At 36.2% G+C, this 57,671-nt stretch carries 53 protein-coding genes; 23 read left to right on the top strand and 30 right to left on the bottom strand.

The genetic code is table 11. The features are described from left to right. The first annotated feature begins 298 nt into the window (after window positions 1–298). Complete coding sequence (locus ACTJIP_RS21075) at window positions 299–3,166, top strand: M16 family metallopeptidase (protein WP_440705055.1); 2,868 nt, start codon at window positions 299–301, stop codon at window positions 3,164–3,166. Between the two features lie 93 nt (window positions 3,167–3,259). On the opposite strand, the gene ACTJIP_RS21080 is transcribed toward ACTJIP_RS21075, so the two are convergent. The 3 genes from ACTJIP_RS21080 to ACTJIP_RS21090 form a co-directional block, all read right to left on the bottom strand. Then, a complete protein-coding gene (locus tag ACTJIP_RS21080; RefSeq protein WP_077414207.1) occupies window positions 3,260–4,336 on the bottom strand; it encodes a GNAT family N-acetyltransferase in 1,077 nt (358 codons plus the stop codon). Next, window positions 4,333–5,334: a polysaccharide deacetylase family protein gene (locus ACTJIP_RS21085; protein ID WP_180565273.1), complete on the bottom strand. Its 1,002-nt coding sequence runs from the start codon at window positions 5,332–5,334 to the stop codon at window positions 4,333–4,335. The genes ACTJIP_RS21080 and ACTJIP_RS21085 overlap by 4 nt, the downstream gene beginning before the upstream one ends. A 72-nt stretch (window positions 5,335–5,406) precedes the next feature. Beyond that, window positions 5,407–7,545 carry a S46 family peptidase gene (locus tag ACTJIP_RS21090; protein ID WP_077414201.1) on the bottom strand — a complete coding sequence of 713 codons (2,139 nt, stop codon included), beginning with the start codon at window positions 7,543–7,545 and terminating at the stop codon, window positions 5,407–5,409. A 302-nt stretch (window positions 7,546–7,847) separates the two neighbouring features. Here ACTJIP_RS21090 and ACTJIP_RS21095 point away from each other — a divergent pair, with 302 nt between their 5' ends. Then, window positions 7,848–8,336 (top strand): copper resistance protein NlpE, encoded by a 489-nt coding sequence (locus ACTJIP_RS21095; protein WP_228408652.1) that lies wholly within the window; start codon window positions 7,848–7,850, stop codon window positions 8,334–8,336. A 41-nt stretch (window positions 8,337–8,377) separates the two neighbouring features. Here ACTJIP_RS21095 and ACTJIP_RS21100 read toward each other — a convergent pair whose 3' ends face one another. Next, a complete protein-coding gene (locus ACTJIP_RS21100) occupies window positions 8,378–9,025 on the bottom strand; it encodes an MgtC/SapB family protein (RefSeq protein ID WP_077414199.1) in 648 nt (215 codons plus the stop codon). A gap of 148 nt (window positions 9,026–9,173) precedes the next feature. Between ACTJIP_RS21100 and ACTJIP_RS21105 the strand changes: the two genes are divergently transcribed. Genes ACTJIP_RS21105 through ACTJIP_RS21120 form a run of 4 tightly spaced genes read left to right on the top strand, consistent with a single transcriptional unit; the run spans window position 9,174 to window position 11,492 of the window. Then, window positions 9,174–9,731, top strand: a complete 558-nt coding sequence (locus ACTJIP_RS21105; RefSeq protein WP_077414196.1) for a YdeI/OmpD-associated family protein — start codon at window positions 9,174–9,176, stop codon at window positions 9,729–9,731. A 10-nt stretch (window positions 9,732–9,741) separates the two neighbouring features. Further along, a complete protein-coding gene (locus ACTJIP_RS21110) occupies window positions 9,742–10,140 on the top strand; it encodes an immunity 22 family protein (RefSeq protein WP_180565272.1) in 399 nt (132 codons plus the stop codon). A gap of 6 nt (window positions 10,141–10,146) precedes the next feature. Further along, window positions 10,147–10,707, top strand: a complete 561-nt coding sequence (locus ACTJIP_RS21115) for a hypothetical protein (RefSeq protein WP_440705056.1) — start codon at window positions 10,147–10,149, stop codon at window positions 10,705–10,707. Between the two features lie 59 nt (window positions 10,708–10,766). After that, window positions 10,767–11,492 (top strand): hypothetical protein, encoded by a 726-nt coding sequence (locus ACTJIP_RS21120; protein WP_440705057.1) that lies wholly within the window; start codon window positions 10,767–10,769, stop codon window positions 11,490–11,492. Window positions 11,493–11,577: 85 nt separating this feature from the next. Here ACTJIP_RS21120 and polA read toward each other — a convergent pair whose 3' ends face one another. The 14 genes from polA to tssO all read right to left on the bottom strand — a co-directional run bounded on the left by polA (window position 11,578) and on the right by tssO (window position 31,318). Continuing rightward, a complete protein-coding gene (gene polA / locus ACTJIP_RS21125; protein WP_440705058.1) occupies window positions 11,578–14,412 on the bottom strand; it encodes a DNA polymerase I in 2,835 nt (944 codons plus the stop codon). Window positions 14,413–14,692: 280 nt separating this feature from the next. Beyond that, on the bottom strand, window positions 14,693–15,100 hold the full coding sequence (gene tssD, locus ACTJIP_RS21130; protein ID WP_047382792.1) for a type VI secretion system tube protein TssD: 408 nt from the start codon (window positions 15,098–15,100) through the stop codon (window positions 14,693–14,695). A gap of 463 nt (window positions 15,101–15,563) precedes the next feature. Continuing rightward, window positions 15,564–15,980, bottom strand: coding sequence for a type VI secretion system tube protein TssD (gene tssD / locus ACTJIP_RS21135; protein WP_440705059.1), 417 nt, complete (start codon window positions 15,978–15,980; stop codon window positions 15,564–15,566). A gap of 348 nt (window positions 15,981–16,328) precedes the next feature. Then, window positions 16,329–17,195, bottom strand: coding sequence for a lytic transglycosylase domain-containing protein (locus ACTJIP_RS21140; RefSeq protein WP_077414187.1), 867 nt, complete (start codon window positions 17,193–17,195; stop codon window positions 16,329–16,331). A gap of 58 nt (window positions 17,196–17,253) precedes the next feature. Further along, window positions 17,254–19,749, bottom strand: coding sequence for an ATP-dependent Clp protease ATP-binding subunit (locus ACTJIP_RS21145; protein WP_077414185.1), 2,496 nt, complete (start codon window positions 19,747–19,749; stop codon window positions 17,254–17,256). A 262-nt stretch (window positions 19,750–20,011) separates the two neighbouring features. Continuing rightward, entirely contained in the window at window positions 20,012–20,683 is a 672-nt protein-coding gene (locus ACTJIP_RS21150; RefSeq protein WP_440705060.1) for a hypothetical protein, read from the bottom strand. A 116-nt stretch (window positions 20,684–20,799) separates the two neighbouring features. Then, a complete protein-coding gene (locus ACTJIP_RS21155; RefSeq protein ID WP_077414181.1) occupies window positions 20,800–21,978 on the bottom strand; it encodes an RHS repeat domain-containing protein in 1,179 nt (392 codons plus the stop codon). A 70-nt stretch (window positions 21,979–22,048) separates the two neighbouring features. Continuing rightward, entirely contained in the window at window positions 22,049–23,899 is a 1,851-nt protein-coding gene (locus ACTJIP_RS21160; protein WP_440705061.1) for a hypothetical protein, read from the bottom strand. A gap of 9 nt (window positions 23,900–23,908) precedes the next feature. Beyond that, complete coding sequence (locus ACTJIP_RS21165; protein ID WP_440705062.1) at window positions 23,909–25,837, bottom strand: type VI secretion system Vgr family protein; 1,929 nt, start codon at window positions 25,835–25,837, stop codon at window positions 23,909–23,911. Between the two features lie 172 nt (window positions 25,838–26,009). Next, window positions 26,010–26,417, bottom strand: coding sequence for a type VI secretion system tube protein TssD (gene tssD, locus ACTJIP_RS21170; RefSeq protein WP_034697144.1), 408 nt, complete (start codon window positions 26,415–26,417; stop codon window positions 26,010–26,012). A 416-nt stretch (window positions 26,418–26,833) separates the two neighbouring features. After that, window positions 26,834–29,239 (bottom strand): type VI secretion system protein TssR domain-containing protein, encoded by a 2,406-nt coding sequence (tssR, locus tag ACTJIP_RS21175; RefSeq protein ID WP_077414175.1) that lies wholly within the window; start codon window positions 29,237–29,239, stop codon window positions 26,834–26,836. Window positions 29,240–29,285: 46 nt separating this feature from the next. Continuing rightward, window positions 29,286–30,197 (bottom strand): PKD domain-containing protein, encoded by a 912-nt coding sequence (locus ACTJIP_RS21180; RefSeq protein ID WP_077414173.1) that lies wholly within the window; start codon window positions 30,195–30,197, stop codon window positions 29,286–29,288. 48 nt (window positions 30,198–30,245) lie between these two features. Then, window positions 30,246–30,770, bottom strand: coding sequence for a type VI secretion system transmembrane protein TssO (locus tag ACTJIP_RS21185; protein ID WP_077414171.1), 525 nt, complete (start codon window positions 30,768–30,770; stop codon window positions 30,246–30,248). An 11-nt stretch (window positions 30,771–30,781) separates the two neighbouring features. Beyond that, window positions 30,782–31,318: a type VI secretion system TssO gene (gene tssO, locus ACTJIP_RS21190; RefSeq protein ID WP_077414169.1), complete on the bottom strand. Its 537-nt coding sequence runs from the start codon at window positions 31,316–31,318 to the stop codon at window positions 30,782–30,784. Between the two features lie 179 nt (window positions 31,319–31,497). Between tssO and ACTJIP_RS21195 the strand changes: the two genes are divergently transcribed. The 6 genes from ACTJIP_RS21195 (at window position 31,498) to ACTJIP_RS21220 (ending at window position 37,621) form a co-directional block, all read left to right on the top strand. Further along, a complete protein-coding gene (locus tag ACTJIP_RS21195; protein WP_077414167.1) occupies window positions 31,498–32,169 on the top strand; it encodes a response regulator transcription factor in 672 nt (223 codons plus the stop codon). A gap of 319 nt (window positions 32,170–32,488) precedes the next feature. Further along, window positions 32,489–32,779 (top strand): HU family DNA-binding protein, encoded by a 291-nt coding sequence (locus ACTJIP_RS21200; protein ID WP_002984212.1) that lies wholly within the window; start codon window positions 32,489–32,491, stop codon window positions 32,777–32,779. Window positions 32,780–33,145: 366 nt separating this feature from the next. Then, window positions 33,146–34,705: an Rne/Rng family ribonuclease gene (locus ACTJIP_RS21205; protein WP_077414165.1), complete on the top strand. Its 1,560-nt coding sequence runs from the start codon at window positions 33,146–33,148 to the stop codon at window positions 34,703–34,705. A gap of 75 nt (window positions 34,706–34,780) precedes the next feature. Then, window positions 34,781–36,211, top strand: a complete 1,431-nt coding sequence (locus ACTJIP_RS21210; RefSeq protein ID WP_440705063.1) for a T9SS type A sorting domain-containing protein — start codon at window positions 34,781–34,783, stop codon at window positions 36,209–36,211. A 75-nt stretch (window positions 36,212–36,286) separates the two neighbouring features. Next, window positions 36,287–36,757: an OsmC family protein gene (locus tag ACTJIP_RS21215; RefSeq protein ID WP_428169125.1), complete on the top strand. Its 471-nt coding sequence runs from the start codon at window positions 36,287–36,289 to the stop codon at window positions 36,755–36,757. 213 nt (window positions 36,758–36,970) lie between these two features. Then, complete coding sequence (locus tag ACTJIP_RS21220; protein ID WP_228408650.1) at window positions 36,971–37,621, top strand: response regulator transcription factor; 651 nt, start codon at window positions 36,971–36,973, stop codon at window positions 37,619–37,621. A 356-nt stretch (window positions 37,622–37,977) separates the two neighbouring features. Here the strand turns inward: ACTJIP_RS21220 and ACTJIP_RS21225 are convergent, their stop codons facing one another. From ACTJIP_RS21225 to ACTJIP_RS21250, 6 genes are all read right to left on the bottom strand, one after another. Continuing rightward, window positions 37,978–39,489 (bottom strand): carboxypeptidase-like regulatory domain-containing protein, encoded by a 1,512-nt coding sequence (locus ACTJIP_RS21225; RefSeq protein WP_180565261.1) that lies wholly within the window; start codon window positions 39,487–39,489, stop codon window positions 37,978–37,980. 11 nt (window positions 39,490–39,500) lie between these two features. Next, window positions 39,501–40,865 (bottom strand): CsgG/HfaB family protein, encoded by a 1,365-nt coding sequence (locus tag ACTJIP_RS21230; RefSeq protein ID WP_077414157.1) that lies wholly within the window; start codon window positions 40,863–40,865, stop codon window positions 39,501–39,503. 23 nt (window positions 40,866–40,888) lie between these two features. Further along, window positions 40,889–41,299, bottom strand: a complete 411-nt coding sequence (locus ACTJIP_RS21235; protein ID WP_077414270.1) for a curli production assembly/transport component CsgF — start codon at window positions 41,297–41,299, stop codon at window positions 40,889–40,891. A gap of 11 nt (window positions 41,300–41,310) precedes the next feature. Beyond that, on the bottom strand, window positions 41,311–42,045 hold the full coding sequence (locus tag ACTJIP_RS21240; RefSeq protein WP_440705064.1) for a CsgE family curli-type amyloid fiber assembly protein: 735 nt from the start codon (window positions 42,043–42,045) through the stop codon (window positions 41,311–41,313). A 7-nt stretch (window positions 42,046–42,052) separates the two neighbouring features. After that, entirely contained in the window at window positions 42,053–42,451 is a 399-nt protein-coding gene (locus tag ACTJIP_RS21245; protein ID WP_180565259.1) for a hypothetical protein, read from the bottom strand. A 115-nt stretch (window positions 42,452–42,566) separates the two neighbouring features. Next, window positions 42,567–43,385: an RIP homotypic interaction motif-containing protein gene (locus ACTJIP_RS21250; RefSeq protein WP_077414151.1), complete on the bottom strand. Its 819-nt coding sequence runs from the start codon at window positions 43,383–43,385 to the stop codon at window positions 42,567–42,569. Window positions 43,386–43,811: 426 nt separating this feature from the next. Between ACTJIP_RS21250 and ACTJIP_RS21255 the strand changes: the two genes are divergently transcribed. The 4 genes from ACTJIP_RS21255 to ACTJIP_RS21270 are packed head-to-tail and all read left to right on the top strand — an operon-like array spanning window position 43,812 to window position 47,073. After that, window positions 43,812–44,441 (top strand): NUDIX hydrolase, encoded by a 630-nt coding sequence (locus ACTJIP_RS21255; protein ID WP_077414149.1) that lies wholly within the window; start codon window positions 43,812–43,814, stop codon window positions 44,439–44,441. A 27-nt stretch (window positions 44,442–44,468) separates the two neighbouring features. After that, window positions 44,469–45,275 (top strand): lysophospholipid acyltransferase family protein, encoded by an 807-nt coding sequence (locus ACTJIP_RS21260; RefSeq protein WP_047373745.1) that lies wholly within the window; start codon window positions 44,469–44,471, stop codon window positions 45,273–45,275. A 16-nt stretch (window positions 45,276–45,291) separates the two neighbouring features. Beyond that, window positions 45,292–45,729, top strand: coding sequence for a hypothetical protein (locus tag ACTJIP_RS21265; RefSeq protein WP_077414268.1), 438 nt, complete (start codon window positions 45,292–45,294; stop codon window positions 45,727–45,729). Window positions 45,730–45,735: 6 nt separating this feature from the next. Next, the gene (locus ACTJIP_RS21270; protein ID WP_180565258.1) at window positions 45,736–47,073 is read left to right on the top strand and encodes a UDP-N-acetylmuramate--L-alanine ligase; all 1,338 of its coding nucleotides are present in this window, start codon (window positions 45,736–45,738) and stop codon (window positions 47,071–47,073) included. Between the two features lie 50 nt (window positions 47,074–47,123). Here the strand turns inward: ACTJIP_RS21270 and ACTJIP_RS21275 are convergent, their stop codons facing one another. From ACTJIP_RS21275 to ACTJIP_RS21290, 4 genes are all read right to left on the bottom strand, one after another. Then, entirely contained in the window at window positions 47,124–47,735 is a 612-nt protein-coding gene (locus ACTJIP_RS21275) for a hypothetical protein (protein WP_428169129.1), read from the bottom strand. A 74-nt stretch (window positions 47,736–47,809) separates the two neighbouring features. Next, window positions 47,810–48,868 carry an NAD(P)H-dependent flavin oxidoreductase gene (locus ACTJIP_RS21280; protein ID WP_440705065.1) on the bottom strand — a complete coding sequence of 353 codons (1,059 nt, stop codon included), beginning with the start codon at window positions 48,866–48,868 and terminating at the stop codon, window positions 47,810–47,812. Window positions 48,869–49,018: 150 nt separating this feature from the next. Beyond that, window positions 49,019–49,723 (bottom strand): DNA alkylation repair protein, encoded by a 705-nt coding sequence (locus ACTJIP_RS21285; protein WP_077414141.1) that lies wholly within the window; start codon window positions 49,721–49,723, stop codon window positions 49,019–49,021. A gap of 101 nt (window positions 49,724–49,824) precedes the next feature. Continuing rightward, on the bottom strand, window positions 49,825–50,700 hold the full coding sequence (locus ACTJIP_RS21290; protein ID WP_077414139.1) for an aldo/keto reductase: 876 nt from the start codon (window positions 50,698–50,700) through the stop codon (window positions 49,825–49,827). A 222-nt stretch (window positions 50,701–50,922) separates the two neighbouring features. On the opposite strand from ACTJIP_RS21290, the gene ACTJIP_RS21295 reads away from it, so the two are divergent. Continuing rightward, window positions 50,923–51,357 (top strand): GNAT family N-acetyltransferase, encoded by a 435-nt coding sequence (locus ACTJIP_RS21295; protein WP_077414137.1) that lies wholly within the window; start codon window positions 50,923–50,925, stop codon window positions 51,355–51,357. Continuing rightward, window positions 51,358–51,825, top strand: coding sequence for a GNAT family N-acetyltransferase (locus ACTJIP_RS21300; protein WP_077414135.1), 468 nt, complete (start codon window positions 51,358–51,360; stop codon window positions 51,823–51,825). Here the strand turns inward: ACTJIP_RS21300 and ACTJIP_RS21305 are convergent. Continuing rightward, entirely contained in the window at window positions 51,802–52,698 is an 897-nt protein-coding gene (locus tag ACTJIP_RS21305) for a LysR family transcriptional regulator (protein WP_077414133.1), read from the bottom strand. The two genes, ACTJIP_RS21300 and ACTJIP_RS21305, sit on opposite strands and share 24 nt — an antisense overlap. Before the next feature lie 40 nt (window positions 52,699–52,738). Next, window positions 52,739–53,485 carry a metallophosphoesterase family protein gene (locus ACTJIP_RS21310; RefSeq protein ID WP_180565253.1) on the bottom strand — a complete coding sequence of 249 codons (747 nt, stop codon included), beginning with the start codon at window positions 53,483–53,485 and terminating at the stop codon, window positions 52,739–52,741. Between the two features lie 329 nt (window positions 53,486–53,814). Here ACTJIP_RS21310 and ACTJIP_RS21315 point away from each other — a divergent pair, with 329 nt between their 5' ends. The 5 genes from ACTJIP_RS21315 to ACTJIP_RS21335 all read left to right on the top strand — a co-directional run bounded on the left by ACTJIP_RS21315 (window position 53,815) and on the right by ACTJIP_RS21335 (window position 57,556). Beyond that, window positions 53,815–54,432, top strand: a complete 618-nt coding sequence (locus tag ACTJIP_RS21315) for an NAD(P)H-dependent oxidoreductase (protein WP_077414129.1) — start codon at window positions 53,815–53,817, stop codon at window positions 54,430–54,432. Next, a complete protein-coding gene (locus ACTJIP_RS21320; RefSeq protein WP_440705066.1) occupies window positions 54,429–55,313 on the top strand; it encodes an NAD-dependent epimerase/dehydratase family protein in 885 nt (294 codons plus the stop codon). The genes ACTJIP_RS21315 and ACTJIP_RS21320 overlap by 4 nt, the downstream gene beginning before the upstream one ends. Before the next feature lies 1 nt (window position 55,314). Further along, window positions 55,315–55,602 (top strand): putative quinol monooxygenase, encoded by a 288-nt coding sequence (locus ACTJIP_RS21325; RefSeq protein WP_047382718.1) that lies wholly within the window; start codon window positions 55,315–55,317, stop codon window positions 55,600–55,602. 2 nt (window positions 55,603–55,604) lie between these two features. Further along, window positions 55,605–56,357: a type 1 glutamine amidotransferase domain-containing protein gene (locus tag ACTJIP_RS21330; RefSeq protein WP_228408646.1), complete on the top strand. Its 753-nt coding sequence runs from the start codon at window positions 55,605–55,607 to the stop codon at window positions 56,355–56,357. Window positions 56,358–56,572: 215 nt separating this feature from the next. Beyond that, window positions 56,573–57,556, top strand: coding sequence for an aldo/keto reductase (locus ACTJIP_RS21335; RefSeq protein WP_440705067.1), 984 nt, complete (start codon window positions 56,573–56,575; stop codon window positions 57,554–57,556). Window positions 57,557–57,671 lie beyond the last annotated feature (115 nt).

A 57,671-nucleotide genomic window follows, 5' to 3' on the forward strand; every position in this document is an offset into this window, starting at 1 on the left:
CAGCCCGGGCGTGAGGAGTATGAATGGATAGCAGGAAATAGCTCCTGAAAAAGATCATCTGTATAATAATGGATATAAAGCGTATACTATTATATATTATATAGTATGAAAGATATTCTATAAAAATAAATTACCAGTAGCAGCCTTTATTTCCTTTCTACAATGGGTATTTCATTCTTATGATTTACCTTTTCAACTACAACAATAGATGTAATAGTGATAAAAAGCAGCTAACATTTTTTTTGATTTCATACATTTGTAGTGCATTCCGGATTCTAAGGAGTGAAATGAGTTTTATATGACAGACAGAAAATATAAGGAAACGGTTCATACTGATAAAAACCACTACGAATATATTACGATAACACATGACGAAAATAACGTCAGAATTTATACTTTGAAAAATGGGTTGAAAGTTTTTCTTGCTCAAAATTTTGATGCTCCTAGGATACAGACTTTTATTCCTGTAAGAACCGGAAGCAATAATGATCCGTCTGATAATACAGGACTGGCCCATTACCTTGAGCATATGATGTTTAAAGGGACTTCACAAATCGGGACTCAAAACTGGGAAAAGGAAAAAGTACTTCTGGACCGGATCTCAGCGCTGTATGAAGAGCATAAAGCAGAACAGGATCCTGAAAAGAAAAAGGAGATCTATAAAAAAATTGATGAAGTTTCTCAGGAAGCCAGTCAATATGCTATTGCCAATGAATATGACAAAGCCATTTCTTCTTTGGGAGCTACCGGAACGAATGCACATACCTGGTTTGATGAAACAGTATATAAGAACAATATCCCGAACAACGAACTTGAAAAGTGGCTGAAAATAGAAAAAGAAAGATTTTCTGAGATTGTACTTCGTCTTTTTCATACGGAACTGGAATCTGTATATGAAGAGTTCAACAGAGCTCAGGATAATGATACAAGACTTGTAAGCTATGAATTGATGGATGCTCTTTTCCCTACGCATCCTAACGGCCAACAGACAACACTTGGAAGACCCGAGCATTTGAAAAACCCTTCTATGAAGGCTATTCACAAGTACTTTGATGAGTATTATGTTCCTAATAACTACGCTATGGTGCTGGTTGGTGATCTTGATTTTGAAGAGACCATTCAATTAGTTGATCAATATTTTGGCACCTTGCCTTATAAAGAGCTTCCGCAAAAGACACCGATTATTGAACAACCCATTACAGAAATTATAACAAGAACAGTGAAAAGCCCTACTACTCCACGCACTCAGTTGGCATGGAGAACAGAAAGCTATGGAACAAGGGACGCTATGCTTGCAGATGTTGTTGCCAATATCCTCAGCAACAGGGGTGAAGCAGGATTACTGGATCTGCATATCAATCAGACTCAAAAAATGCTTTGGGCTCAGGCATTTTCTGTAGGGTTAAGACAATATGGATATTTTTCTATTGTAGCTGTACCTAAGGAAAACCAAACTCTTGAGGAAGCAAAGAACATGGTGCTGGAGGAAATTGAACTGATAAAGAAAGGCGATTTCCCAGACTGGATGCTGCCAGCAATCATTAATGATTTCAAAATTCAGAGAATGAAAGGCCTTGAAACAGCAGAAGGGCTTGCTACCACCCTGTACGATTCTTATATAAAAGGGATAACGTGGGAGCAGGAACTGAATGAGATGGATGAATATACTGCTTTTACGAAGGAAGATATAGTGAATTTTGCCAAGGATTTTTTCAAAGAAAATTATGTTGTTGTCAATAAAGAAAAAGGTGTCAATGACATGTTGATCAGAGTTGAAAATCCAGGTATTACTCCTGTTAAAATCAACAGAGATACTCAGTCTGAGTTTTTAAAAGAGATTTTAATGGATAAGACAGAGGATATTAAGCCGGAATTTATCGACTATCAGAAAGAAATTGCCACTGATCAGCTTAACGGAAAGAAATTAAGTTTTGTAAAGAACAACTATAATGATATTGCACAGCTTCATTTCATTTTTCCTTTTGGAAGTGACAATGACAGAGATTTGGGAATTTCCACTCAGTTGCTGCAATACCTGGGTACGGATACTCTTTCGCCTGAAGATTTAAAAAAGGAATTTTTCAAAATCGGAATCAGCAATGATTTCAAAACCACAAATAATCAGTTGATCATTTCTCTAAGCGGATTGGAAGAAAATATAGAAAAGGGAATTGCTCTTCTGCAGCACTGGATGCATGATGTAAAACCAGACCAGGAAATCTATAATCAGTTTGTGGGAACTGTACTGGAAAACAGAGAGGCCATTAAGAAAGATAAAAACCGTATTATGACAGCGCTGACCAATTATACAAAATTGGGTGCTCACTCACGTTTTACGGATATTATTTCCCAAGAGGAACTTGAAGGCAGCAATTCTGAAGTTTTCACTGACAGAATAAAAAAGCTTTTCAAATATCCATATCAGGTATTCTTCTATGGTAAAAGCTTTGAAAATTTCAAGGGATATATTGGTCAGTATATAGAAACTGAGAGTCTTCAGATTTCGGAAGCTAAACAATATCCAGAGCCTGCCACCGGAGGAAATGTAAATTTCATCAATTATGATATGGTTCAGATGGAAATGAGCAAAATCGGAAAAGGAAATCTGGTGAATCCACTTCATTTTGGAAAGATCAATGTATTTAACGAATATTTTGGACGGGGATTATCATCAATTGTTTTCCAGGAAATCCGGGAAAGTAAGAGTCTTGCTTACTCTGCTTACGTTTCTTATGCAGCGAACTCGGAACTCAACCATCCGGATTATGTAACGACTTATATCGGAACTCAGCCTGACAAGCTTATGATTGCTGTGGATACGATGAATGAACTGATGAATGAACTTCCTGAAGTGCCTATTCAGTTTGAGAACGCCAGAAATGCTGCTCTGAAACAGATTGCCTCAACAAGGATTACCCGAAATAATATATTTTTCAATACATTAAGATTGAAGAAACTGAATATTTATCATGATTTCAGAAAAGATATTTACAACCAGATTCAGGATCTGAAATTTGAAGATATCAGACATTTTTATCAGACAGAAGTTAAATCCATAGATTTTAACACCGCCATTATCGGTAAAAAAGAAAATCTGAATATGGAAGCAGTCAATAAAATGGGAACATTTAAAGAAGTAAGTCTGAAAGATATTTTCGGACATTAAAAAACAAACCGCCCGATAATTCTATCGGGCGGTTTGTTTTTTATAAATGATCAATGATAATTGATCAGTGATCATTTATAATTCATAATTCTATTACGTCATCATGCAATCCCCGTCCCCGTCCTGATAATTGGGATTAAAATTATTGGGAAGTAATTCTAACAGCTGTTGATGAAACAGATATTCTCTTTTAAAATCACGGTCATAAATAGGGGAAAATACTTTCGATTGTTGTATTGTCTTGTTGAGGCTGGTCTGATAACTTGTAAATCCTTTTACTTTATTGGTAATTATGAAATAATTTAAAAACCTGACAACCTCAGCCAGATCAGAAGTTGAAAAAAGGTAGGGAATTTTAAGGTATCCGTCGCGGAGCTGCAACAGGAAACAAGCCTTGAGTTGATTATTCTGATCGAAAATCTTAATCCAAAAGTATGTAAATGTATCCGCAAAACTTGAAAAGAAATATTTCACGTCTCTTTTTCCTTCCAAAATCCATGGATAATCTATAAAAGTATTGATTTCATCTGCATTCCGTACCCCGGAAAATCCAGTCATAAAATCAGCACTTTCTTTGTCAATACGAGGAAGAACCTCATATTTGAAGTCCGGTTTCTGTACCGGTAAGTTCTTTATTGAGATTAATAAATTGGCGGCAGCATCCAGAGACTGAAAAAGCGGCTTCAAGGGTTGTGTTCCCGGTTTTTTTTCAGGAATCATTTTAGCAGCATCAGTTCTGAAGTAATATCTCTTCCCTTCTTTAGGAAAGACATATTCAAAAACACCCATAATATTATAGAGGGCTTCTGCTTCTTTGGTAAATTCTGTAATGGCAATTCTGCCTTCGTATTCTTCAAAAACCTTTTTCAGTAATGCTTTTGCAGGTCTTCTTTTTCTGTAATCAGGGTTTGCATATAAAGTGCTTAGCCAGGCATAGCGGATTTCCTTTCCATCAATCTCAAAGCAATCCGGGAAACACCCAACATATCCAATAAGTTTTTCTTCAAAGAATGCCAGAATAAGAAGGGTATCTTCCTCTGATGCTTTAGGATTGTGAATATGCGACAATGCACGATGTTTTGTAATAGGAAGAAAATCATACTGCAGAAATGCTCCGGATGATATAAAATCTTCCAGTTCTTTTCTGTTGAATGTTTTCAGCGCTATCATTTTCTCAGAATGGTATTTTTGTTAATCAGTCTTTTCAGTTTGAAGTAAGCCGTTTCTTTTTTCAGTATTTGTTCCCCGCTCTCACCCATTTCCATTGGAATTCTTTGAAAATTTTTCTTTACACTATCCAGTTTTACCCCTGCACATCCAAAACTACAATAGATTTCCTCATTTTTAAAGAGCTCATCAAAAAAGTTTTTCTGAACTTCAAAATCAGTAAACGGAAATGCAAAACTTTCGTAGAGGAAATCATTTTCTTTCAAATAAGCAAAAGTTTTATTCGTAGTTTCCATCTGTTCTTTCAAAGATAAATCTCCATATTTAGGGTGATCCCAGCTGTGAGAAGAGATTCCGAAACCTTTCCTTGTAAGTTCTTTTAGCTCTTCTGTACTTAAATAGGGTTTACATTCTTTTGAATAAGCATTAAAATCCACTTCAAGCTTTTCAGCAAGCCTTTCCAAAATATTTTTCCCCTGATAATTAACCTGTAAAATATTCTTTTGTAAAACACCTTTGTCTGCATGGCTGTCAAGAGAAAATATACGATAAACCTCGGGATTTATAGTTTTATTCTTCTCAACTGCATCTGCAAGAAGGCTGGCTTTGCATCTGAACATCATATCTTTATTATCAATAAAAGCAGGGTTTACGAAATTGCAGGCATAAATTCCCTTTCGTTCCAAAACCGGTGCTACTATATCATAAAATTCTCTGAAACCGTCATCAAAAGTAAGCAGGGCAATTTTTTTCTTAGATTTAAAATCCCCGGACATACACTCTTTAAACTCCTGCCAGTTGACAAACCGGAAATTCTTCGCAAGATGATCAAGATCTTCTTCAAACTGTTTTGTATTCTTATAACGGATCACATGTTTTATATGGGGAAGTTCTCTGTCGGAGACACTGTGATAAAGCGGCAAACAGTAATCCAGCGGAAAAGATTTCCCGATATTACCAGATTCGAAAGCTGCCAAAACATTGATGATCCTGTCTTTCATCTTATTTAAAATAAAAAAGAATCTATTCAAAACTCAGTTTAAATAGATTCTTAAAGGTATAACTTTTAAAAATTATTTTATAATCTTCATTTCATCAACAAGCCACTTTGAGTCAGCAAACTTCTCGATGATGAAAAGGATATATTTTGTATCTACCATGATGTTTCTGCTGAAACGTGGATCATAGTTGATATCACTCATTGTTCCTTCCCACTGTCTGTCAAAATTCAATCCTACAAGATTTCCGTTGGCATCAAGAGCAGGGCTTCCAGAGTTTCCTCCTGTTGTATGGTTTGTTGCAGTGAATCCTACAGGAACATCACCTGTTTTATCTTTATAGTTTCCGAAATCTTTTTTGTTGTAAAGATCAATCAGTTTCTTTGGAACATCAAATTCGTAATCTCCGGGAACATATTTTTCCATTACTCCTGCCAGGTGAGTCTGATATCCGTAAGAAACTGCATCTCTAGGTGTAGATCCTTTTACTTTACCGTACGTTACACGAAGCGTTGAATTCGCATCCGGGAAGAACTTTCTGTCTTTATCCGTCTGCATCTGCTGTGCCATGAACTTTTTCTGTAAAGCATCAATTTTTGCCTGCATTGAGGTATATTGCGGATCTGCAGTTTTCATATATGTTTCTTTCATAGAAACATACAGCTGATAAATAGGATCTTTCTTTAACGTTTTGATCAATTTATCCTGATTAGAAAACGCTTTATCAATATCTGCAGTTAATGTTCCTCCATTCACAGCAGTTCTTCCTGTGATGATAGAGTTTTTAGACATATCTTCTATTACAGGGATATTCGGGCTTTCATCTTTGTATTTGCTGAACCCTGTCGGTAAAAACTGTGGCGCTGTTTTATTAACGTATAAAGCCAATAATTTTGCGGTTACTTTAGCATCAAGCTCTGCACTGTAATCTTTGTAGAAAGAGGTTAATTTTGTTTTTAACTTTGTAAGTTCCTTTTCATCCATTCTACCCGCTTCTACAGAAGCTACGAAGTCATAATAATCACCAGCAAGCTTCAAAGTCTCAGCATTTCTTACCACTTCTGTAAAATAAGCATTGTTTAATGCATAAGGAGCCTGATCATTGTATAGTTTATTCAACTGATCCAATGTATTTTTGATCTCCGGATTTTTAGCCACCAAAGAACCTTCATACATTACTTTCTTTTCTACAGCATTAGATTTTTTCAATCCTTCTACTTCACCGATCCATTTTTTCCAGTAGTTCGCTACAGAAGCATATTTTGAAGCATATTTGATACGTGTTTCATTGTCAGCACGCATTTTTTCGTCTAATGTTTTTAAAGCAACATCACGTACCGCAATTCTTGCAGGATCAATATCCTTCATGATTTTTTCTACTCCTACCGCAGGAAGATATTCTGTAGTTTTTCCAGGGAAACCGAATACAAAGGTAAAATCGTTTTCGTTTTTATCTTTTATAGAAACAGGTAAATAGTGTTTCGGAACGTAAGGAACATTATCTTTTGAATATTCCGCAGGTCTGTTGTTCTTATCTGCATAGATTCTGAACATAGAGAAATCTCCGGTATGTCTAGGCCAAACCCAGTTGTCTGTATCACTTCCGAATTTTCCGATGCTTTGAGGGGGAGCCCCCACAAGACGGATATCTTTATAAGTTTCGATGGTGTAAGCATAGTATTTGTTTCCATAATACATAGGCTTTACCATGATCGATTGGTAAGATTCAATTTTCTGAGAGTTTTTGTAAACCTCAATATTGTTGTTGATTCTTTTAGTAAGTTCCGGCTCCGTTAGGTTGTCTGTACCTTCTAAAATCTGATCAGTAACTTCTTTTATATCTACAATAAAATCTACTTTTACTCCCGGATTAGGAAGTTCTCCCTGTGTATTTTTTGCCCAGAATCCGTTTGAAAGAAGGTCATTCTGAACGGTAGAATGCGCCTGAATCTGACCGAAACCACAGTGATGATTGGTTAAAAGCAGTCCTTTAGGCGAAATAATTTCCGCAGTACATCCACCGTTAAACTGTACTACCGCATCCTTTATGCTTGGTTTCTGAGGGTTGAAAATATCTTTTGCAGAAATCTTCATTCCCAAATCCTTCATTTCCTTTTCATTCAGCTCAGTAGGAATCCACATTCCGCCATATTGTTGTGCAAATGCCATTGCAGCTGGCAAAAGAAATACAGATAAAAGTATCTTTTTTGTCATAATCAAAATTTTGCCCGAATTTACAAAGAAAAATAAGAATAGGCCTTATAAAACGCGCGGAAAAGTTGTTAAGAAGTAGTTTTTGTAAAATGTAAAAAATAAAATGTATTGATAACAGGGAAAGCAGAAAACTTATTTAGAAATCTATCAATTTAAACCCGGAACCATATACTGACAATTATCGGCCAACAACATTAAACATTAAACATTAAACATTAAACATTAAACTCTCCTCCCTCTGGCTTAGTTTTTGTTGATTGGAAGTAACTTTATTATTAAGAAACATACTTAAATCAATTATTATGATGAAAAGCAAAATGCTCATGTTGGGAATGGGAGCCGCTCTGTTCCTTGCCTCATGTTCTAAAAAAGAAGCAACTGAAACAACCGGTACAACCACAGATTCTGCAACAGCTGTTCAACAAGTTACTACAGACAGCATCACTAAAGCTACCCCTACAGCAGCTGGTGACACTTCTGAAAATGCATTGGATTGGGCTGGTACTTATGAAGCAACAATTCCTTGCGCTGACTGTCCGGGTATCAAGACTTCCTTAACATTGAATAATGATAAAACATTCAGTATTTCTGAAGAATATCTTGATAGAAATTCAAAAAATCAGGATAAAGGATCTTTCACATGGGATGCAACAGGAACTATGATTACTTTAAAAGGAAAAACAGCAAACTATAAATATAAAGTTGGTGAAAATATGCTGTTCCAACTGGATATGGAAGGAAAAGAAATTGACGGCCCCAACAAGGATTTGTATATATTCAAGAAAAAATAAAAATAAAGGCTCAGGCCTTTATTTTTTTACTTTCATATCTTCTAAAACTGATAGGCTCTGATTTTTGGATCGTCTACCAGACGTGTGATTAATTCTTCATGACGGGTATTCTTTCCGGTAAGCCGCCAGATAACGGTTAAACTTTCCGGTGAATACTGCTGCTTAATCATCAGATATTTCAGGTGATGTTCTTTAAATATGTTTTCACAATATTTGATATCCGCAGAACCTGTCACAGCAATTTTATACTCCCTTACTTTATTATAATTATCAATGAAATTCTGAAGGTAAGTTAAAGCACTCAAAATAATCAATACCAAAGCGGTTCCCAGCAGGGAAATATAGACATATCCGGAACCTACCGCCATTCCAATTGAAGCCGTTGCCCAAATGGTGGTTGCAGTAGTAATACCTTCAATTTTATTGTCTCCTTTGAAAATCACTCCTGCTCCCAAAAATCCTATACCGGTAATGATATTGGCTGCAAGACGGTCCGGATTGGCCACACCTATTTTGATGGAAAGAATCGTAAACAGACAGGCTCCGAAACAGACCAGAATAAAGGTTCTGAGTCCGGCAGATTTATTACGGTATTCGCGTTCGGCACCAATGAACAGTCCTAAAATGACAGAAATAAGGATAAGCAGCAATTCATTTTTGACAGCGTAATGGTCCTGAAGAAAATCCATTTTTTATAATTTATAACCTAGAATAAAATTACAATAAAAAAATTATCTCCGGGGTTATCATTGAACTTTGTTTAGGGCAAGAAGATTTTATTTGACTGAAAACTTTCGTAATATTACAGATTAAATGTAAAAGGCAGGTAAAGGAGTTATGAAACCTACATTTTTTTCGACAAAGGAAGAATTCAGAAAGTGGCTTGAGAAGCACCACGAAGGGGAAAAAGAACTGTTGACAGGATTCTACAAAACCGGAAGTGGAAAACCTTCTATGAGCTGGTCTGAATCTGTAGATCAGGCTTTGTGCTTTGGCTGGATAGACGGCGTGAGAAAATCAATAGATCACGAAAGCTATTCTATCCGTTTTACGCCAAGAAAGTCTTCCAGTATCTGGAGCAATATTAATATAAAGAAAGTTGAAGCGCTCACCAAAGCAGGGCTGATGACTCCTGCAGGACAAAAAGCATTTGAACTCAGAAAAGAGAACAAATCCGGAATTTATTCCCATGAAAAAGCAGAAGTTGCTCTTGATCCTGTTTATCAAAAACAGTTTACGGATCATCAGGCTGCCTGGGAATTTTTTGAAAGCCAGGCTCCTTCTTATAAAAAGGTAATTATACACTGGATTATGAGTGCCAAGCAGGAAAAGACAAGGCTTTCACGGCTTGAAAAAGCTATTGATACAAGTAAACAATTAAAAAGATTAGAATAAAAAGATTATTATGGATAAAGAAATTTCACACTTCTGGTTAGGGTATTTCAAGAATGAAGAAGATTTTTATAGTTTCGTAGAAGAGGATGAAAATTATTATATAGAGGAAGAAACCGACGATCAGTATGTTTCAAAATTCGCAGAATCACAGAACATCAAATGGTTTGATGATGACTTCATAGAATATGGCTTTGAGGATGAAAGTCTTGGACTTTACGACAAGTTTGCAGAATATTCTTACGCTGACCAATGGATTCCAATCCTGGAAAGAAAACTGAATGAACTAAGTCTGGATACGCCTGTGAATGCCATCATTTTTGCAACAAGATTTGTGATTCCTAATCCGGTTTCTGTAGAGAATGACGATTATTCGCTGCATTATGTGGGGGAAATAGAATATGATATTTAGCCTTCAATGAAAAGAGCTTCAATAAAGGATTATGGGAATCTGCTGAAGGTTTTTGTAATCCTTTTAGATTATGGTGTGATCAGAAAAGAGAAGGTCATTAGCTGGGCTGATTCCATATTGGCGTCTGAGAATGAATCTGAATATGTATTCATTGAGCTTTCCACTTGTGCAAATACACACGATATCATACAGATCTTAAACAAGAATACCCTTGATTCAGATTCAGAAATCACATCCAGAGCTGTATTGGGGATTTTATATAGTCTGCTACATGAGGATAAAGTAGTTTTAAAAAAGATTTTTGAAACCGCCACGCATATTTCTTACGAAGAACAGCTTACCACAGAAGAACAGTTTCTTCTTTACCGGTTTGATGAATATACTGAGCTTTTTGAAAACGGAATATTTGAGAAATTAAATCTTTTCAAAGCTAATTTTGAGGAATTACTAGGTATATACAAAGATTTCAAACTTGATAATCCTCATCAATGGGTAATGATTAATGAGAAGATAAAACAGGATCTGCAAATAAAACTTGAAGCTTTCAAAAGTGGTTATCATTACTAAAAAAAACAGCTTATTGAAATCAAGGGTATATATAAAACAATAACCTTAAAAACAAAATATTGAAAAAAATTATTTGTATTCTGATACTCTCTTCTTTGATCTGTTATTCATGTGATAAAGATAAAGTAGTTTCCCAAAGCTCTTCCTCTTCAACAGTAGTAAAAAAAGATTCGGCACAAGATAATACTCAAACTCAGCAGAAATTATTAAAAACAGGGAAACAAACTTCAGATTTTGTTTCGGATGAATATGATATTCAATATGAAACAGAAGGGGACCTCAACCAAGATGGCCTTGCAGATAAAGCTTTGATCCTGAGAAAAAAAGATGATACTTTAGCACAAAGAACCATGCTGGTCCTTTTAAAAAATTCTGACAAAACTTACCGGCTGTTCAAAGCTTCTACAACAGTTCTTCCTGATGAATACAATGAAGCTGGCTATAAAATGCATGATCCCGAAGACATCAGTATTGAGAAAGGGACACTGAACATCAATCTCTATGACATCGGGCCGTATGGAAATCAATTCAACAAATTCAGATACAATAATGATCAGCTGATCCTTAGTTATATCGAAACCTATAATATGGGAGCGGGTTCTCATTCTGCACTTTATTATGAGCCGATGAAGGGTAAAATTGCACTGGAAACAGTCAATACAATGGAAGAAGAAATGCCCTCCGCTACAAAAAATTTACAGGTGAAAAAAGAAAGATTTCTATTTGAAAAAGTATCTCCGGAAGATGTTGTCAGAAATGCCTATAATGCTGTGGGAGATGAGTAACCCAATTATGAATTTAATTAAATAAACAAAAACTTCCACCCAAAAGACGGAAGTTTTTTATTTAAAGTATGATTTACAGTATTGATTAATGCGCTTCCAGCCAATTGTCTCCTACCCCAATCTCTACTAACAATGGAACCTGCGTTTTTAAGGCGTTTTCCATTTCAGTTTTGATGAGTTTTGAAGCGGCTTCAATTTCATCTGCCGGTGATTCAAATATCAATTCGTCATGTACCTGAAGCAGCATTTTTGTTTTTAACTGCTGTTCCATGATTTCTCTGTCTATTTTGATCATCGCAAGCTTTACAACGTCTGCGGCACTTCCCTGAACCGGGGCATTCACAGCATTCCTTTCTGCATGACCTCTTACTACAAAATTGTTGGAATTGATATCTTTCAAGTGACGCTTTCTTCCTAATATGGTTTCTACAAAACCTAGCTGACGTGCCTTATTCACCTGTCCCGCCATGTATTCTTTCAGTTTTGGATAGGTTTCAAAATACGCTTCGATCATCTGTTTGGCTTCTGTACGGGATAATCCAGTCTGCTCTGCCAATGCAAAAGCTCCCTGTCCGTAGATGATACCAAAGTTTACAGTCTTTGCCTGGCTTCTCTGGGTTTTGGAGACTTCTTCCAGAGGAATTTTAAAGAGTTTTGCTGCTGTGGAAGCATGAATATCTTCTCCGTCCTGGAATGCTTTGATCATATTATCTTCTCCCGAGATTTCAGCGATTAAACGAAGTTCAATCTGTGAATAATCGGCAGAAATAATCTTCTTCCCTTCTCCGGAAACAAAGGCTCCACGAATCTGCTGTCCTCTCAAAGTTCGGATCGGGATATTCTGCAGGTTTGGATTTACACTCGCCAGACGGCCTGTAGCAGCTGTTGTCTGTGAGAAATTGGTATGTACTCTGTTATCTTCTTTATCAATCTGCGAAGGCAGAGCATCTACATAGGTTGATTTTAATTTCTGATAGGTTCTGTATTCCAGAATATGCTTAATGATCTCATGTTTTGAACTTAATTTCTGAAGAACATCTTCTGAAGTTGCATATTGTCCTGTCTTTGTTTTTTTGGCTTTCGGATCCAGCTGCATTTTTTCAAACAGAATTTCTCCAAGCTGTTTGGGTGAGTTCATGTTGAATTCTTCCCCTGAAAGTTCAAAAATTGTAGTTTCTAACTGCTTCAGGTCATTTTCAAGATCTATACTTTCCTGTGCCAGCCATTTTTCATCTAGAGAAATACCTGCCAGTTCCATTTTTGCCAAGACTTCCATCAGAGGCATTTCAATATTATAGAAAAGCTCTTCCAGATTTTCTTTTTTCAATTGTGGTGCAAAAAGCTCATACAATTGGAAAGTGATGTCTGCATCTTCTGCTGCATAATCTGTCTGCGTTCTCAGATCTGCATCTCTGAAGCTGCCCTGTTTCTTACCTTTTTTCCCGATGATGGTTTCTATAGATACCGGTTTATAGTTCAGGTATACTTCTGAAAGATAATCCATACCATGTCTTCCGTCCGGATTCAACAGGTAATGGGCAATCATCGTATCAAACATTGCCCCTTTAACAGTAATGTCGTATTGTTTTAAAACTTTATAATCGTATTTCAGATTGTGAGCAATTTTCAGCAGGTCTTCCTTTTCAAAAAACGGCCTGAAAATCTCTAACGTCTGTAACACTTCGGTTCTGTCTTCAGAAAGCGGAATATAATAGGCAAGCCCTTTTTTATAAGAGAAACTCATTCCCACCAATTCTGCTTCCAGTTCGTTTAATGAAGTAGTTTCCGTATCAAAGCAAACAACCTTTTGCTTCAACAGATTATCAACTAATTTTTTCTGGGCTTTCGGATTGTCGATAAACTGATAAAGATGATCGTTCTGCTCAATAGTAGATTTTGTAGAAGTAGCCTGTTCCAGCTCTTCAAAATTGGCAAAAAGATCAAGCTGCATCACCTGTCCTTTCATTTCTGTACCAGCTGGAGTCTGCTTCACTTCCACTTCACTCACAACCACTGTTTCTGTTGGAGCAGGTGCAAAAGCTCTGTAAAGGTTTTCGTAAAGTCTTCTGAATTCTATTTCATCAAAAACTTCTTTTACTTTTTCAAAATCCGGCGTTTCCAGATCGTATTGTTCCTGATGGAATTCTACAGGAGCATCACAGATAATGGTTGCTAATTTTTTAGATAAAATGCCACGTTCTGCAGAAGCTTCTACTTTCTCTTTCAGTTTTCCTTTCAGTTGATCAGTATTAGCTAATAAAGTTTCTATATTTCCGAATTCTTTAAGGAACTTCATCGCAGTTTTCTCTCCTACACCTTCCAGTCCGGGGATATTATCTACCGCATCTCCCATCATGGCAAGAAAATCGATAACCTGCTTAGGATCTTCAATCTCATATTTTGCCTTTACCTCATCAACGCCCAGAATTTCAATATCACCACCTTTTAAACCTGGCTTATAAATCTTAATTTTATCTGTAACCAGCTGTGCAAAATCCTTATCCGGCGTTACCATGAAAGTGGTGTACCCTTCTTTTTCTGCTTTGCACGCAATGGTACCTATTACATCATCCGCTTCATATCCTTCTACTCCCAGGCGTGGAATATGCATGGCTTCAAGAATTCTGTGGATGTATGGAACAGCAATTTTAATCGCCTCAGGAGTTTCGCTTCTGTTGGCTTTGTAATCTGAATAGTCATCAGTTCTTACACTAGCCTGTCCTACATCAAAAACTACTGCCAGGTGGGTAGGTTTTTCTCTTCTGATCAATTCGATCAAAGAATTGGTAAAACCAAAGATAGCAGAAGTATCCAGTCCTTTGCTGGTGAGTCTCGGATTCCTGATTAATGCGTAATATCCTCTGAAAATCATCGCATAGGCATCGATGAGAAACAGCCTTTTATCTTGTGTTGCGTCCATATTTTGAATAATGAACAAATATAAGAAAATAGGCGTAAAAGTTGGTAGTCCGGGGAAGGGATTCGGGGCTCAAATGATGAATAGTGAATCGTCAATTTGCTTCGCTCGTGAATTTTTTTTAAGCGGTATTTACTTTTGAAGCAATATTCAGCATTTAGCAGGTAGAATTTGTCTGAACATTTTGCTTATTTTTTATATATGGTTATTAATTAGGTCATGGATAAAAAAGAGAAACAGCATACCAATGGTATACTGTTCCTTTTTTTTACATTGTATTGGATTATTTACCTGGCCATAATCCAGCATATTGAGAAGTACCGTAGTCAATAGTTTCGGCACTTACTACAAAACTGATCAGCATACTGTTGCTGTCTACTGCATCGAAGTCTACTTCGTGCTGGATTACGTATCCATTCTCCCAATTCAAAGTAATTAATGTTCCTTCTTCGTGAGATTTGTTGAATGTAATTTCTCCTTTTGTAGGCTTGTATTTACCGTTTAACAAGCTTTCAAGGATGTCAGATTTTTCAGTAGCTTCTACTGTAACCTTGATTAATGCGTTAGAAGGATCTGATGCTACACGTCCTGATACGTCTGTAGATCTTGATACACTGTAATTCATTTTTAACAGTTTCTGTCCTTCTCCTCCGTTGAATTTTAAAATTCCTCTTGAATTTCTTTCTGCCATGATTGTAAATTTTAATCGTTAGTAATAAATTGTTATTCAATAATTATATAACAAAGATAGCTCCCTGGGTTTTGAAAAAAAAGCATTTAAACAGAAATATGAAAAAGTGTAGTAGTTATACGATTTGGTGTAGTAGTTCTACGATTTCATGTCGTAATTCTACGACAAAAGATTTAAAATAAAACATAATATATTATAAATAAATACATTAAATATCATTGGGAAATAAGAAAATTCCACCAATTATTACACCAACAAGAGAAATAAAACGTTAAAAGGTAACTTACAGGAATCAAAACTGTTCTATTTATTCACTATAAATTTGAATAGGTTGAGACTGGAAATTATTTATTATTTTATTCCGTTTTTCATTAGCTTGAACTTATATAAAAAAACAGAACAGTAAACTCGATGAGTATACTGTTCTGTACCAATTTTATTTTTACTAAGATGATGAATAGGCTTAATTATTACCTGCTGAAGGCCATAGTCCAGCATACTGAGAAGTACCATAGTCAATGGTTTCAGCACTTATTACGAAGCTGATCAGCATACTGTTGCTGTCAATTGCATCGAAGTCTACTTCGTGCTGGATTACGTATCCGTTTTCCCAGTTCAAAGTGATTAATGTTCCTTCTTCGTGAGACTTGTTGAATGTAATTTCTCCTTTTGTAGGCTTGTATTTACCGTTTAACAAGCTTTCAAGGATGTCAGATTTTTCAGTAGCCTCTACTGTTACTTTGATCAATGCGTTGGAAGGATCTGATGCTACACGTCCTGATACGTCTGTAGATCTGGATACACTGTAATTCATTTTTAACAGCTTTTGTCCTTCTCCTCCGTTGAATTTTAAGATTCCTCTTGAATTTCTTTCTGCCATGATTGTAAATTTTGATCGTTAATATTTTGTGATTCGGTGATTGTTTAGCAAAGATAGAGGCTCTTTATTGCTAAAAAAAACTTTTCAATATAAATCTGAGAAATTGTAGTAGTTCTACGATTTCTTGTCGTAATTCTACGACAATAGATTTAAAAAACACGCTCAAAACACCATCAGTAAAGGATTTCAACATATTGAAAAAGAACAATAAAAACAATAATTTTCCACCTAAGTGAGAAGTATTAAGATTCCTTTAATATAAAATTAGCCTTTTTTAACAGATCAGTTATTGCATAAAAAAACAACCAACTGAACGTTGATTGTTTTTTTATTTGTACTTGAGATTATTTACTGTTGAATACTTGCTCCTTCTTTGATGGAACGAACCAGTATTTTATTTTTTCTGAGCAGGAAATCCGGCATAAGGTCAACAGGAAGATAGAAAGGGCTTTCTCCTTTTCTCTGCAGTTCTTCTACAATACCAGGATTCCACGTAAGGATTTTATCCATGTCTACGTTAAGCTCATCAGCGACAACTTTCAGATTGAATCCGGCGTTGATTTCCGTTTCTGAAAGCGCAGCGGTCATCTCTCTTCTATTTCCGTCCTCAAAGAAAATTTTGTTGATTCTTGAAGAATTATAGTTACTTAAAACACTCTGAAGTTCTCCTGTAGCATAGCATGCATTGAGGTATTTCTTCACATGGTTAATAGTTTCTCCGGGAAGGTATTTAGAGAATTCGTGATATTGAGAGGAGCCTGCAGCTTCCATCGCTTTGGCAATATTGCCTTCACCGCAGTTATAAGCTGCCACAACGGTTACCCAATTGTTATATTTTTTATAAAGGTTTCCTAATGAGATAACAGCTGTTTTCGTACTTTTATAAACATCAGTACGATTTTGTTCCGTAAGCCCGTACTGGTTAGCATGCGCAGTCATCAACTGCCATATACCTACTGCTCCAGCTCCGGAAGTGATATTTCTGTCGAAATGGGACTCTATCAGGGCCAGGTTTCTCAAATGCTTGGGAAGCCCTTTCTGAAGAAGTAACTGTTCAATAAATTCTACAAGATCTTTATTGGCATTAATGATGCCTTTATATTTTCTCACACTGCTTTCTGAAGTATCTGAAGCAGCAAGAAACTGCCCATTTACACTTATAACAGTTCCTAATAATAATAAGCCTGTAAAAATATTTCTGACAATGGTTTTCATTTTATTTGTATTTATAAGCGAAAAGGTAAATATACTTTTTTGCCTTTTCGCTTCCTAATTAATCTACTTTCCAGCTTGGTTTTTCTTCGTCATTATTCCAATCAACATGAATGGTCTGGCCGGATTTTACTTCTTCTCTAACAATCATTTTAGAGATCGGTCTTGCAAGCTGTGCACGGATTACTCCTGAGATCTGTCTTGCTCCATACTTGCTGCTGAATCCGCCTAATGCCAGATTTCTTACTGCATCATCACTGATCTTTAAGGTAATTCCCAATCTCGTAAGTGAGGTATGAAGTGATTTCAGCTGAATATTGAAGATTCTTTCTGCAATAGATTCTGTGATCGGTGCAAAAGGAATGATCTCGGTGATTCTTGCTAAAAACTCAGGTCTGAATCGTCCTGAATTGGACATAATCTGCATCAATGAAGATGATTCCGGAATTTTTCCTTCTTCAAACTGTTTTACAATTTCTTCGCTTCCGATATTGGAGGTAAAAAGGATCAATGCATTGCTGAAATCTCCTTCTTTACCCAGTTTATCGTGTACTTTTCCTTCGTCCATAATCTGAAGGAATACGTCAAAAACTGAATGATGGGCTTTTTCAATTTCGTCAAATAAAACAACGGTATAGGGCTGTTGTCTGATTTTATTGACAAGCATCCCTCCTTCTTCATATCCTACATATCCCGGAGGCGCTCCGTACAATAAGGCTGCGGAATGTTCTTCTTTAAATTCTGACATATCAAAACGCACCATTGCCTTTTCATCATTGAAAAGTAATTCTGCCATAGATTTTGCCAGCTCTGTTTTACCGGTTCCGGTAGGTCCCAGAAGGAAGAATGATCCAATGGGCTGCCCGGGTTTATTCAACCCGCTTCGGTTTTCAACAATAGCATCGGAAAGGATTTTTAATGCATGATCCTGCCCTACGACTCTGTTCAGAAGAAGTGATTCCATATTCAGGAGTTTTTCTTTTTCCTGAGCCTGGATCTTTCCAATTGGAATATTGGTTTTAGCAGCCATTACAGCGGCAAGTTCAAGTCTGTCTACTTTTTCTCTTTTCTTCGCAGCATGCTGTAGAAGTTCGGCATAGGTATCTTCAATAATCTGCTGAATCTGATCTACCGGCATAGAGTTGTCAATGGCAGGCTGCTCACTCAGCGATCCCCAAAGGATCGGGCTTATTTTATCTCTTAATAAGTTGTAAGTCCAGATCAACTCGTCTGCTTTATCTTTGCTGTCTGCATATTCTTCGTTTAAAATAACATCATAGCTTTCTTTCCAGCTGCTGAGTTCTTTTTCTGACAATTCATCAAGCATTTTGATGGCTGCCATTGTTCTGTCTAATAAGTCAATAGCAGCATCGGGTAATTTTTTACCTTTTGCATATCTTTTAGCCAAACGTACACATTCCGGAATTGCAGTTTTTTCGACTTCAATACCATGATGCTTTTTGTAACCTTCAAGCAGTACATCAATCATTTTTACGCAGGTTTTTTCATCCGGCTCATGTACTGTTAATACCTCAAAACGACGATTGAAAGCTTGTTCCGGCTCTATAATTTTTCTGTATTCTTCCTGTGTTGTAGCTCCAATTACGGTGATTTCCCCTCTGGCAAGCTCAGGTTTCAAAAGGTTGGCAACGTTTCCGATGCTTCCTTTGGGGTCTAAAAGGGTATGAATCTCATCAATGAAAAGAATGGCTTTTTCAATTTTCTTACATTCATTGATGACTTTTTTCAGACGGTCTTCAATTTCTCCTTTATAAGAAGTTCCGGCTAGTAATGCTCCGGTGTCGAGTTCTAAAAGGGTTCCGTTTTTAAGCATTTCGGGTACATTTCCTTTGATAATCTCAGTAGCAAATCCTTCTACTAATGCTGTTTTCCCTACTCCCGGTTCCCCGATAATGATTACATTGGGTTTGCTTCTTCGGCAAAGGATTTCCACCAGCATTCTTAGTTCTTTATCTCTACCAATGATATTTTCAATTTCTCCTTTTCTCGCCTGTGCCGTTCTGTCTACGCAGTAACTTTTAATGGAAGGAAAAGAAGAGTCTGAATAGTCTGAACCATTTGAAAACAATGAAGAGAAATCACCATCTTCTGAAACGGTAAACGGTGTATCTTTTCTATAAAGATTGAATATCTCATGTTCTCTCAACGGAAGTGATTTGAGCTGTTGAAGTGAGAAAACAACCTGTGGTTTTACAATTGCTGTCAAAATACAGATGGGAGTAATCTCATCTAATCCTAATTTTAAACGGATATCATCTGCCTCTTCGATAAGGGTATCTATCGCATCATCCTGACCTACTTCATCGGGAAGATGATTTGTTTTAGGGTATTCTTCAATGCGGACATCTGCCCATTCATAGAAATAGCCGGGATCTTTATCTATACTTTTCAGAAATTCATTAAGTCCGATATCCTTATGCATTAAAGCCTGCAGAATATGCGGGCCTCCATAGGTTCCATTATAATTTTCCTTCGCTATCGACTGAGCAATGTGAAATAGTTGCTTTACGGTTTCGTTGGTTACTAGTACTCCCATTTATAATTTTCTTATATTAATATATTTGCGTTCTGTTTTACTATGCAGATTTGATGGTATTGATCTGTATTTTTCATCCCTGTCTGTCAGAGAATGAAAAGTTCTTCTTTTGTGTAGCTAAAATTAATTATTTTATTCTAAACGAGATAAAGATAGTTAATTCTTCAATTAGAGAAGTAACAACGGTGTGTTTTTGTTTTTAAACCAGATTCTGATGGTTGAATTTTATAACAAATTAGCCTTCTAAGCCTTCTTTTTTCTTTTATATATTCAAAAAATATAATAAAATCAAACTGATCCATTGAAGTCCGATGTAGATATAGAATAACATCGCCGATGGTTCTGCCAGTTCATGTAGTTTTTCAATCAATGTAGTTTTGATAATTTCTGAAAAGTCTGCATTATCATCCCCCAGATTCAGTTCATCGAACTTTATTTTATTTAAAGCATAGCCTAAAATTCGTTTGAGTATTTTGTTTTCGGAACTATTTTTAAACTCATTTAAGAGTTTAACTTTAGCAATTGCAAAATCAGCACTTGTACGGATTACCGTTGGCTGTTTTGCTTTAAAAATCCCAATTATTTTATCTATAAACGGAATTACAATTGTTTTGGAATGATCCTGAAGGAGTTTGCTGATCACTACAGACATCGCGTATTTTGTAGCAAAAACAACAGTAAAAAATGGAGCAATAATAGTCAATACATAAAAAAGACTTGCTGAAACCGGTTTAGCTTTTATGGTTGTTATTAAAAATGCAACAGCTCCGGTATGTCCCAATGATGAACCTAAACGATCAGATAAAATATAAATTCCCAATATCAGGGTAACAATGGTAGAAATAAGTCCTATTGCATAAATTTTAAATATACTTAGGATGAATGCTGCGGATAGTTTGGAAAAATATTTCAGGTGATCCGTGATTTTATTCATTAGGGTTTGAGGTTATTTAGTTTAAGTGCTTTTACAAAAAGCAGGTTTTGTATTGATCATTTTTAATAATCAAACATGATTTAAAACCGCTGTAAGATATTCATTTTTAGAGAAACTTAATAATAAAATACTTGCACTTCTGAGCTGTTTTTTTTGGTATTGCTAATTTCTTTCTGAGTTATCCTTCCGTTATTATCCAGTATAAACTTAATTTTTTCCGAATCGGCAAGTTCTTTATTTACTTCTGTTTTTCCATTTTTAAACTTGTTGGAAAAATTGTAGGTATTGATTTCAGTATGAATTGCACCTGTCTCATATTGATACTTTTTATCAATTTCTGACAGTGGTGTTTCAGATCCTTCTTTAAATTTCTTCCAGGCTAATGCTTTTTGTTGTTCTACAGATATTGGGGTCCATTTTTTATCTGCAAGAACTGAAGCATTTACAATATTATATTCATACTTGTTCTCTCCCGTAATCTGATCTTTAGTATAGGTGTAAGTTGTCTTCGTAAAATGATTTACCCATTTTTTTGCATCTCCTTTATCTGAAATCCCGTAATATTCAACAATATTCATAAGGGTATCACTTGCAGGATCGTACTGAAATTCAACAACATGATTTTCATTTTCACTGTATTTTCTTACGATTTTTCCTTTACTGTCATATTGATAGCGCAAAGTATAAGTTTCATCTTTTACCACTTTACCGTTAGGTGCTATTACTTTTTCTTTTATATTTTCTACTAGAATATTATCATTTTTATCATAAGAAAATTCTCTTACTGACTGTATATCTCTGGTATTCTTCTTTTGAGAAATGAGCCTCCCGTTTTCATCATATATATTCTCCAACAAGATTTTATCAATCATTTTATCTTCAGCTATCCGCAATAACTGACCATACTTATTGTAGTGATACAGATATTTGTTTTTGGCATCCGGAAGATTTTTTTCGATACTTTTAACGAGCCCAAGCTCATTAAATTCTATAAGTGTAAAGAAATCACCTCCTGCCGTTCCGCTTCTTCCAATAGGGTATTTATAAAAAGTAGAATACTTTTGGGGTAAAAAATATTTGAAATGATTAATCTCCAGCAGATCATCCGTATTCAGAAACATTGAATGCTTTATATCAAAAACATGCGATTTCAGGTCAACTTTCGCATACCTTTCATGCAGTTTGCCGGGTAGGTAAAACAATACCATATCTCCATTTTTCTCATAAGCACTCTTCTGGCTGGGGTACAATTCTTTGGTGCTGAACTTTTCAACCTCTTTATTATATTCCTGCATATTTTGACTATTTGAATGACAACTTATTACTATGCCAATAAAAACTAACATCTTAAAGATGATGGATTTCTTATTTTTCAGTTTCATTTTTTTTCAATTTATCTATTGCTTTCATATCATCCGAGTCTTTATGAATCCTATCCCATTGCCACTTCCAAAAAGTGATCAATACATCTCCATAAATATAATCCATTACATTTTCTGTTTTTCCTTCTTTGAAGAGATGCCCTGCTTTTACGAAATCTTCAAAAAATCCTGCAATTTTATTTGATCCCGAATCGGGAAAAGAATGGGCCAGACCCAAAGAGTGTGCTACTTCATGAGGAATGGTTATCCAATCCTTTTTTGCCATAATTGCAGGTCCTACGATCACATTATCTGCACCGGCCATTATGCTTTCAGATTTACCAAATAAATCATCAATATCGAAAGGAACAAAAAATACAATAGTATCTTCATAACCGGGATTATTTTCCCTGTATATTTTTTCCAAATAGTTTTGCACATACCCTGCATCTCCCTTATCAGAAAATATTCCGTCTTCCATCAATTCCCAGCTTGCACCATTTTTTTTCAAATACAGATCATCATCCATATTATCAAAATCTGCTTCCAGATATTCTTCTTTATCTATTTTGAAGTGGCTTAATGTTTGGGAGAAAGTATCTTTAATTTTTTGTTCATAAGTTTTGAGAAATGAACTGCTAAACTTAGTTTCTAAAGTATTAAATTCATAGGTGTTCAGTTCTTGGTTTATTTTTAGCCTCGCTTTATTCTGAGTATCAATTTTAAGAATAGCTTCATTTTTCTCTGCTATTTTCTTCTGCAATGTTTCTTCACTGCTGTTGAACCACCCTGTTTTACCACTTTGCACCTCTGCCAATTCGGCTTCAAGTTCGGCTTTTTGTTTCTGGAGCTTCTGCTGTCTTTTAATAATATCTTTATCTTCGAAATAATCAGGTAAGGAAGTAGTACCGTTTCTTTTTGACAGATATATTTTCTCATCATATCCATCCACCTTGATCCAGCCTTTAAAGTGAACTTTTACATAACGGACATTCAAATCATATTCTATGCTGTTATTGTAAACATTAAGCATTCCCATCAATTCACCTGCGGTAATATAAATGGTTGGCATTGAATCAACTTTTTTTCCTGCAGCCTTATCTTCTTTCCATTGTTTTTCTTCAGACTTTTCTTCTTCAGACTTTTTATGAAATGTAATGATTATACATGTGCTTTCCGCAATATAATCTAAAAATGTAATTTTAATATTTTTACTGAACTGTTTTGGAGTACTTTCTGATATCTCAAAGCTGCTGCCTCCTTCATCCGTAAATTCTATTTCTATCTCATCAGCATCACTGCCTATATCTATTCTTCCTTCTACAGGTTCTTCAATATTGAAAAACACATCAAGTTCATAGCTCTTGCTACTCCCCGATCCGTCTTTTGCAAAACCAGAAAACCAGGGAACAAAATAGGGTTTCCCATTGATATTCAACCCTGATTTTCCACTATTGGAACCTACGTTAATATAACCAAACTCTCCCAAAGAGATATGTTTTAAATGGGGAGCATATTCTTTTTTAAGACTGTCAACCCCATCCAGCACCAGACTTTCATAATTAAACGGCTCAGTATAGGTGGTCTCGTAATTTTCTCCTGCATACCAATCAAAGCCAAAGTCTGGCTGAGCGGAATAATTGCTTTTTCTCCGGAAAATGGCCAGTCCTTTTATTGAGTTTTTAACTTTTCTTTCATCCCCAGGAGGATTGTCATAAGTAACTCCATGCTGATCACCTTTTTGTTTTACAAATTTCGAAGCGAAATTACTTATAAAGTTTCCGGCATTATTTTCAATCTCCTGGGTTGATAATTCAGATATCTTTCCACCTGCTATTTCTGTAATATTTCCCATGATATCAAATTAATAGTTAGCCCCTTTTTCTCCGCTATTATTTTTTACTTCTTTCTGAGCATTATGATGAATCGTACCTTCAGCAGAAATAACCTCTATATCTTTACTTGCATTTCTTTTCACATTTGTTGACTCAGAAGAAATATCTCCTTTTGCCACTTTCAAAATATTAGCAGCCATTAAAGAATAATCCAACACAGCATTCTGCATCATCATTCCTCCGGCGGTACTCATATGATTTACTCCCGCACCTTCTGTAATATTTAATCCTGCTGTAGATGTAATATTCTCTGAAGCACTTATATTTATATTTTTTGCATTAATATTAATCGTTTCCGGTGCCGTAATGTTAATATTGCTTCCGGTAGTATCCAGATGAATCTCATTACCGCTTTTATCTTTAATAATGATGCTTTCATCTTCTGTGAAAACGATTCTGTGTCCGCTTCTCGTCTGAATAGACTTTACACGGTTGTCTGCACCACCTCCAAGGCCTATTCCACCGTGAAACATTCCTCCCATGACAAAAGGTCTGTCGGGGTGACTGTGAACGAAATTAACCATCACCTGATCTCCTATTTCAGGAATCGCTACATACCCTCGGTTTTGAGTAATCTGATCTGTTCCCCCGGCATCAGGACTCATTACTCTTACAAAATGAGTGGTATCATTCATCTGCCAGTCGAATCTCACCTGAACTCTTCCCTGTCCTTCCGGGTCAGTATTTGAGATTACGGTTGCGATCTGTGGCTGTGCAGCGGGCACATTAAATTCCGGTTTGGGTAAAAAACCTGTATCCGCTGCAATAGATTCAAAAGTTCCTGAATAATGTCCGATGGTATCAATTTCATGAACAACCTCTGTTACCATCACTTTGGTAAAATAGGATGTTTCATTACTGTCCGGTTTTCTCATGTGAATATCCACAATACATCCAGGATGTAAAAACGGAACTGTTGTAGATCCGGAAACGGAAAATACATTTACCGCTTCGCTTCCTGAAGTGCTTCTTTGGGAATGTTCTACATCCAGATGGGTTGTAGCTTTAATAGGTGCAATCTGAAGCGCCGGAGTTTTATATATTTTATCATTATGACCGTATGCTGTACGGGCAAGATCGCCCATATGACTTACAGGAGTTTCCCCGGAAGTCAGTTTTTCGTTTTTGCTGCTGTTGTAGCCGTAGTATTGAGGCTTTGTATGAACAGCTTTTAACTCTACTTTTACATGATCTGCATTGCTGCCATAGAGCAGTTTGATAGGTTTATTCTGTGGAGGAAGTTTTCCAAAATGCAGTACCTCTCCATCATAATAGAATTGTTCCCCATAAGCTTCAGCCATTCTTGCCAGATAATTGTAATGGGTTTCATTGTACTGGCTGCTGTAAATGATCTGGGAATAATCATTGGTGTCTACCCGTATATCAAACCGTTCTTTATCAATTCCCTGTTTGATTACTTCTTCAGCAATAATTCCCATGTTAACGGGTTGTCCGCCGCCAAAACTCTGGATATGCGGAGCTCCATCCAGTAAAATTGTCGGGCTGTATCCGGAAATTACAATATTTCCAAGACTCATTTTTTCCTGGCTGAATCCCACTTTGGTAATGATGCCTACAAAATTTCTTTCGGGACTTTTCTCAATATCTTTGTAAGAAATAACAGCAGTAAGACGTTTTCCCAAAAATTTATTAGCTTCTTCAAGGGTGTGGCTCTGCCTGTCTCCCAATGCGTCATGGGCAAGGGTAAGACTGAATTCGTGGTGGTGGCTAGCTTTTTGTTTAAGAGTGAAATGTTTGTAGTACTTAATAATTTTACCTTCCACAACCAGTGATAATTTAACCAGCCGGTTGATTCCTGCATGATGATTCTCGGATATTCCGTCTGCATTTTGTGACGGACGGAAGGAAGATCCTTTTGTCTTTGATTCGGTTTTCATATGCTTGTGTTTGTGTTTTGTATTAAAGATAACACTATTTTATATAACAGACACTATATAAATAGGTTATGAAGTAATATTTCCTGGTATAAGTTTTTCATTCAGGCAAAAAAAGACCGCCTTAAATAGGGACAGTCTTTTTTCTTATGAATGTTGATAATGTGTGTAAATTTTAGCTTGACGGCCATAGTCCAGCGTACTGAGAAGTACCATAGTCAATGGTTTCTGCACTGATTACAAAGCTGATAAGCATGCTATTGCTGTCTATTGCATCAAAATCAACCTGGTGTTGAATTACATATCCGTTCTGCCAGTTCAAAGTAATCAATGTTCCTTCTTCGTGAGATTTATTGAATGTAATCTCTCCCACTGTAGGTTTGTATTTACCATTTAATAAACTTTCAAGAATATCAGATTTTTCAGTAGCCTCTACTGTGACTTTGATCAGTGCATTAGAAGGATCTGATGCTACACGTCCTGATACGTCTGTAGATCTGGATACGCTGTAATTCATTTTTAACAACTTCTGTCCTTCACCGTTGTTGAATTTTAAGATTCCTCTTGAATTTCTTTCGGCCATGATTAGTAAATTTTAATCGTTAGTAATATTTTGTGATTCAGTGATTGTTTAGCAAATATAGAGGCTCTTTTTCGCTAAAAAAAACTTTTCAATATAAATCTGAGAAATTGTAGTAGTTCTACGATTTCTTGTCGTAATTCTACGACAATAGATTTAAACACTACATCGCAACACCCACCCATACAGCATTTTAAATTAAATCCCATTTTTAAGATAAAAAACAGTTTTGCACTATAAAGAGAAATAATTGAGAAATTACTGGTAAATAATGGATGACCAATTCGCTTTGCTGTGAGTTTTGGATTCAAGGTTTAAGGTTTAAGGTTAATACACTTCAACTTTTCACTTCCGGTTTTTGAACACAAAAAAAGCAGAAGTATGTACTCCTGCTTTTTGATATTATAAAAATGAATTTCTTAATGCTTTGTATATTCCGGTTGTTCCGTCGGAATTCTTGAAGGGGTAAAGTATTCATTAAGCCAGTAGAAAGTCTGCCCGTTCTGCTGAATCTTTACAGCTGGGTTATTTCTGTTGGCAAGCATTCTGTCTGCTAAATTTTTGTAGTGATAGAAATAATTTTTCACGGTCTCACCAGGTACGACCTTTGATTTTTTCCAACCTTTAAGTTTGTACTTAGCCATCAGTTCTTCTTCAGAAAGATCAAATCCTGTACTCATTCCAATAGCATAAGACATTGGCTGCTCATAAAGAGCTCCTTTATCCAGGAATTTTATAGTCGGGTTATATTTCTTCAGCAGCTTCACATATTCTTTCACTGCTCTTGCCTGATTAAAGTCTGGACGGTCTGCCTTAGTATTCCTGTATACTTCCGTATAGAAAGCTTTTAAGTTGTCATATTCCGATTCAGAAATAAGAATTCCTTTTTCTATTCCAGGAGTATAATCTTTCAGATCTTTTGGAATGTATCCTTTTACAAGGAATGGACTTCCGTAGTTGATCAGCTGTGCCGCAATTCCTGCAGATACCGGATTGGTAAGACCCGGATACAGATATTTATATTTTACGTCAACATCTGTTTTTCCTGCTCCCACTGATGAATGGAAATATTCATTAAGTGATTTATCAATATTCTGGTTATCTAAAGTAACCTGTGAAATAAGACTGTCAACAGATTTTTTCAGGAATCCGGGAGTTGTAATATCACCTTTTTTAGGGAAGATAACAAATCCCTGAGACATACTCTGTTTAGGGTAAGCCAGTGAGAAGAATCCCGCATCACCTTCTACCAGGCTGAAGTTATTCTTAGTAAGAACATCATACTGATTGATGATCTTTTGTTTTTTAAGTTCAGCAATATTTTTGGCTGTATTGGTAACAACATTTTCAGCCATCAATACAAAATCGTTATAGGTATCAGATGATCTTGCACTTGTCTGGAACATGATCAGTCTTGCCTGAGCCTGAGTAAGTGAACTGATCACACTGTACATATTTCCGCTTTGGTTGGCAGAAGTTCCTACAGTAACTACAATATTGGTTTCATCAGATACGTTTGAAAGAAGGTTTCCTGCTGCAGTAAGAGCTTCTCCTACCGGCTGATACCCGTTATTGCTTGCGCAGTTCATCTCATTCGTTTTCTGATCAATAAACGCTGTCATTTTGCTGTAGTCTGCACTTAAGTTTGATACAGAAATATTTTCCCCACAAGGATTATTTTTATATAAAACCACTCCATATTTAACATTGCTAAAATAAGATGGTTTTTCAAATCTAAGCTGAAGATCCTGCAATAATGATTTTACAATAGGTGCATAAGGTGCATTTCCTGCGCTTACGTCCAATGCAAAAACAATATTAATATTTTTATCTCTTTCTGTGATCTCTCTGTAACGGTCAAAATAAATAGGTTCACCCAATACGTTTGATACAAAGTTCTTGCTGTAATCTAAGATATTGGTAAAATATTTTGTTTTTGAATCCGGAGTTGGAGCCTGTTCCAATGGAAGGTTTACAGGAAAGATATTCTCAAGCTGCGTTCTTTTGTTAACATCTGTAAGAAGAACTGCTTTTTTATTTTCAGCATCTGATCCTGATCCTCCAGGATATCCTTCATAGATTCCTAATGTAGAATCGTTGATCCCTGTTGTGTTTTTCAGTTTAATTGCAGAACGCTCTCCCCAGCTGGAAATCACGTTAGAACTTACCCATCCGTAAAGTCCTTTGCCGATACTGTCTATATCAATTGAAGGTTTTTTACCTACTAAAAATCGTTTGTTGTTTTCAGCCTGTTTGTAGACATATACAATTTGTCCGTTTGGAATCTTTACATTGGCTGTTTCAATAAGGCTTGGTGAATTGAACACCATAATAGAGTCATTCTTATAGTACCTTTCGGCATTTTTGATAACTTCGCTGTTACTTGGCACTACGGCTACTCTTACAGGATACCCTGTTTTTTCACTTTTTAAAGCGTTATTCCAAAGAAGAAGGTCAGATTCCGGAATCCATCCATATGTTTTGATGGATTTTGACGAAACTTTTTTCATTAAAGCATCCGGAACATATTCCGCTACTTTTACCATTCCGTCTCTATGTTTTAAAACCATTAAAGGTTCAAGGAATTTTACTTCTTTGTAAGATTTCTCATCATCTTTATCCAGATAAGCTGTATTTCTCGATCTGTCTGAAATAACGATCCATGGCGCTGATTTTTTAGGATACCCGTTAACGACAGGGGAAGCATCCACCTGTCCATACTGTGACGGCTCCGGGGTTTTCTTTGACGGCAGTTTTACCTGGCAACTCGTCAATAATACTGATAACCCTATATAATATGCTGCTAGAGGAAATTTATTTTTCATCCTATTTTATCTTTAATGATTGGCGCATCCGTAAAACCGGATGATATTATTTGCTTTGGTTGATTTCTACTTTAGTTACACACTCCTGCTTATCATCCAGGTTCACTTTCACAGTCTGAATCACTGTGTTTTTGTCAAACTGAAGACCGGCACAATACATGTAGAAGTTGTTCACTTTACTGTCATTTACCTTTACTACTGTGTTTTCATTGTTACACAGATAGGTTCTCAACAGGTAATTGTAATGCATATTGAAACTGTTTCCATTCGCAATCTGCTGCAGGTGATATTTAAAATCACTATCTACCTTTGCGTAAGAATCTTCTACTGAAACTTCTTCTTCTGCAAGAGCATCATAAGCCGGAAGGATCTTAATATGGTGATAGATAGGCTCCTGAGATTCTTCAGTGTACAGCGTTACCACATAATCTCCGGGTTTTTTGTAAGAATAGATTGTAAACTTATCTTTAGAATCTGTATTTCCTGTTTCTCCGAATTTCCAGGCAAACACTTTTGCATCAGAAATGGCACGGAAAGATACGCTTTCATTTTGCATAGCCTGAGCTACAGCCTCAATGGTCGTTGCATTTTTTGCTGTATCTTTTGCTTTCTGAACGCCTCTTGCGCTTACCATTACAGGGAAAGATTTCGTATACTTATTGTCAACGATCAAACTCACCTGATAGTACCCCGGTTTATTATAGAAGTGAATCCCACTGTTTTTATCTGAAGTTGTACCGTCTCCGAAATTCCATCTTTTGGTTTTCGCAAACTGGGTCTTATCTTCGAATAAAAGTGTGTCTCCTACCGCCAGTGAAGACGGATAAACTACCCCAACAATATCATCGGCTGAATGGATGACTTTTTTCTGCAGCCATAGGGCAACCAATGCTGCGATGAGCAAAGTTGCAACAACACCGATAATAATGTTTTTCTTGTTCTTTTGAAAATAATTCATAGTTAGTAATTGTGATGTGTTTTATGTAAAGTTCCTGGTATTTATTACTTATTGTACTCTTGCTTTCAGATCCTGCTCACGCTGATAAAGCTTATTTTGCTTATCCTTAAATCCGATTCTGCATTCATCCACCTGCTTTTGAAAGATTTTAATGTCTTCTGAAGTAGTTGAAATAACTTTTTTGTCATCATAGTACATTTTATAGAATTTTGCAATCTGAGGATAAGCATCTTTTCTGATATCAATAACATCGGTACTGTTAAAATAGCTGTTAATGTCATTAACCCCTAATTGAATATTATTTTCTATAAATGGTTGAGGACCGTCATCGGTAAGCTTCGTGATCATCGTATAGGTACTGTCCATGATAGGAATAACAATTTTTTGATGACGCTCAAATTCGGCCTTCTGTTCAAGATTCTGAATTCCTCTTACATCTTCATCAGAAAATGGAGATACAAAACCTTTTAAAAAGATGACTCCCAAAAATAACATGGCAGTCACAAGCATCAGTATTAAATAAAAAAACTGATAATGCCTTTCTTTCTTTGATAATGTGATTTGTCCTTGCATATCTTTATTTTTTATCTTCTTCTTTTACTTCCTGTGAAATTTCTTGTAGGGTCTTTTCTAAGCTCGTTATTGGTTACTTTTATTTTACCCATACATTCATCCAGATCCCTTAGAACTGTTTTTTTCTTATACTCTACCTCAATGATCTTGGCCTTTAAGGTCATCATAGGCACAATCTGCTTCATCAGTATAGCATAATGCTTAAAGCTCTGCGCACTGTCTTTGCCCATAATATTTTTGGCATCTCTCACGTTGTCCATAATACTGGTTCTAAGGAATACCTCATTCTCCACCTTATTAATACTAAGCTGGTTCATTTTGTCATAAATATCATCAATGTGATCTTTCAGAACGTCACTTCGAAGCATCAGTTCTTTATAGGCTTCAGCATCCCGGCTGATCCCCTCACGTTGTATATCATAACTCTTAAAGAAGAGAAATAAACACGTAAAAGTTACAACTGACAAAACAACAAAAGACAGAATAAACTTCCAAATGCCTATTCTTACGTCAGATTTGTTTAATTTTTTTTCCCTGTTAGAAGACATAATTTGCGATTTGTTTGGCCTGTGAAAATATAAAAAAAAAAATTCATGCACAATACGTAGTTTCCCCAGACCTGTTTCGTGAAAACCCTGATTAAATTAATATTAATTTTCACTTTGATAAGTTTTTCATAAATTAGACCTCTAAATTTTAAATATCATTCGCCAAATCGATATTAAGAATGAGTAAAATATTATCTAATACCGTACGTTTTTCTATTGCTGACAGTGATTTTTATTTTAAAAAAATAATGATCAAAACACTCATGGAGAATCCTTTCTATATGCTTCTGAATGACTGTAACAATGGGCACGAGCTGGTAAACAGAATCTACAGAAGACAGGAGGATGTGTTCATCATTGAGCTATTTATGCCCGTATTAAGCGGAATTGAAGCCATTAAATACATCCGAAAAAACAACACAGAAACTCCTATTATCACCTATTCCGGTACTTACCAGGAAGATATGGCTGAAATTCTTTCAAAAATCCCTAATATCTATTATTGTCAGAAAAAAAGCACCATTATAAAGGATATTATTAAAGGAAGTATTGCTACTGAAGACTTTGATTATCAAACCTATTCCAAGGAATGGGAGCAGCAGCCCCTTGCCGTACAGGAATACATGGACAGACAGAAAAAGGGCCAGGAAGAGCTTTCTCCGGCTGAAATACAGTTGATGAGATTCTGCTATGAGGGATTCAGCAATAAAGAAATTGCAGAAAAACTTAACCTGAGCACAAGAACTATTGACACTTATATCAACCGGCTTACAGAAAAGCTGGGACTGAAAACCAAGCTTCATCTTATACGTTTCTGCGTAGAAAACGGATATTACAATTCCAGTTTATAAAAAATTCTGATTTAAAATTTAAAATTTAAAATTCCGGATATCTGGTGGAGACTGAGGAGGGTTCACAAATACTTAATATAAAGTAAGAAAACCCTGCAGAACCTTTTGCTGCCGGCATTTATTAAATTTTGTTCATTATTTTTTTTGTACCTTTATCCCGCTAGATTATTTTATTGTTAAATTGTTACAATCCTGCCTTAATATAGCATATACATTAAAAGCTCAACGATTTGAATAAAAATATTTTGCCACTAATTTGCTAGTATTCAATTTTTTTAACTAAATTTGCACACCTAAAATTTAAAATTAAAATAAGGAAATGACAAAGGCAGAATTGGTAAACACCATCTCAAATAAGTTGGGAACAGAAAAGAATGAAACACAGAAAGTTGTAGAAGCTTTTATGCAGGAGATCAGAACTTCTATGTATAATGGGGATAATGTTTATCTAAGAGGTTTTGGATCTTTTATCATTAAAACAAGAGCTGCTAAAACAGGAAGAAATATTTCTAAAAACACTGCAATTGAGATTCCTGCTCATAACATTCCTGCTTTCAAACCTTCAAAATCTTTTGTTGAGAAAGTAAAAACTAAAGTTGCAGTAAAATAAGAACATTAACTGAATATTAACTAGTTACTAAAAAATTAAAATTATGCCAAGCGGAAAGAAAAGAAAAAGACACAAGGTTGCGACTCACAAAAGAAAGAAAAGAAGAAGAGCAAACAGACATAAGAAAAAATAATCTCCTCTTCTCGAGATTTACAATATAATAATATAGTTGGTGGATTTAAATTCTTAAAGTTCACTAACTATATTTTTGTTTGCAACTATAAGATTCCGCGGAAAGCAGATGGTTTCAAATATTATTTTAATAAACATATAATGGTTTTCATTCAAAATCCTTATATTTAATAGATGAATTAATCTAGAAAACATCCACTTCCTATAATCTTAACAATTTTATCTTATTAAAAAATGAAGAAAGAACTAATAGTTTCGCATGAAGATGATCTTACAAAGATTGCATTACTGGAAGACGGAAGACTATGTGAACTTCATGAGCAAGAGGACAAAAGCGATTTTATAGTTGGAGATCTGTTTATAGGAAAAGTAAAAAAACTGGCACCCAATCTGAATGCAGCATTCGTCAATATCGGATATGACAAGGATGCATTTCTGCACTATCAGGATCTGGGGCCTCAGTATCTTACATACAAAAAGTTTTTAAAAGATACTATTTCTAAAAAACAAAGCACTTCAAGCTTAAAGAATTTCGAGATACAACCCGAAATAGACAAAAATGGAACGGTAGATAAAGTGATCGTCAAAGACGATATAGTTCTTCTGCAAATCACTAAGGAGCCAATTTCTACAAAAGGCCCAAGAATCTCTACCCAAATCTCTCTGACAGGACGCTTTCTGGTTCTGATCCCTTTCGACAATAAAGTTTCTATTTCTAAAAAGATCAGAAGTTTTGAAGAAAAGGAAAGACTGAGAACCCTTATCGACAGTATCAAACCTGAAGGTTTCGGAGTTATCATCAGAACAGTAGCCGAAGGGAAAAAAGTAGCGGATCTTCATAATGATATGAACCAGCTGGTTCAGAAATGGGAAAGCACTTTTAAAAACATCCAGAAAAATAAAGTTCCATCCAAAGTTTTAAGCGAAGAAGACAAAGCTTCAGCTATTTTAAGAGACAATTTTAATCAGGATTTCGTAAATATCATCTGCGATGATGAGCAAATGGTAAGCGAAATGACAAATTATGTAGAAGTAATTGCCCCTGAAAAGAAAAATATTGTCCAGTTTTATGATTCCCATATTCCTCTTCTGGAATATTACAATGTTGAAAAACAGCTTAAACAGAGCTTCGGAAAACACGTTAACATTCCAAGTTCCAAAGGAGCCTATCTTGTTATTGAACACACAGAAGCACTTCACGTCGTTGACGTCAACTCCGGCAACAATATTACTACCGGAGCCGCTGTCAATAAAGAACATGCACTGAAAGTGAACAAAATGGCCGCTACTGAAATCGCAAGACAACTTCGCCTCCGCGATATGGGAGGTATCATCGTTATTGATTTCATAGACATGCCAAATTCTGATCACAGAAGAGATCTTTACGAGCATCTGAAAGAGGAAATGAAACGCGACAAAGCACGCCACAAAATCCTTCCTCCTAGTAAATTTGGTCTGATCCAGATCACCAGACAAAGAAACCGTCCGGAAAAGCAGATCGACACCAAAGAAGAAAACCCGAACAAAGACGGAGAAATTGTAGCTCCTATTGTTATCGTTGAAAGAATGGGTGAAACCTTAAGAAACATCCTGCAGAAAGAAAAAGGAAAAATCTATCTGCATGTACACCCGTTTGTGGAAGCCTACCTTACAAAAGGCATTAAAAGTATCCAGATGAAATGGTTTATCAAATACAAAAAATGGGTAACCATCGTTCCAAGAGATTCTTTTAAATATTTAGAATACAAAATCTACAATGCTAAAAAAGAAGAATTAATAGAATTCTCTAATTAAGACAAAATTCAACCTCTGGTTTTTACCGGAGGTTTTTTTTATTACTTTTGTCAGACATAAAAACTCAAACAAATAATGAAAAAAATTTTATTACTGGCTATTCTGGTGATTCAGAATATCTCTGCCCAGATTGTGTCTAAAGACAATCTTTTTGCTTCAAATGGTATCTATTCTACCCCCAACTATGATGCCTGGTCTAAAATGGTTCAAAATTCAGACGGAAACATTTATTTTACTTATACCAAGAATAATGGAATGACTCCCTCACCCTCTTTTTTATCAAAGCTAACCGCCACTGGTACAATTGATACTACTTTCGGAAACAGCGGTGAAATTCAACTACCTTACACTTCCTATGACAGTCAGCTGAAAATGCAGCAGGATGGCAAACTTTTAATTCAAGCATTTACGTCTGATGCAAATATCAACTACTCAGTGGTTATCAGAATACTTCCAAACGGACAATTAGACAATACCTTTGGCGTTAACGGAATCGCAAAAATTGCTGATATCAATCCTGATCTGAATGTTCGGGGATACGGACTTGTCCTTCAGAATAACAAAATAATCGTTTACGGACAGAAAACAATTATTCCCTTACAAGATCCTACAGGGATTATATGCAGACTGAATGAAAACGGAAGCCTGGATACCACATTTGGAATGAATGGCTTTATCAATAATTTTTCAAACTTTAACTTAGTCGCTTTAGACAACCAATCCAATATTATCGGTTTTGGATACAACAAGGCAGATCCTACAGGTTCGGCATATGTGGGTGCTGTGGCAAAATACAACGCAGACGGACAGCTTATTACGGGTTTTGGAAACACAGGTATTGTCAATCTAACTTTCAATCCAGGATATATACAATCTGCAATCCTTGACAGCAATAACAATATTATTTTTTCAAGCTTTGATCCGAACGCAGCCGGAAGTCTTAACAAAATTAATGCAAACGGAACTTTTGACCCATCATTTACAGCTAATTTCAATTCTTCCTTTTCCTCTTTGAATGATATTTTGAGTATCGTTGAAAAAAATGGCTACTACTACATCGGAGGAATGAATTATGCCCAGAACGGAGGTGAATTTTTCATTTCAAAAATTGCTCAAAACGGACAAATAGATCCTGTTTTCAATTATTTTGTGGAAACAGACCCAAACCTGACAACAGTTGGAGATATGATCATTAACGACAACAATATCATTGCTAACGGAAGCGGCTATATCGTAAAATACCTTCTTAATAGTATGACATTGGCAACCACTAATCCGGGCAAATCTTCTTCTGCAGTTGCCATTGAAAACCCCGTAAGCCAAAACCTCATCTTCACATCAAAGGATAGAGTGACTAAAATAGAAATTTTCTCCGTTGGCGGGCAGGTAATAAAAACAATAAAAGACTCTCACTCTTCTGTTTCAGACTTATCCAAAGGGATCTATACCGCAAAGATAACTTTCGAGAATGGTAATACGACCAGTAGAAAGCTCATCAAAAATTAATAAAAATTCATATTTTATTTTTAAAAAAAAGTATTTGCTTAATTTTAGCAGATACTTTTTTTATTTCAATTCAAAATGGAAAAACATCATCGTTACAAAATCACCGTCCAATGGACAGGCAATCAGGGAACCGGAACCAGTGGATATAGAGATTACGAAAGAAGCCATACTATTTCTGCAGAAAACAAAATTATTATCGAGGGTTCATCAGATCCTGCTTTCCGTGGTGACAGAACAAAACATAATCCGGAAGAGATGTTTCTATCCTCACTTTCTTCCTGTCATATGCTGTGGTATCTTCATTTCTGTTCCGAGGCTGGCATTATTGTGACAGATTACACCGATGAAGCAACAGGCATAATGGCAGAAACAGCCAACGGAAGCGGATATTTTACAGAAGTAACTTTACATCCTGCAGTAACCGTTGCAGAAGAATCTATGAAGGAAAAAGCAGAACAGCTTCATCATAAAGCCAATGAATATTGTTTCATTGCCAACTCGGTTAATTTTCCGGTAAAGCATATCCCTACCACGTTAGTTATATGATACCACATTTGAAAACAAACTTTAAAAACAACGATAAACAATACGTTTTAACAGTAATAACTCTAAAAAACTCCACAAAAAGAGAATTATTTATTAAATAATTAATAAAAACAACATTTAACCACTAATAAAAACAACATAAATTAAAATTATTTATCAATTTTGTTTAAAATATAAAGTTTTTTTCATATTTTTATATAAACAAAACAAACCATGATGAAACCAAAATTGACCATTTTTGATGAGCCCATGCTTTATACCGAGGGATTATCAAGACTGCTTACACAAAGCAAAATTTTTAGCACAATTGACATTTGTAATTCTTTAGAAACCCTCTCCAAACACTTAAAAAAAGAGCCATCGGAAATGCTTGTCATGAGTTCCAACATGCTCATGCTTACAGAAATCTGCAAGTTGGTAGAAAACATTATTTCTGAACATAAAAACACCAAAATCATTGTCATAGGAAGCTCTTATGACGTGATAGATATGCGGAAGCTTTTCAACAAAGGCATCAAAGGTTATCTGGACAAGAACTGCACTTATGATGAGTTCCTGAAATCCATTAATGTTTTACTCCTCAATGAGATCTATATCTGTGATCATGCAAAGGAAAAAATGATGAATTTCATCAGCAGTGAGCAGGGAAAACAAAATCCCCACATCAAAGAACCCCTCACCCGCCGTGAAATGGAAATCCTGAAACTGATCTGCGACGGATGCAGCAGTAAAGATATCTCTGAAAAACTTTTTATCAGTATCAATACGGTAGAAACACACCGAAAAAGAATTCTTTTGAAACTGAATGCGAAAAACTCAGTCGGAATTGTAAAATATGCTATTGAGAATCATATTATCGACTGAAATTCTCCCATGAAAAACTCAAAAAAATTCCAAACTTTACAGTCTGGAATTTTTTTATGCCTAATCCATTTTTATTCTAGAATCAGGGCGTAACTTATTATTAATCCTTATTCATTGTAAAACCAGAAGTGAGACATAGAGATCAGAAATTGAGCTATGAAAAAGCTTATATAACTTTAACTTATTGTTTATGTGCAAACAACCCAAATCTCTAATCTCTGGCTCACAACTTGGAACTTTAAACTTTAAAACCCTGGACTTTTAATATCATGAGTTAATTTGTTTTGCAAAACCAATCATTGAATCATAAAAAGTAGCGAAACAAGATTAAACTTTGAATTTAAAAACCTTGAAGCTTATTCATAATCCGGCATCTCCCCGTTGCTGAAAAGCGCTGTTCGGGTAAGATCCGTCATACTGCTGTTAAGATCAATGGCCATTACATTTCTTTGCGAAATATTATCATTGGAAGTATTCATAAAAATGATCTGTGCATTATTCGGTGAGAATCTTGGGTCAAGATCATTGGTTCCCATCACTTTTTCGCTTTCAGCAGAAATATCACTTATAACATCTGTGACAAGATTATAGATGAAAATATGTGAATCCAGCTGTCGGTAATTTCCACTTCCGTCCAGATATCCTGAGACATCACGGGTAAAGAGAAGAAGCTGTCCGTCTACGGAGAAATTCAGTCCACCACTGGCTCCCGGGGAACCGGACAATACAGTTTTAAGAACAGTTCCCGTCATATCTATAACATAAACTTTGGTATTATAGCCGTTATAATCGTTGGTTTTCAAAGCTATTTTACTACCATCATAACTCCAGTCGCATTCGGATATCATACTTCCGTCAGGAGTGGTATACACCAGACTCAGACCGCTGCCGTCTTTATTGATCCTGTACAGTTTGTTGAAATTAGAATAAATAAGCTCCTTACCGTTTGTACTCCATGCAAAATCCATTTCATAATTATTAAAACCTGCTACAGCTACTGTTGTTACTTTAAAAGGATTGGAACCGTCAGGATTGGCTGTATAAATATGAGTACTTCCGCCTTCTGTACGAAGGAAAGCAATGAGACCTGCATTGTTGTTCTTACGTGGCCGCCAGCTGTTGTAGGAAGAATTGGTAAACTGGAAATTACTTCCCTGATCATCACTGGAGATGATCACAAAATTCCCATTCTGTTTTTGGGTATAATGATACCTGTTGGCCGGTACCGTATTGGTAGTAAATTTACTGATAGAGCTTAAAACTGGCTGGTGAATGCCGTCCGAAACAGACACCTGCCAGAAGTAACTTACACCAAACTTCAGATTTGAAAGCGTATAATGATTCGCTGTCAAATCATTAACCTGAATCACATTAGTGTCAAGATTATTTTTAATTGCCAAACTGTATTTTAAAACATCCGCTGTATCCGGATCTGTTGCGCTCCAGGTTAATTCGACGCTCAAAGGTTGATTTACTGCGTTATCTATCGGACTTAGCAACTGTGGTGTAGCGGGAGGAGAATTCAATGATGTATCATCATCCATCTCAAAAACTGCTGTTACCACTTGATTTTGATTCTGTATATTGACAGACTGAAAGCTGGTAATATATCCCGAAAGCTCTGCTTTTACAGAATAATTGCCTACCGGCATGCCTGCGATTTCAAAAGAGCCGTCTGTACCAGTGAAAACCGTCTGTGTTGTAGGATTGGTAAAAATCTTCACATTGGAAAGCGGCACATTACTGCCTCTTTTTACAACTTTTCCTTTTAGTGTTCCTGTTTGAGCCTGTTCTACAAGGTCTTCATTGCATGAAAACAGACAAAAAGCAAAGATGAATATGCTGAGTATTTTAATTAAAGTTTTCATAATTCGTGTTTTTATTTGTTTCCGAAGTAAAAATTGATTCCTATACCAAAGCGTAAAGCCTGATCTTTCCTTTTCCCATTCACAAGGCCTTCCCAGTCATCTTTGAATCCCAGGTCATATTGAGCCGAAGCTCTCAGTGAAACATTCCGGCTGATCATATATTCCAGCCCTCCTCCGAACTGTGTTTTATATTGAGGTTTATATTTTGAATACATAGCCCCAGCTCCACCGTAAATGTATGGGCTGAATCTGTATTTAGGAAAAAGCACATATTCCAGATTCACTTCGGGACCGAAATAGTTTCTTTTCACAATATTTGAATTTTCCAGCGTAAAATAACTGCCATTCAATTCTATATTCAGGTAGGGAGTAAGGAAATATTTGAATCCTATTTTACCTCCAACATTCATTTTAGGGCCTACATAATCATCTTTCACTTTCTGCCCTTCAACATTGGCAAATACAGAAACTTTCTGTCTGTAATTCTCCGGATATTTGCCGCCTACTGCTCTTCCGTCATTTTGCTCCTGCTCTCTGTTATATTCATTGATTAAAGTCTGGTATCCTCCATTGGGATCCACTGCTTTCCCCCAGATTTTATCTCTTATTCCTTCTACAATAAGAGATTTTACAGCTTTTTCAATAGCCTCTGTCACAGCAAGCTGAACGGGCTCATTCTGGGTGAGTCCTACCTCAGCTTCAAGGAGTCTTTCCGTATCAATATATCTGAAAAAACTTCCGTTGACGCTGGTTGAAAGAATAGTTTTAGAGGTATAAACTGTTTTAAGAATTTCTCCATTAAGAGTAGAGACAGCACGAAGGTAAATAGTAATTCTGTCCTGGCGGTATTGTGTGGAAGCACCGATTCCGAAATACCTCGCTCCAAGCCCTCCGGTGAGAATATTGCTGTCATAGGAGATTACGCCCCCTTCAAGAAGAATTCCGGCATATAAAAGAGGAGGAAGTGCCTGACTGTTTTTATCTGCATCCTTTATATATTCCTGTCGTGTGGAACGGATGATTTGTCTTTCATTGAGAAGATTAGCAATATTTTCCCTTTCAATAGGGATAAACCAATGGCTGTCTTCCAGTGCTTTGATAAGAATGGTGGTGGTTCCCTGAGGGACTGCCGTGCTCCAGTTGTTTCCGTTTTCGGAAGGTTTATACTGGCCGGTCTGGTCCCGGAATTTGTAGACCCCAATTACAATTTTTTCTTTGGGAAGGGGAAGGTTTTTCAGTTCTGCGGTAGAGGAAGTAACCTCACCCATTGTTGGTTTTTCGGGATCCGAAGGTAAACCAAATATTGAGCTACAAGCCTGCAGAATGCATAGCAGGAAACTACAGAAAAAGATTCTGGTGTAAGTGTAGGTTGTCATGGTAAGTTTATTTTTAGTTATTCCTATTTCGGAATTACGATCTCGGACTGATCGCCATTACTGGTATCCAAAATATTGATTAAAAGTCCCTGATTAGTATTGGTAATCTGTAAGTAAAGCGATCCGAAAAGATAATTTCCGGGCTTTATATTTCCATCACCAAACTGTTCATCAAACAGTTTTCTTGAAAGCTCACTGAGAATCTGTCTGTTGAGACTCTGGGTAAAGCTGTCAAGAGAATTTACACGATCCAGCAGATCGCTGAAATCATTTTTTTCGTCAAATTGGTTTTGTGCATTGGCAGAGCTTAAAAGCCACTGATAATTAAACGTGTCTCCTCCAAAAGCCGGATTGACCGGTTTGTAGACGAGCTGCTGAGATTTTCCGTAGAAAATACCTGCAATAAAGGTCAAAATAATGATAAAGGTTTTCATGGCGGACATTTTTAGTAGATAAATTCATTTTTAATAAGGTTTTTCTTAGCGTTAAATTCTTTGATATATTTTAAGCTGTAGACCAGCTGCTCTTTTAAATAATCTTCTGCAGGATTGGTCATAAAACTGTAAATAATCTTATCCTCAATCTGAATATTAATCTGGCCGCTTGTTCCGCGAAGGGGAAGTTCTGTAATCGTAATAGCACTGATGCTTTTATCCGGAAGCTGGCTGTATTGTATATAAAAAAGATCATAAAAATCTTTTCCAACCTTGGTTTTGGTTTCATCAATGGTCAATCCTCTCAGCTCATAAGCAGCATCTTCTTCTACCTTTGCTGTTTTCTTTTTAAAAAGATCACTGTTAAGCTCCAGACTGTCTTTGGCGACCAGCTTTTGTGTTTCTTCATCCCTGATATAAAGGAAGGCTTTCAAGGCATCTTTTGATTCAAGATTGACACTGATTTCCGATAATATTTTAACTTCATTGGGATTCACAGAAAATTTACCACTCTGCTGATTGTTTGAAAAGTTCCCGCCATTTCCTTTTTTAATAGAAACTAAAAGGTAATTCAATTCCTTATAAACGGTGGTATTGTTCATTACAATTGCTTTCAGTATAATCTGATTTTCAAGGAGGCTGCTCTCTATTCTTGCATTTATTTTTTTATCTTCCTGCCCATAAGTCCATACAGACAGGAAGCTAAAAAATGTGCTCAGGCTAAGGGAATATAAAAGTTTCATCATTTGTATTTTAATAGTTTCTCATGAAAACTGTTTTATTGTCTCCCTTTACATTGATCTGAACTCCATCCGAAATACTATTGCTTCCCGTGACATCAATAATATTATTGTTTCCTTGTGCAGTAATGGCAGCTTTAGATTCTTTATCTGTAAATGAATTGATAAAATAAAGTGTATTAAAGTCTCCCAGTTGTTTTACAACAATATTAGTTCTGGCATTAAGAGAAAGCTCGGCATTGTTATAATCACCCATCTGAATGATATTAGTACCGTATGAAATCTGATCAATCTGCTGCCTGGCTATAAGATTAAAGATTGTATTGCTGTTGATCTTATCCCAGTCTATTTCCTGTGCCTGTAATGGCAATAATATGAAAAGAGCAAAAACACTCCATCTTAAAGTAAACATGGCCTCTATGTATTAAAGATACTGACGCAAACCGAAGAAAACCGGAGGTAAAAAAGGAGAAACCCTGTAGTTTCTCCTTTACAATTTCTAAGATTTACAGTATATGTTATAGGGCTTAATTGGATTGATTCACAATCATTGAGTTTCCGTTACCCATCTGAGTTCCTACGTGAATATGGCCATCACCACTCTGAGCTACCCAGGTGAAGTTACCATTACCCATCTGAAGGTCAATAGCTGTGTTGGAATCTCCTACCTGGAACTGATAAAGCTGGTTGGCATTACCGATCTGTAATCCAGCAGAGGTATTATCATCTCCTACCTGAACTGAAGCGGCAATATTACCTGTTCCTGCTTGTACGTGAGTAGCACTGTTATCATTACCATCCTGATATTGAACAAGGATATTGTTGGCTCCTACCTGAAGTCCGCTGGCATCATTTCTTCTTCCCAGCTGAACCTGATAAGCTTCATTACCGCTACCTAACTGAATAGCTGAAGCATCATTTCTTCTTCCGTCCTGATATTGAACGACAGAGTTCCCTAATCCTACCTGTACCGAAGAAGCATCATTTCTTCTTCCTATCTGAGTTTGTTCTGTAGAGTTAAGAACTCCAAGCTGCCATGTTGAAGCAGAGTTTCTGTTTCCCATCTGCATTACTTCATTTGAGTTTCCAATACCCACCTGATCTACATCTATTGAGTTTCTGTTTCCTATACTTTGTGCAGTATTAACGTTCAAAATACCTACCTGATCAATGTCTGCAGTATTACGATTCCCTGTCTGTGTCAAAGAGTTGATGTTCAAAAGACCAGTCTGATCCACAGTAGCAACATTTAAGTTTCCTGTTTGGGTAGTTACATCAATATTGAATTGTGCAAATCCGAAACTCATGGCGAATAGTGTAAATACACCTGTAAGTAAATTTTTCATCTTAGTAAAAATTAATTGGTTAATAGTAAGGCAAAGGTAGCCTCTGAGCCAAGATGAAAAACCACCATCAAAGTGTAAATTTCAAAAGTCACTGTTTATAGTTGTAAGGGTCACTATTTGCCGTTGTACGGGTGTCATTGTTTTCAGTTACGGAAAAATACGGGAGTTATTTTAACAACTGTAAGTAGCTCATTCAGTGGTGAATATTAAATTTTCTACGGCCACGATTTTCACTCATTTTTCAAAATTCATCATGAGTAGTAAAACTTCACAGTGCCGGGTGTTAAAATCTTTACCACCCCACAATAATTCACCTTTCATTGGTGAAGCAAAATTCACAATTACTCATCTTTTCATTCTAATACGACATAGGTTAATTAATGTTAAGGCCCTTATTTCTTCAAGATATATTGTTAAATTTGAGGTATGGAAAATTTTGGAAAAGATTTATTACGAAAAATAAAAAGTGTAGAGCTTCCTGGTGAACACGCCCATGGAGTTTTCTCACCTCCCTCCCGCCCCGTTTTTACTTATGATGAAGTATTGGCAAAGAATCCCAAATTTGCCGCGGTCAACATCCTTCTGTATCTGAAAGACAATGAATGGTATTTTCCATTGATTCAAAGAACGATTAACGAACACGACAGACACAGCGGGCAGATTTCACTGCCTGGAGGAAAGCGTGAGGAGATGGACAGAGATTTTGCGGAAACTGCAGTTCGGGAAACTTCCGAAGAAATTGGAATAGACAAACATTATGTAAGGATCATCAGAGAAATGTCTCCTATTTATATTCCACCGAGCAATTTTTATGTATATCCCTATATTTCCTATACTAAAAAGAATCCCGCCTTCGTTCTTCAGCAGACGGAAGCTGTGGAAACCATAGAATTTCCCATCACTTCCTTTCTAAATCTGTCTGGTACCCCCGAAATCATGGCACTGCCTAATGCAAACGGATATGAGGTTCCTGTTATCAATTTCAACGGATACATTATCTGGGGTGCTACAGCGATGATATTAAGTGAATTCAGCCAGTTGCTGAAAAAAATGTAACTTTGCACTACCGTGTTTAATTGAGAGATGGCGAAGAAAAATATTTTCACCGATGCATTCGGAACACCTTATTTTTTGAAAAGGTTTATTATTTTTATTTTAGGAGTTGTATCATACAGAAGATTCAACGGCTTTAATAAGTTAAAGATAACCGGAACAGAACACCTTGTGGATCTTCCGGATTCTAACGTACTTTTCGTATCCAACCATCAGACCTATTTTGCAGATGTGGCAGCAATGTACCATGCTTTCTGTGCTGTAAATAACGGATATTTAAACACAATAAAAAACCCGATCTACCTATTGAACCCTAAGATCGATTTTTACTATGTAGCAGCAGAGGAAACCATGAATAAAGGTATTCTTCCCAAAATTTTCAAAATTGCGGGTGCTGTAACAGTAAAAAGAACATGGAGAGCTGAAGGGAAAAATGTCAACAGAATGGTAGATATGAGTGAGGTAGACAACATTATGAAAGCATTGGACAATGGCTGGGTAGCGACTTTCCCTCAAGGAACTACTTCCGCTTTTGCACAGGGACGAAGAGGAACTGCCAAATTGGTGAAAAATCAGCGTCCTATTGTAATTCCAATCAAAATAAACGGATTCAGAAGAGCTTTTGATAAAAAAGGACTCCGCGTAAAGGTAACCGGTGTAAAACCTACGATGGAATTCAAAGCTCCTTTGGATATTGATTATGATAATGAAAAAGCACCGGAAATTTTATTGAAAATCATGACTGCCATTGAGCAGACAGAAGATTTCAACTTATTACACAGTTATGATGAAGAACTTAAAGCTAAAAAATTAGAACAAAAGGACTCAAATAATTAAAGTAATGACAAAAATTATGAACAAAATACTTGGAATCTTATTTGCAATCATAGTATTAGTTTCATGCAACAGCCAGAAGGTATATTCGGATTTTGATATCAGCTATTCGAAAAGTGGAGGCTATGCTCCTGTATATGAAAACATGCTTATAAAAGGGAATAATGTACACTACTCTTTTGAAGGGCAGGGTAAAAAATATAAACAGGATTTTAAAATTTCTGATGAAGATTTAAAAAAACTGGATCAGGTTCTTTCTCAGAACAATTTCAGAAGAATACAGGAAGACCGCAAAAAACTGTACGATAATATTTCAACTTCCATCAACATCAAGAAAGGTCCAAATGAAGGGAGTAAATCGGATGCCAGCATGATTATTCCGAATTACCAGACCAACTGGAACAACATTCTTGAAGTTTTCCAGCAGATCATTAATACTAATGTTAAAAAACAGTAAATACAATTGAAAACCCACTTCATTGCCATTGGCGGAAGCGCCATGCATAATCTTGCGATTGCATTAAAAGACAAAGGATATCAGGTGACAGGTTCTGATGATGCTATTTTTGAGCCTTCAAAATCCCGCCTGGAAAAGAAAGGAATTCTGCCTCAGGAAATGGGATGGTTCCCGGAAAAGATCACTCCGGATATTGATGCTGTTATTCTTGGGATGCATGCCCACCAGGATAATCCTGAGCTGGCAAGAGCAAAAGAACTGGGTCTGAAAATATATTCTTATCCTGAATTCCTTTACGAACAGTCAAAAAATAAAACAAGAGTTGTCATTGCCGGATCACATGGTAAAACAACCATTACTTCAATGATCCTTCATGTTTTGAATTTCCACCAGAAAGATGTGGATTTCATGGTAGGCGCTCAGCTTGAAGGTTTCGACTGTATGGTAAAACTGACTCAGGATAATGATTTCATGGTTCTGGAAGGTGATGAATACCTTTCTTCTCCTATCGACCTTCGTTCTAAATTTTTACTGTATCAGCCGAATATCGCTTTGATGAGTGGCATTGCATGGGATCATATCAATGTTTTCAAAACATTTGATGATTATATTGATCAGTTCAGAAAGTTTGTAGCAAGCATTACACCAGGTGGAGTTCTGGTATACAATGAAGAGGATCCGGAAGTAGTGAAAGTAGTGGAAAATGCAGAAAACTATTTCAGAAAAATCCCTTACAACACTCCTGAATATGAAATCAATAATGGTAAAGTGTATTTAAAAACTGAAATGGGAGATGTTCCGCTTTCTGTTTTTGGAGCCCACAACCTGTTGAATATGGAAGGAGCAAGACATATCTGCCGACAGCTTGGTATTATGGATGAAGACTTCTATGAGGCTATTATGAGCTTCAAAGGAGCATCCAAACGTCTTGAAAAAGTAGAAAGAGAAGATAAAGGAATACTTTATAAAGATTTCGCTCATGCACCAAGCAAGGTGAAGGCAGCTGTAAAAGCATTTACGGAGCAATTCAAAAATGATAAGAAATATGGATTTCTGGAGCTTCACACTTATTCCAGCTTAAATCCGGCCTTCCTTGAGCAGTATGATCATGCAATGGACGGCTTGAATGAAGCCATCGTTTTCTACTCTGAAGATGCTTTGAAGATCAAGAGAATGGAGCCTATATCTCCAGAATTTATCAAAGAAAAATTCAAGAATGAAAATTTAAAGGTTTTCACGAATGCTGAAGATCTTCATGCCTATTGGAATACATTGGATAAAACGGATGGTGTTTATTTAATGATGAGTTCCGGAAATTTTGGCGGTCTTGATTTAACAAAATAAATAAAAAAGCTTCAGCATATGATCTGAAGCTTTTTTATTAAGCATTATTTCTAGTTATTCAATCTTTTGTTGTTGACCAGCTCAATACTTTTGATAGATCCTACCGGTGAAATTTTTACCGTTTTGTTTCCTTTTGCCAGATAGATATAATACATACTGTTTGATCCTATCAGATGAACCAGATCAGAACTATCATCACTATAGTTTAATTTATAATCATATTTAAGTCTGTTCTCCTTTATTCTTTTCGTTAATGTCATCCCTTCTCCCATACCTATTCCTACAAAGAAAGACAACAGCATCATGGCCAGAAATCTTACAAACATATTGGTAAAATGATTCTCAATAGCCTCTTTACTCATATTTTCATGTTCTTTAAGAGAAGCCATTTTCAGTGCCCATTTTTTATTCTTATTACTTTGCTTTGATAAATAGGACGGAAAGGCAAATGAAGATACAACGATAATAAGCAGGGCAATCAGTATTACTGGATGAGCAGTTAAGGTAGCAATCGGACTTATTAAAATATCCATTATTGTTGAATATTTCAGAATATTAATGCCTATCTGATAGTAGAAGACACTCTCTTTAAGTATTCCCATTACAACAAGAAATAAGTATCCGAACGGGAGTGATTTTTGAATTCCTTCTGAAAATTTCATTTTTATTTTCGCTGATTTTAGTTTTTATATTTCACGAAAATAGAAAATTAACAGCAAATTGAAAACATATTGATCTATCTTTCACATTCTGTGATCAGATTTCTCAAAATTTCTTCTGTGGAAAGTTCACTATACTGATGAATAGACTGTCCAACCCAGATTCCAACAAATTCCGGATTTTGCAAAGATTTTGCAGCTTTACGCAGTGCATTGGTCAGCTTGTTCTGATAAGGATATGGTAAAATATATTCTGAATTTTCAACCGTTTCTATAAACTGATTTTTCACTCCTCTGGCATATCTTCCGGAAAAGCTTTTTGTTAAAACAATCTCTTCTTCCCGTACTTTTTTCAGTCTTTCTTTTTCAAAAGGCTGCAAAGCACTTTCCTGAGAAGCCAGCAGAAGATTTCCAACCTGGAATCCCTGAGCTCCTAAATTTTTAACGGCTTGTAATGTCTTGGCTCCATAAATTCCTCCTGCATAAATTAAAGGAACATTTACATGATCATACACCTGTGACAGCAAAGATAAACCTCCGATCTGCGGAATGTGCTCCGCCTCAAAACTTCCCCTGTGGCCTCCCGCCTCTATTCCCTGAACACAAATAATATCAATACCTGATTTTTCAAGCTGCAAAGCTTCATTCACAGAAGTACAGGTTCCGATAAGGGTAATTCCGTTTTCTTTTAATTTCTGAATACTCTGATCATCCAGATTTCCGAATGTAAAACTCAAGATCTTACAATTTTCTTCGATGATGACATCCACCTGCTCATGATAAGGATGTATACTGATCGTCTCAAGTTCCGGAAGTTCTACTTCAATATTATTTTCTTTCGCCAGCTGCTCAAGGAACTGCTTCGTTTTGATAAACTTTTCTTTTAAAGCGTCGGTCACTTCAGGAATGTGATGTACAAATATATTGGCTGCAAAAAGTTTATCAGTCAGTTTTTTCGTTTCCCTGATCAATTCAACAGACTGATCCGCAGAAAGATCTGCCAGCGCCAGTGATCCCAGACAACCTGCTTTTGCAGCAGCTGCCACCATCTGTACCGTACTTACTCCAAACATCGGAGCCTGAATTACAGGGTATTGTATCCCTAGTTTTCTACTGATTGTATCCGGCCAAAACATAAGAATTATTTTTATTAAAATTTACGAAGAAAGTGACAATGAAAGTCATTCAATACCATGATATTCCTCAGTGAATTTAAAGTTCAACGTTTAAAGTTTAAGGGTTAGGGTTATTGAAAAACGTCTATTGCACATTGTGCAAGGCAAGATTTATTTTGCTTTCCTCAGTCCTTTATAGTGTAATTTTGATACTGGATCAAGCTTTTCTGTAGCGTAAGAAAATGTAACAGCAGACATTGTTTTAGCATAAGTAGTGAGAAAATCATGTAGTTTCTCCTGGTCTTTTTTTCCAGCCTCTCTGATCCAGCTTCCTACTGCTTTATTCACCAGTTCATTAGGATCATGAATAAGGATTTCTGCAAGGGCAAAAGTATCTTTTACATCATTTTTCCTGATAAACGCATGAGTGCTTACAATGGCTGTTCTCCTTTCCCACGGACTGTCGGAATAAGCAAGCTTATACAAAATATCTCTAGGCTTGTCAAGAAGATATTCTCCAATAATATTTCTGGCCGCCCTGTCTACAAAATCCCAGTTATTCAAACGGTCATGGCGATTCAGGTACAGATCAAAAAGGTCTTTTTTCTGATCTTCAGTCGTTTTTTTATTTCTGGCCTGGAAATCCATGATACTCACTGCCCCCATTCTTACTTCATAAAAATCGCTGTCAAGGAGTTTATTGACCTCATCCAAAGGCATAGCAGAAAACTCTTTAGCCGTAGTAAAGACATCGCCGAATTTCACTCCGAAACTCTTTGTAATCCCATCATTTCCTTTGAAAAACTTCTCTACTTTATCGAGTTCTTTTTCATTCCTGAATAACGAGAGTGTTTGTATGAATTCTTGTGCAGTCATGGGTTATTATTCATTTAAAATCCCGCAGGTTTCACAATAACTCAGATTCCTGATCTGTGTTCATGAAACCTGCGGGAATTATTCATTTGTCAATCTGAAGATTAAATATCCGCTACGGAATTCAGCATTTTTTGCTCCCATTCAGGATCTTTAGGATCAAAGAATAATCTTTTCCCTGTATCCAGAGAACGGACAACATTCATTTCATCTTCTGTAAGTTCAAAATCAAATACATTTAAGTTTTCTTCAATTCTTGATGGTGTCACAGATTTTGGAATCACTACAAATCCTTCCTGAAGATGCCATCTCAGAATTACCTGAGCTACGGTTTTACCATATTTTTCAGCAATTGCTTTCAGATCAGGATTACTTAAAAGCTGGGCATTCCCATTTCCAAGCGGACTCCATGGCTGTGTTATGATATTATTTTCTCTGTCATATACCTGCAATTCTTTTTGCTGGAATACCGGGTGCAGTTCAATTTGGTTGATTACCGGCAACACGGTTGAATTGGCTTTTAATTCTTCCAGTTTCTCAATCGTAAAATTACATACTCCTATAGCTTTGATCTTTCCTTCCTTGTATAATTCTTCCAAAGCTTTCCAGGTTCCTAAAAAGTCTCCATAAGGCCAGTGGATAAGGTACATATCAAGATAATCCATCTGCAGTCTGTCTAATGTTCTCTGAAAAGCACTTTTAGCTTTTTCGTACCCATGATCCTGAACCCATACTTTTGATGTGATAAATAATGCTTCTCTGTCTACTCCGCTATTTTTTACCCCGGCACCTACAGCCGTTTCATTCTGATAAATAGCAGCCGTATCAATCATTCTATATCCGCTCTGAATAGCTTTTATTACTGCATTCTCACATTCTTTCAGGTCTTCCATCTGCCATACTCCAAAGCCTAAAGCAGGAATATCCACTCCGTTATTTAAGGTTACCACAGGCTGTCCTGTATAGGTTTTCTTTTGCATAAATCTTTATTTAATTATTAATATAAAGTGATAAACAAATTTGCAACAAAATTTTGAAAATCCCGCCTACCAATTTTACTGTTTCTATTAAAAAATGGCTATGTAATGAGGTAATTCCAGCTTTCAGTTTCTAATTTTTTTTACTGATTTCTGGTTTCTAATTTACGGTCCAGCTGGCATTCCAACGCTATTTTCTTTATTTTTGTTTAAATTTAAAAAATCATGTCACAAAATATCAGACTGGCTGCTGCAGAAGATTATCCAAGAATTATGGAAATCTGGGAATCGGCTGTAAAAGCAACTCACGATTTTCTTGCTGAAAAAGATTTCAATTATTTTAAAGAAGCCATTCCAAGAGATTATCTTCCTAACCTGGAAGTTTATTTAATCACTGAAGATAATGAAGCTAAAGGATTTGCCTCTGTAGCAGAAGGCAACCTCGAAATGCTTTTTATTCATAATGACACGCGTGGAAAAGGCTACGGAAAAACGCTTTATCAATTCATGAAAGAGAAAACCGGATTGACCAAAGTGGATGTGAATGAACAAAATCCTCAAGCCATCGGGTTTTATGAAAAAATGGGTTTCAAAAAAATCGGAAGATCTGAGAAAGACGGTTCAGGAAAAGACTATCCACTTATTCATATGAGTCTGTAAATGGAAGATTTTACTTTTAATCTATTAAATTCTGATTCGGAAATTCCTTATCATCTCTTGCTGCTGGCAGATGAAACCAAGGAGGCGATCAATCAATATATTTTCAATTCTGACATCTATCTTCTGAATAATGGTACTGAAAATATTGCTGTGATGGCACTGTACAAGAAGAGCAATAGTGAACTGGAAATTAAAAACGTCGCAGTGACTGAAAGTTGCCGAAGTAAAGGCATCGGAGGAATCCTGATGGATAAAGCAAAAGAAATTGCAAAAGAAAATCATTATAAAACACTGACTGTCGGAACATCGGATACCGGTTTCCAACAGATCAGATTTTATGAGAAAAACGGATTCATCAAAAATGGAGTTCTGAAAGATTTCTTTATTAAAAATTATCCAGATCCTATTTATGAAAACGGTTTACAGATGAAAGATATGATTTTACTAGTTCATCACCTTACGGAATAAACCTTTAATATGTTCAATTTCAGTTTGATAATTGGTTTTCTTACGGCATCCGAAGTACAATGTATTTTCAAATTTCTTCTTTCCTTCCCAGATTAACTGAACTTCACCGCTTTCGATATCGCTTCTGCATAGAAAATCGGGAACTACAGCTAATCCTGTTCCTCCTTTCAGACAACGGATGATGGAATTCATATTGGGAACAATATAATTGGGACGGAAATTGGGTTTATGACCAAAATTCAATATCCAGAACTGGAAAAGGTGTTCCATATCTCCGGTGGTTCCGTACCATTTTTCATTCTTCAGCCATCCTTCAATCTGCTCTGCATCTTTTGTTTTTAACATTTTATTGAAAGCAGCTTTATCCACATCTTTCCCTCCTACAAGAACGATCTGCTCGGAAGAAAATGCTTCATGCTCGATATTGGGTGAAGATCCTTTTTTCGGCGTAATGATAAGATCAAGAATTCCTTTGTCCAGCTGATCCAGCATTTCCGGATATTCTCCAAAACTGATAATCAGATTAAAAGGCAATGAAGAAACATACTGTTCCAAAGTAGTCTGAAACGTTTCAAAACACATTCCCACACTAATGGTAGGGGTATGTTTTTCTGTAGATTTCTGGAAGTTTTTTTCTACATCTTCCAGTTTGGTAATAGGTTCAGCAACGGCATTAAACAATACTTTCCCGCGTTCTGTAGGAATCATTTTTCTACCGGTCCTGTCGAATAGTTTGTATCCTACATAAGCTTCCAATGAGCTTAAATGCAGACTCACTCCCGGCTGTGATATGAATAAAGCATCAGCAGCACCCGTCAATGTCCCGGTTTTATATATCGCCTTAAAAGTACGATACCATTCTAAATTGACCATGATTTAATTATTAATATTCTGATGCAAATTTACAAAATAATTATAATATTAATACATTTTCATTCTTCAGAAATGAGGCATAATAATCAGGAATCCCGCTTTCCCATATCTGACGGACTGTTTCATCAATCGGATATGGTAATTGTACAATTTCAGGGGTGATTTTTTCTTCGTCTAAAGTCAGCACCAAATAGGAAGCCAGTCTGTTTTCTTCTTTAGAACGTCCTACAGAGCCACAATTAACAGCCCAGGTATTATTTTCAAACTGTTTTTTAAATGATAAATGGGTATGTCCCATCACCACAATATCAGCTCGGGAATCTTTTAGCATATTCTCAAAAACCTCATCATTTTCTGATTCATAAAGATAAGTATCATTACTTTCAAGACTGGAATGAACCAATTGAATATTCCAATGCTTTTCCCCTACTTTATAATTTAATTTTAAATGAAAAGGCAGCTCTGATAAAAACGTTTTATTCTCTTCTGTAATATGTTTTTTAGAATGATCGATTGCTATGAATCTGGCATTCGTCTCTTCTTCCGAATGCTTGGACAAAGGAACAACAGGAATATCAAAAGCAATTCTTTCATCATGATTTCCCATCAGGCAGGGAATGTTCAGGTTTCTTATTTTTTCTATCACTTCATTTCCCCAGGGTGCAAAATCCACCAGATCTCCTAAGCATAACTTCTGCCTGATTCCTCTCTGCTCAATATCTTTCAACACTACTTCCAGGGCAGGAAGATTTCCATGCACATCACTAAAAACCGCTATCTGTATCATTGTCCTTCAATTTGTTAAACAAATTTACATGACAGAAAGGAATTTCAGTTCAGATATGATATGACATTTTACCATTAGTGCCGTCAATGGTCAATTTTTGCTGCGCAAAGTCAATGGTGAATTGGCATACTCATAAAAATTCACAAGTGAAGCGGATTGACTATTCACTACTGACTATTCACCATTCACTCTCGACCTTCAACTTAAACCAAAAATCCTGAACCAATCCAACTATAATTTTAATAATACTTTCCTATAATTTATATTATTTTTATTATACAAACATCCATCCTAACTTTGCAGAGTAAAATTTAAACAATCATAAAAAAATGAAAAAAGTACTAATCATCAACGGAGGACAGAATTTCGGACATTCCGGAGGAAAATATAATCAGACTATTGCAGAAAATACATTAGCAGCCCTTAAAGAATTTGATAATGTAGAAGTGAAGATCACCAATGTAAGTGAAAATTATGATAACCATGAAGAAGTGCAAAAGTTTGTCTGGGCAGATTACATTATTTACCATACTCCAATCTGGTGGTTTCAGCTTCCGAACGGATTAAAAAGATATATTGATGAAGTTTTCACAGCAGGTCATGCAAAAGGAATTTATATGAGTGATGGAAGAAAGGCTGAGAATCCTGAAATCAACTATGGTACGGGAGGAATGCTTGGTGGCAGAAAATATATGCTGACTACCAGCTGGAACGCTCCTGCAACAGCTTTTACACTTCCCGGAGAATTTTTCAGTGAAACAAGTGTAGATGATGGACCATTATTTGGTTTCCATAGAATGAATGCCTTTGTTTCGCTGGAGAAAATGGAAAGTTTCCACTTCCATGATGTGGAGAAAAATGCTAATATAGAGCGTGATATGAAGCTTTACAGAGAACATGTAAGAAATGTATTTGAAAAAGAATTAAAACCAGAATTAGTATCATGAAAAAAATATTGATAACAGGTATTACCGGCTATATAGGAGGTACTATCGCTAAAAAACTACTTGACAGAAATTATGAAGTAACCGGATTAGTTCGTAACGAAGCTCATGTACAGGAACTGGAATCGTTGGGCATCAAAACCATTATTGGGAATATCCACAATGAAGATTTAATAAAAACAGCCGTTGCCGGCGTTGATGCAGTAATCCATAATGCTGATTCTGCGGATGATGCTTATGCTGTGGATAATTTTATCAAAGCAATGGAAGGAAGCCATAAAACATTCATATTTACTTCCGGATCTGCTATTTTCGGAGGTAAAGAAAATGGTAAAAGAAGTGATTTTGTGTATACTGAAGATTTCCCTCTGACTCCAAGACTGGAAATGGCATCAAGGGTTCTCATTAACAATTATGTTCTTCAGTCCGTTCAAAAAGGGATAAGAAGTATCGTTATTGTTCCTACTATGGTTTATGGAGAAGGTCTTGGAATAAAAAAAGACAGTATCCAGATTCCGGCCTTGGTTAATTTTTCTCAGAAAAAAGGGCACGGTGTTTATTTTGGAGAAGGTGAAAATATCTGGTCCAACTTACATATTGAAGATTTGGCAGATCTTTATGTACTGGCCTTGGAGAAAGCGAAAGAAGGCTCTATCTATTATGCAGAAAATGGTGCTTCACCTTTAAAAAACATTGCCGGAGTTATCAGTAAAAAATACAATCTGGAACCAGCCCAATCTTTAAGTATACAGGATGCTGTTGACAATTTCGGTCCTGCAGGCGGCTACTTCGGCTTTGCATCCAACAGCAGATGTAATGCAGACAAAGCCAGAACAGAACTGGAATGGAAACCTATCTATAACTCAATTGAAAATTTTATTTAATATGAAAATTCATCTTACAGCAATTATAAAAGCCAAAGAAGAACATCAGCCAGAGGTATTGGAAGTTCTTCAGAATATGGTAAAAGAGACAAGAAAAGAAGAAGCATGTGAGCTTTACAGCCTCCATCAGGGAATTGAAGACAAAAACGAATTTGTTTTCTATGAAATCTGGAAAAGTAAAGAGGGACTGGACCAGCACAATCAACAGCCTTATATTCAGGCTTTCGGGGCTTTGGTAGATGAAAAGCTTCAGGAAAAACCACAGATTTATATTACCAATATCATTTAATAATGAAAAAATTAGCGTTTTTAATGCTGGCGATCTTCACGATAGGATTCGCTCAGGCACAAACTAAAAAATCAAAAAATATGAAAAAGAAAATCTTATTCGTCGTAACCAGCCACGATAAAAAAGGCAGTACTGGTGAAGATACAGGATATTATCTGGGTGAAGTTTCTCATCCATGGGAAGTTCTTCACAATGCAGGATATGAAATTGACTTTGTAAGTCCGAAAGGCGGAACTCCTCCGGTAGACGGATTCGATTTGAAAGATCCTGTAAACAAAGAATTCTGGGAAAACAAGGAGTACAAGAACAAAATTGACCATTCTATGACACCCTCTCAGGTAAACCCGAAAGAGTATTCAACCATCTTTTATGCAGGAGGACATGGAGCCATGTGGGATTTTGCAGACAATAAAGACCTGGCAGATATCGCTTCAAAAATCTACGAAAACGGAGGTATTGTGGCAGGAGTATGTCATGGTCCGGCAGGATTGGTAAATATCAAACTGAATAACGGGAAATATCTTGTAGACGGAAAAAAAATCAATGCTTTCACTAACGAAGAGGAAGCTGAAGTAAAATTAACAGATGTAGTTCCTTTCTTATTAGAAAACAAGCTGAAAGAAAGAGGAGCACAATTTGAAAAATCAGGGCTTTGGCAGAACCATGTAGTTGCAGATCAAAGAGTGATCACAGGACAGAATCCTCAATCTGCAAAGAGCGTTGGAGAAGCTATTTTAAAAGAATTAAATAAATAACAAATAATTTTACCACAAAAGTCACAAAAGTTTTAAATACTTAAGTAAATAAAGTTATAATACAGGCTGTTGATAAGAACACTTAAGTTTTTGAAAATCTCCGATTTTCACGAATACTACAATTGAAACATCGAGAATTCCCCTCCACTGGAGGGGTGGCGAAAATTCAAAGAATTTTTGACGGGGTGGTTTACATATAACAATTTTAAAACAAAATGGAATATAGAAAATTAGGAAATACAGATCTAGAATTATCAGCAATCACACACGGAGCTTTTGCTATCGGAGGAAATATGTGGGGAGGAAATGAAAAGCAGGACTCTATCAACTCTATACACGCATCATTGGATCATGGAGTAACTTCTATCGACACGGCACCTTTCTACGGTTTCGGATTGAGTGAAGAAATAATTGGTGAAGCAATCAAAGGAAAAGACCGTTCAAAAATTCAGCTTTTAACAAAATTCGGATTGGTCTGGGACGGAAGCAATAACGGAAAAGGAGAATTTTTCTTTGATGCTGAAGACGAAGGAAAAGTAATTCCCGTATATAAATTAGCTTCCAAAGAAAACATCATCAAAGAAGTTGAGGAAAGCTTACAAAGATTAGGGACAGATTATATTGACCTTTTACAGCTTCACTGGCCGGACAGCACCACTCCTATCGGTGAGACAATGGAAGCTATGGAATTATTAATCCAGCAGGGAAAAATCCGTACTGCAGGGGTAAGCAACTATAGTGTAGCTCAAATGAAAGAAGCTAACAGAACTTTAAAGCTTGCCAGCAACCAGGTTTCTTACAGTATGCTGAACCGTGCCATTGAAAACGACCTTGTTCCCTATTCTTTGGAAAACAATTCAGGAATTATCGTATACAGCCCAATGGAAAGAGGTCTTTTAACCGGTAAATATTTTAAAGAAACCCAATTAAAAGATAACGACCACAGAAACGGATATTTCTCGCAGTTTGATTTGAATAAAGTGAAAACTTTCTTAGAAAAAATTGAACCTATTGCGCAGGAAAAAGGTGCCAGCCTTTCTCAACTGGTATTAAGATGGACTACACTGCAGCCGGCAATTACAGTAGTACTGGCAGGAGCAAGAAACGCACAACAAGCTATCGAAAATGCAAAAGCTATGTCTATTGACCTTTCTCAGGAAGAATTGAACATCATCAATTCAGCTTTGAGCGAAATTTAATACAAAAGCTGGAAGATAGAAGTTATTGATGCCGGATAACCAATAGATTGGTTTACAATTTAACTTCAATTGTCATTCCGACGAAGGAGAAATCTCTTTGTCACATGCAGAAAAA

Source organism: Chryseobacterium sp. 22543 (assembly GCF_052044565.1).
Taxonomy (GTDB): Bacteria; Bacteroidota; Bacteroidia; order Flavobacteriales; family Weeksellaceae; genus Chryseobacterium.

Coding starts and splice junctions, on each gene's coding strand:
- ACTJIP_RS21075 (WP_440705055.1), top strand. CDS start 299: ATGACAGACAGAAAATATAAGGAAACGGTTCATACTGATAAAAACCAC.
- ACTJIP_RS21080 (WP_077414207.1), bottom strand. CDS start 4,336: ATGATAGCGCTGAAAACATTCAACAGAAAAGAACTGGAAGATTTTATA.
- ACTJIP_RS21085 (WP_180565273.1), bottom strand. CDS start 5,334: ATGAAAGACAGGATCATCAATGTTTTGGCAGCTTTCGAATCTGGTAAT.
- ACTJIP_RS21090 (WP_077414201.1), bottom strand. CDS start 7,545: ATGACAAAAAAGATACTTTTATCTGTATTTCTTTTGCCAGCTGCAATG.
- ACTJIP_RS21095 (WP_228408652.1), top strand. CDS start 7,848: ATGATGAAAAGCAAAATGCTCATGTTGGGAATGGGAGCCGCTCTGTTC.
- ACTJIP_RS21100 (WP_077414199.1), bottom strand. CDS start 9,025: ATGGATTTTCTTCAGGACCATTACGCTGTCAAAAATGAATTGCTGCTT.
- ACTJIP_RS21105 (WP_077414196.1), top strand. CDS start 9,174: ATGAAACCTACATTTTTTTCGACAAAGGAAGAATTCAGAAAGTGGCTT.
- ACTJIP_RS21110 (WP_180565272.1), top strand. CDS start 9,742: ATGGATAAAGAAATTTCACACTTCTGGTTAGGGTATTTCAAGAATGAA.
- ACTJIP_RS21115 (WP_440705056.1), top strand. CDS start 10,147: ATGAAAAGAGCTTCAATAAAGGATTATGGGAATCTGCTGAAGGTTTTT.
- polA (WP_440705058.1), bottom strand. CDS start 14,412: ATGGACGCAACACAAGATAAAAGGCTGTTTCTCATCGATGCCTATGCG.
- tssD (WP_047382792.1), bottom strand. CDS start 15,100: ATGGCAGAAAGAAATTCAAGAGGAATTTTAAAATTCAACGGAGGAGAA.
- tssD (WP_440705059.1), bottom strand. CDS start 15,980: ATGGCAGAAAGAAATTCAAGAGGAATCTTAAAATTCAACGGAGGAGAA.
- ACTJIP_RS21140 (WP_077414187.1), bottom strand. CDS start 17,195: ATGAAAACCATTGTCAGAAATATTTTTACAGGCTTATTATTATTAGGA.
- ACTJIP_RS21145 (WP_077414185.1), bottom strand. CDS start 19,749: ATGGGAGTACTAGTAACCAACGAAACCGTAAAGCAACTATTTCACATT.
- ACTJIP_RS21150 (WP_440705060.1), bottom strand. CDS start 20,683: ATGAATAAAATCACGGATCACCTGAAATATTTTTCCAAACTATCCGCA.
- ACTJIP_RS21155 (WP_077414181.1), bottom strand. CDS start 21,978: ATGCAGGAATATAATAAAGAGGTTGAAAAGTTCAGCACCAAAGAATTG.
- ACTJIP_RS21160 (WP_440705061.1), bottom strand. CDS start 23,899: ATGGGAAATATTACAGAAATAGCAGGTGGAAAGATATCTGAATTATCA.
- ACTJIP_RS21165 (WP_440705062.1), bottom strand. CDS start 25,837: ATGAAAACCGAATCAAAGACAAAAGGATCTTCCTTCCGTCCGTCACAA.
- tssD (WP_034697144.1), bottom strand. CDS start 26,417: ATGGCCGAAAGAAATTCAAGAGGAATCTTAAAATTCAACAACGGTGAA.
- tssR (WP_077414175.1), bottom strand. CDS start 29,239: ATGAAAAATAAATTTCCTCTAGCAGCATATTATATAGGGTTATCAGTA.
- ACTJIP_RS21180 (WP_077414173.1), bottom strand. CDS start 30,197: ATGAATTATTTTCAAAAGAACAAGAAAAACATTATTATCGGTGTTGTT.
- ACTJIP_RS21185 (WP_077414171.1), bottom strand. CDS start 30,770: ATGCAAGGACAAATCACATTATCAAAGAAAGAAAGGCATTATCAGTTT.
- tssO (WP_077414169.1), bottom strand. CDS start 31,318: ATGTCTTCTAACAGGGAAAAAAAATTAAACAAATCTGACGTAAGAATA.
- ACTJIP_RS21195 (WP_077414167.1), top strand. CDS start 31,498: ATGAGTAAAATATTATCTAATACCGTACGTTTTTCTATTGCTGACAGT.
- ACTJIP_RS21200 (WP_002984212.1), top strand. CDS start 32,489: ATGACAAAGGCAGAATTGGTAAACACCATCTCAAATAAGTTGGGAACA.
- ACTJIP_RS21205 (WP_077414165.1), top strand. CDS start 33,146: ATGAAGAAAGAACTAATAGTTTCGCATGAAGATGATCTTACAAAGATT.
- ACTJIP_RS21210 (WP_440705063.1), top strand. CDS start 34,781: ATGAAAAAAATTTTATTACTGGCTATTCTGGTGATTCAGAATATCTCT.
- ACTJIP_RS21215 (WP_428169125.1), top strand. CDS start 36,287: ATGGAAAAACATCATCGTTACAAAATCACCGTCCAATGGACAGGCAAT.
- ACTJIP_RS21220 (WP_228408650.1), top strand. CDS start 36,971: ATGATGAAACCAAAATTGACCATTTTTGATGAGCCCATGCTTTATACC.
- ACTJIP_RS21225 (WP_180565261.1), bottom strand. CDS start 39,489: ATGAAAACTTTAATTAAAATACTCAGCATATTCATCTTTGCTTTTTGT.
- ACTJIP_RS21230 (WP_077414157.1), bottom strand. CDS start 40,865: ATGACAACCTACACTTACACCAGAATCTTTTTCTGTAGTTTCCTGCTA.
- ACTJIP_RS21235 (WP_077414270.1), bottom strand. CDS start 41,299: ATGAAAACCTTTATCATTATTTTGACCTTTATTGCAGGTATTTTCTAC.
- ACTJIP_RS21240 (WP_440705064.1), bottom strand. CDS start 42,045: ATGATGAAACTTTTATATTCCCTTAGCCTGAGCACATTTTTTAGCTTC.
- ACTJIP_RS21245 (WP_180565259.1), bottom strand. CDS start 42,451: ATGTTTACTTTAAGATGGAGTGTTTTTGCTCTTTTCATATTATTGCCA.
- ACTJIP_RS21250 (WP_077414151.1), bottom strand. CDS start 43,385: ATGAAAAATTTACTTACAGGTGTATTTACACTATTCGCCATGAGTTTC.
- ACTJIP_RS21255 (WP_077414149.1), top strand. CDS start 43,812: ATGGAAAATTTTGGAAAAGATTTATTACGAAAAATAAAAAGTGTAGAG.
- ACTJIP_RS21260 (WP_047373745.1), top strand. CDS start 44,469: ATGGCGAAGAAAAATATTTTCACCGATGCATTCGGAACACCTTATTTT.
- ACTJIP_RS21265 (WP_077414268.1), top strand. CDS start 45,292: ATGAACAAAATACTTGGAATCTTATTTGCAATCATAGTATTAGTTTCA.
- ACTJIP_RS21275 (WP_428169129.1), bottom strand. CDS start 47,735: ATGAAATTTTCAGAAGGAATTCAAAAATCACTCCCGTTCGGATACTTA.
- ACTJIP_RS21280 (WP_440705065.1), bottom strand. CDS start 48,868: ATGTTTTGGCCGGATACAATCAGTAGAAAACTAGGGATACAATACCCT.
- ACTJIP_RS21285 (WP_077414141.1), bottom strand. CDS start 49,723: ATGACTGCACAAGAATTCATACAAACACTCTCGTTATTCAGGAATGAA.
- ACTJIP_RS21290 (WP_077414139.1), bottom strand. CDS start 50,700: ATGCAAAAGAAAACCTATACAGGACAGCCTGTGGTAACCTTAAATAAC.
- ACTJIP_RS21295 (WP_077414137.1), top strand. CDS start 50,923: ATGTCACAAAATATCAGACTGGCTGCTGCAGAAGATTATCCAAGAATT.
- ACTJIP_RS21300 (WP_077414135.1), top strand. CDS start 51,358: ATGGAAGATTTTACTTTTAATCTATTAAATTCTGATTCGGAAATTCCT.
- ACTJIP_RS21305 (WP_077414133.1), bottom strand. CDS start 52,698: ATGGTCAATTTAGAATGGTATCGTACTTTTAAGGCGATATATAAAACC.
- ACTJIP_RS21310 (WP_180565253.1), bottom strand. CDS start 53,485: ATGATACAGATAGCGGTTTTTAGTGATGTGCATGGAAATCTTCCTGCC.
- ACTJIP_RS21315 (WP_077414129.1), top strand. CDS start 53,815: ATGAAAAAAGTACTAATCATCAACGGAGGACAGAATTTCGGACATTCC.
- ACTJIP_RS21320 (WP_440705066.1), top strand. CDS start 54,429: ATGAAAAAAATATTGATAACAGGTATTACCGGCTATATAGGAGGTACT.
- ACTJIP_RS21325 (WP_047382718.1), top strand. CDS start 55,315: ATGAAAATTCATCTTACAGCAATTATAAAAGCCAAAGAAGAACATCAG.
- ACTJIP_RS21330 (WP_228408646.1), top strand. CDS start 55,605: ATGAAAAAATTAGCGTTTTTAATGCTGGCGATCTTCACGATAGGATTC.
- ACTJIP_RS21335 (WP_440705067.1), top strand. CDS start 56,573: ATGGAATATAGAAAATTAGGAAATACAGATCTAGAATTATCAGCAATC.